Genomic DNA, 55,345 nt, shown 5'->3' on the forward strand with positions numbered 1-55,345 from the left:
GCCATTGGCGTCGGCGTTGCTGGCGATCGGCTGGTCCGGGCCCATGCCACGTACCGAGACGCGCGAAGCATCGACACCCTGCGAGGTCAGGTAGCTGCTGACCGCCTGGGCACGGCGCTGGGACAGGTCCATGTTGTGCTGGCGGCTGCCGGTGCTGTCGGTGAAGCCAACCACTTCGATGGTGTTCTGGTTGAACTGCTTGAACGAGTTCGCCAGGTTGTTCAGCGGCGAGTAGAAGCTTGGGGCGATGTTCGCCGAGTCGGTGGCGAAGGTGATATTGCCCGGCATGATCAGCTTGATCTGGTCGCCCTGGCGCTGCACTTCGACGCCGGTGTTGGCCATCTGCGCGCGCAGCTCGGCTTCCTGCTTGTCGGCGTAGTAGCCATAGCCTGCGGCCGCGGCGCCCACTGCGGCGGCGCCGATCAGGGCACCTTTGCCGCGGTTGTTGTGGTCGATGGCAGCACCGGCGATGGCGCCGGCCAGCGCGCCCAGGCCGCCGTACTTGGCGGTCTTGCTCATCCCTGTGGAGCCGCCTTGTGCCTGACCTTGGCTGTCATAAGGGTTCTGGCTCGCGCAGCCGGTCATCAAGGCTGCAGCGGTTGCGACGATAATCAGACGACGCATGGTGAACATGGACAAGCTCCTACAAAAATTCAGTTGTGCGGCAGATCGCAGATGGATCGATGCCAGCCTTGGATCACATGAAGGCGAATTAATTCCATAAAAACATGTTCATACGGATTCATGCCCGCACGAACGGGTTCTCGCGCATCTCGTCACCCAAGCGGGTATCGGGGCCGTGGCCGGTGACCACGATCGCGTCTTCATCCAGGCGATACAGCCGCTCCTTGATCGACCGAACGATAGCCCGTTGGTCGCCACCCCACAAATCGGTGCGGCCAATGCCCCGGCGGAACAAGGTGTCACCGGCGATCAGCAGCTTGGCGTCGGCGAACCAGAAGCTCATTGAGCCCGGGGTGTGCCCCGGCGTGTGCAAGGCGACGCCGCAGCCGCAGGCCAGCTCCTCGTCGTCACCCAGCCAGCGGTCTGGCGGCGGCACTGGCGTGTAGGGCACGCCGAACATCTGGCATTGCATTTCCAGGTTGTCCCACAGCGCCTGGTCAGCCTTGTGCAGGTGCAAGGTGGCGCCGGTGAGTTCCTTGAGTTTGCCGGACGCGAGGAAGTGATCGAAGTGCGCGTGGGTGTGGATGATGCTCACCAGGGTCAGGCCGTGGGCCTGCAGGCGGGCGAGGATCTTCTCCGGGTCGCCGCCCGGGTCGACGACGATGGCCTTGCGCGTGAGCGGGTCGCCGATCAGCGTGCAGTTGCACTGCAGGGGGCCGACGGGGAAGGTTTCGCGGATGAGGGCTAGCGGTGTGTTTTCCATGAGCGTCAATCAATCGAATAGCGTTTGAATGCGAGCCAGCGCGTCGAGGATCACCCCCTCAGGAACCGACTCGATGCGTTTGGCGCCTCGGGCTTCAAGGTCGACCGTGCGAAGCTGGTTGCAGAGCATCACGCCTTGGGTCTGCGTGCCCGCGCCGCTGAGGGTAACGGCAAATCCGGCATGCCTGGCGAAGTCCGCGCCTTGGGATATGGGTACGATCACGGCAAGGCCCGAGGCATTGAAGGCAGCCGGCGAAATCACCAACGCCGGGCGCCCACTGCCCTGCTGCTCGCGACCTAGCGTAGGGTCGAGATTGACACGCACGATATCGCCTCTGCCGAACCCGACCCGCCTCACACTTCACGCCCCACTGGAGGCATGGCGTTCCAGCCGGCCATGTCCTCGGGCTCCGGCGCGTTCAGGTCACATTGCGCCATCAGCTCTTCGAGGGTGTATTTGGGCTTGGGCCTGACGGGTTTGAGCACCAGCGTTTCGCCTGCAGTGTCCAGGCTCAGGGTAGAGCCGACACCGAGGCGCATTTGTTTGAGGACGGTCGACGGCAGGCGAATGGCGGCGCTGTTGCCCCATTGCTGAATTTTGATCTGCATGAGTATCTCCCAAGGTAGATACATAGTAGAAACCCTCCAAGTGATTGCAAGTGAAATGTAGAAACGGCGTATCTACAGTTTCGCTCGCCCAGCAGCAAAAAAAGCCTGGATCTCACCAGCGAGAGCTTCCACACGAAGTCTTGGGAAACGGCCTACAAATGCTCAGTCGGCGTTCAAGGCAAATACAACTTGAACAACCCACCCCCAAGCGTCCCGCCATTGGAAATCTCGATCCGCCCACGCACCCCGTCACGCTCATGCAACGCCGCGATGCGCGCCGCAAAGTACAGCCCAAGCCCGGTGCTGCCGCCCTGCGCCTCGATGCCCTGCACGTAATCCTGCTGCCGCTCGAGCATGCGCGCCGGGTAACCGGGGCCGTCGTCGTTGACGCTGATGACCAGGTGATCGTTTTCTTCGCCAATGCTGATCAACAACGCATGCCCGGCATAGCGCGTGGCATTGGTGACCACGTTGGCGATCACCGAGGCCACCAGCTCGCGGTCGAAGAAGCCCAGCGGGTTGTCGCTGTCGATGCGCCAGGTAGCGAGGATGTCGTTGTGCTCCAGCACTTGCTGGTGGGCCGCCAGCTGAGCTTCGATGAAGTCATCCAGCTCGTGGTAGTCCGGGCAGATCGGCAGCTGGTTGACGCCCAGCTTGTACAACCCGAGCAGCTGCACCAGCATACCGTTGAGGTGGCGGAACTCGTGCTCGATCACGCCTTGCTCGGTACCGCCGCGCAGGTCTTCGGGCAGGCGCGCCAGCCACTGGTCGTGGGACTGGATCAGCGCTGACAGCGAGTTTTTCAGGTCGTGCACGGTGGAGGCGATCACCGTGGAAAAATCCAGCCCCTGATTGTCCTGGCTCATGCGCCGAACACCTTGATGTGCAATTTGCGATAGCGGTCGTAGCGGCTGTCGCTGGCGGGGATACCGGCCACGCTGGTCAGGCAGGCGCGGCACTCCTGGAGGATGGCCGGCGGCGTGGCTTCGCCACCGATGCGCAGCAGTGCCTGGGCGGTGTTGAGCGCGATGCTGATGTTCTTCGGCTGCAACGACAGGGCCTTGCGGAACATCTGCAACGCTTCGTTGAGTTGCCCGGCCTGGTAGCTGCGTACCCCCTGGCGGTTGAGGTCGACCGCCTCGGTGACCGCGCCGAGCACGCTCGGGTCGTCGGTCAGCTTGGCCACGCTCTGCATCACCTTGGGGTCATCGCCGTAGGTTTCCACGCAGCCTTTGAGGATGGTGCTGCCGGCGCTTTCCTGGCCCAGTGACTGCAACTGCCTGGCCACGGTCAAGGCCGCCTCGACCGAGAAGAACTGGTCCATCTTGTCCAGCCGGCCAATGGCCTGCTCGGTGAGCTTGGCGGCCGTTTCGGCATCGCCGGCCTGCTGCAGGCTGGCAGCTTTCATCAAGCGCGCACGCACCTGCAGGCCCTGGTCGTCGGCGTTGTCCTTGGCCACTTCGCTGAGCACGGTGTTGATCTCGACGCGGGTACGCGCGTCCAGGCCGAAACCGGCGTTCTTGTTCATCAGCGCCTGGACCAGCCCAAGGTTGCTTTCAGCGTCCTTGTAGCGCGAGCTCTGGCCCTGGTTGACCGCATGGCGAAACGCCTTGGAAGCGCTCTCGAAATCTTCGTTGTCCAGCGCCAGCTTGCCCAGCGTGGCCTGGCGGCGCACTGCCAGCGGCGACAGGCGCACCGCTTCTTCGAGCATGTTCTGCGCACGCTTGGTGTCGCCCTGGGCGACCAGCACATCGGCCATGCCGTCGTACAGGCCGGGCATGATCGGGAAGGCCTTGAGCGCCTGCTCGTACACCCCCTGGGCCTGGGCGTGCTGGCCGCGCTTGTGCATCAGGCTGCCCAGCGCGGCATACACCCAGGGCTGCGGGCGGCTGGCGAGGATGGTCTTGAGAAACTTCTCCAGCTCCTCGAAGCGGTTCAGCGCACGCAAGGCATCGGCCCGGTAGCGCAAGCACAGCGGCGCGAAGCGCGGGTCTTTCTTGCACAGCTCGGCACAGGCCGCCAGCACCTCGGCCGGGCGGCCGCGGTCCAGGGCCTGGAGAATCGGCTTGAGCAAGGTCTTGCGCTGGGTCAGCTTGTCCAGGCGCTGGGCCAGGCCGACGCGGTTGAACGGCTTGGTCAGGTAGGCGTCCGGCTCATGCTCGAGGGCGCTGAGCACGATCGCCTGGCTGCTTTCGGCGGTGACCATGATGAACACGCACTCATGGCTGATCAGCTTGTCGAGGATCATGTCCTCGAGCACCTGCTGGCCGTTCTTCTTGCCGTCACCCAGGTGGAAGTCCTGGAGAATGAAGTCGTAACGCTTCTGCCCGCACATGCGCAGGGCTTGCTCACCGCTGTCGGCAGTGTCCACGTCACGCACGCCCAGCTCGCGCAGCATGGAACGTGTCGAGGTGCGGAAGTCGGTGAAGTCGTCGACGATCAGAAAGCTCTTTTGCCCGTACTGCAGCATCAACTCGACCTGTGTTGGAGGATGGGAGTGCGGCGATGCCTATACCGCCAAATCCTGTATCGGCCGCTGGTCGGGAAATATGAGGGTACTGCACGCAACGCTGAACGATAGCCTCAGGCCAGCAGGCCCAGCGACTTGGCCCGGGCCACCGCCTGGGTTCGACGCTCCACGCCCAGCTTGCTGTTGATGTGGCTGGCGTGGGTTTTGACGGTGTGCAGGGAAATGAACAACCGCTCGCTGATCTGCTGGTTGGAACAGCCCTGGGCAATCAGCTCCAGCACTGCCAGCTCACGGCCGCTCAGCGCTTCGCCAGCACCCGCGGCGGGCATGGCGAGCTCGGGCAGGTGCGCCAGCAGCTTGGCCTGAACCTGGCAAGCCGGCTGCGCAAGCAGCTGCTCTCGCAGCCATGCCGGATGCAGTTCTATCAGCCGCTGGAACGGCAGCAACACCCCGCCACGGGCTGCTGCCAGGGCCATTGGCAACTGCCCGGCAGCCTCGCCCTCGCGCCCGTCGGCCAGCAGCAGGAGCATCCACTGGCACGCCGCGCTCAAGGCCAGCAACATGCCGCCCGTGGCCTGGCCGCGCTCGACCAGGGCACATAGGCGTACCTCGGCCTCGTCGCTGCGCCCCTGTACCCGCTCGAGCAGCGCCTGCTGCAACTCGATGTGCAAGGGCAGCAAGGGGTGGAACTCCGGCGCCGCCGCCGGATGCTCGCCGCCATAGGTCTGCCCCAGGCGCAGCAACCACGACTCGGCAAGGTCGGTACGCCCCTGGGCCAGCCACAGCTCGCATTTGACCAGGGTAATCATGGCCAGGTAGAAGATCGGGGGCACGTCCCAGATGTGCATCAGCCGCTCGGCCTCGGCCAGCTCGGCGAACGCCTCGGCATAGTGGCCCTCGCGGCCATCGAGCGCGGCGATCACGCAGTGGCCGATGAGCACGCTGATGTCGCGACAGGCACGCGCCTCGCCCAGCCCGGCCCGCAGGCGCGCACGCCCCTGGGCCGGCTGCAGGCGCGAAACCAGCAGGTAGCCTTCGTACAGGGTCAAGCGCGCGCGCACGGCATACAGGCGCTGCGCCGGCAACCCCTGCAGACGCTGCAACCCCTGGCTCACCTCCTCCAGTGCCCGCAGCACCTCGCCACGGGCATGCAGCACGCGGGCGCGGTCGTAGTGCGCCAGGGCCTCGAACAATGGGTTGCCGACACGCTGCGCCAGCTCGAGCGCTTCGCGGTTCCAGCCCCGCGCACGCCAGTAGTCGGCATCGGCGATGGCCAGGTTCGACAGCGTCGACAGGCACACCAGCCGTTGCCCATAGCGCTTGCACGGCAGGCTCTGCAGCGCTTCGCTGCAATAGGCCAGGGTGCGCTGACGATCACCACGGCCACGGGCGATGACCCCGCTCAATGCCAGCCACTGCGCCAGCATCGACTTCTGCGCCGTGGCCGAAGGCGCGGGCAGGAAGCGGCTGAGGTTGCTCGCCAGTTCTTCTGCGGCATCCAGCTGGCAAGCCAGGCCCAGGGCCCAGCTGTACAGCACGATCAGCCGCGGGGTGCTGATCAGCAGGCTGTCGGGCAGGTCCATCTTCCAGCGCAGCAGCATGCCGACGTTCTGCTCGGCCAGCAGTTGCTCCTCCGAAAGGCTCTGCACCAGGTTGGCGGCAACGTCCAGGTGGCCGGCGCGCAGAGCCTGCTCCACGGCTTCGTCGAGCAGGCCCTGGGCCTGGAACCAGCGGCAGGCACGCAGGTGCAGGCGAGCCAGCGGCTCGCTGGACTGGCGGCTGCGCAGCAGGTCGGAGAACAGGTGGTGATAACGGTACCACTGGCCATGCTCGTCGAGCGGCACCAGAAATACCTGGTGTGCCTGCAGGAAACGCAGGATCACGGCGCTGTCATGGCGCTCGCGCAGGGCATCGCACAGTTCCGCGCAGAAACGCTCCTGGCACGCGGTGTCGAACAGAAAGGCCTGCACGTCCTGCGGCAGGATGTCGATGACTTCTTCGAGCAGGTAGTCGCGAATCAGCCCCTCGCCCCCGTGCAGCGCCTGGGGCAAGGCATGCTCGTCGCCGCTTTCGCTGGCGGCCAGTTGCCAGAAGCGCAGCCCGGCCACCCAGCCGTCGCTGCGCTGGATCAGGTTGTCCAGGGCCTGGCCGCGCAGCCCGGTCGGCTGGCAGCCGATGACGGCCAGCGCCTCATCGGCGGTCAGGCGCAGGTCCTGTTCGTTGAGTTCGGTCAGTTGCCGCGACAGGCGCAGCCGTGCCAGGTGCCAGTCCGGGCGCTGGCGGCTGGTGATGAGCAACACCAGGCCGCTTGGCAGGTGGTTGAGGAAAAACTGCAGGCAGCGGTCGAGTACCGCCCCCTGGGCCAGGTGATAGTCGTCCAGTACCAGCAGCAAGGGCGTATCGGCCTGCAGGTAGAGCCCCAGCTCGTCGAGCAGGCCGTCGAGCCACTCCTCGAAGGCGAAGGGCTGATGGCGCTGGCGCATCTTCAGCAGGCCCATGGCCTGCCCGCCCAGGGCCGGGCAGTACTGCTGCAGGCCTTCGAGCAGGCGCTCGAGGAAGCGGCCAGGGTCGGCATCGCGCTGGCTCAGGCCAAGCCACAGGCTGCGCCAGTGAGCAGGCAAGGCCTCGCAGAACTCGATGGCCAGGGAGCTTTTGCCGAACCCCGCCGGGGCGTTGACCAGCAGCAGGCGCCCGGCAAGGCCCGCGTGCAGGCGCTGGCACAAGCGCGCACGCGCGACGTGGCCTTCCGGTAATGGCGGCCGGAAGAAACGCCCGTCCAGCAGGCCCATGGCCTGGCTGGCGAATCCATGCGTACGGGACAGATCTGTCATGGCCGGCTCGTTATGATTGGAAGACAACGGCGGTACGGATTGTTGCGAGACTAGCCGGTAACGCAGCGCATTTGAAGACAATGGGCGCCATTACCCAGGAAAAGACTGCGACAAAACGCAACATGGCTGATAGACAGCGGCTGCCACAAGGGTTTGGCGGGGTATTCAGCGCAGTGATTGCCCAGGCAGAACAGAAACGCCCCGGCAAGCCGGGGCGTTCTGGGAGATCACACGGAGGGGGTTAGTGCTTCAACGAATACCGGTCTGGCGCAGCGCGGCAGGCTGGAAGTCGGCCTTGCTGGCACTGAAGCCGAAGTCGTAGGAGCGCTTCTCTTCGTTCTTCATGCCCAGGGCCAGGTAACGGCCCGATTGCAGGTCGTAGATGGCTTCCAGGGTGTACCACGGCACCTGCACGTTGTAGTAGTCCTGGGAATGCGCCTCGGAAACGCGCCACAGCTGGTTGCGCCCGTCATACTGGTCGATCACCGCGGCTTGCCAGGTATCCTCGTCGATATAGAAGTCACGCTTGGCGTAGATATGCCGCTGGCTCGGCTTGAGCGTCGCAACCACATGCCATACCCGGCGCAGCTCGTAACGGGTCAGGTCCTGGTTGATGTGGCCGGCCTTGATGATGTCGGTGTACTTGAGCTTCGGGTCGTCGAGCTTGTAGGCGTTGGAGGCGATGTACAGCTCCTTCTTGCCTTCGAGCTTCCAGTCGTAGCGGTCTGGCGCACCGTTGAACATGTCCAGGTTGTCCGAGGTACGCAGGCCATCGGCAGCGGTACCCGGGCCGTCGTAAGACACCTGCGGCGCCTTGCGCACCCGGCGCTGGCCGGCGTTGTAGATCCACGCCTGGCGTGGCTCCTTGACCTGGTCGAGGGTCTCGTACACCAGCAGCACGGTACCGGCCAGGCGTGCCGGCGCGGTCACTTCCTGCTTGAAGTAGAAGAGGATGTTGCCCGGGTTGTTCGGGTCGTAATCCTTCATCTTGTCGCGGAACACGAACTGGTCGGAGAAGTACACCGGGTTGAAGGTGCCGTTCACTTGTGGCGTTGCCTGGGTCACCAGACGGCTGACGCTGCCGCCTCGGTAGCGGGTGATGTGGTTCCAGATCACCTCCAGGCCACTTTTGGGGATCGGGAACGGCACGGCGGTCTGGAAGTTGTTCAGGCCGTTGCCGCCCTCGACCAGGGTGGTGCTGGTGGCGTTCTTCTTGATGGCGGCGAACACATCGTCAGGCACGGTGGCGCCACGGTGAGTCTTGTACACCGGGATCCTGTAGGTGTCCGGGTAGCGCTTGAACATCGCCACCTGGCCCGGCGACAGCTTGTCCTTGTACTGCTCGACGTTCTGCGCGGTGATGGTGAACAGCGGTTTTTCGCTGCCATAAGGGTCGGCAAGGAAGCCCTTGGCGTCGACGCTGCCCGCGGTCTTGGACAGTGGCTGCCACGGGCCGATGGAGCCATCGGCGTTACCGGCCTTTTCCGCGCCCATCGGAGTCAGGGTAGTGCCCAGCTTGGCCGCTTCGTCAGCGGAAACCGCAGCCATGACGCCGGTCGCCAGCAGGGACAGGCCCAGCACACCGGCTTGCAGCAGACTTCTGGTCTTGTTCATGTCGTGTCGTCCTGGATCTGTGTGCTTAGAAGTTCACGCCGAAGCTGAGGGCGACGAAGTCGCGATCATCCACGGTGCTGTACTTGCCGTCGAAGAAGTTGGTGTACGACAGGCTGGCGGTGTAGGTGTTCAGGTACTCCGCGTCCAGGCCAAGGCTGACTGCCTTGCGGCCTTCCTCGAAGTTGCCGCCTGGGCCTGGCGAGTAACCGGACACGTCATGCGACCAGGCCACGTTCGGCTTGAGGTTGATGCCGGCGAACACGTCGTTGTAGTCCCAGATGACCCGCGCGCGGTAACCCCAGGAGGTGCTGGTGGTGTAGCCGTCGTTTTCGCACTTGCGGTTCAGGTTGGTGGTCGAGGCCCCTGGGCCTGCACCGGCGATGGTGCTGGCATTGAGCGCCTGGCAGGTGTCGGCACCGCCGGTGGCGGGCAGCGGGCCGGGGCCGAACACCGGGTCACGGCCATAGCGGGTTTCGTGGGCGTTCTCCAGGCCACCGACATGGGTGACGCCCAGTTCACCGACCACGGTCATGCGGCTGGCGCCCATCACCTGGTCGAAGAAGTGCGTCAGGGTGGTCTGGAACTGGGTGATTTCCTTGCGGTTATAGCCGTGCAGGTCCTGGCCTGGCGTGCCGTTGAGCAGCGATGCGTTGGCCAGCGCCCCACCAATCGGCCGCACGCCGGCGAACAGGATGTCGGTGGTGTTCAACTGCACCGGCGCGTTCGGCCGGTAGCTGAGTTCACCGCTCCACGCGGTGCCGGTGGGCAAGGTGGTGGAGAAGCTCAGGCCATACAGGCGGATATCCTCGGGGTACTCGACGAAGTACTTCGAGTTGCCGGCCACGATCAGCGGCGCCAGTGCCCGCAGTTGCGGCGGCAGCTGGCTGAGGCCGGCGAACACCGATGGCGAGGCGCCGGTGGCGCTGAAGATCGGCGCGCGGCTGTGGTAGTTCATGAAGTAGGCACCGAACTCGGTGTCCAGCGGTTCGAACATGTAGCGCATGGCCACGCCGAACTGGCCGCTGTCGCGGGCATCGCGGTCGGCGCCACGGGCCACCATCACGCCTTCTTCGTTGATGTTCACGCCGCGGCTGGCGAGGAACTGCTGGGCCGCTGCCGGCACGGTACGGCTGCTGTTGAGCACGCGCAGGTTGTCGCTGCAGCCATCGGCGATGATGTCGGGCTGGGAGAAGAAGGTGCCGCAGTTGTCGACGACGGTCTGGTCCCATTCGATCTGGTAGAAGGCTTCGGCCGACAGGTTGTCGGTGAGGCTCTGCGAGATGTAGAACATGTTGACCGGGATCAGGCCTTCCTTGATCTCGGCGCCGGGGCGGCGGAAGGCGGCCACGTCGATCGGGTTGATCGAGTTGATGCCGCCGCCGATGAAGGTACTTTCACCCCAGTTCACCACCTGCTTGCCCAGGCGCACCGAGCCCGGCTGATCGCCGATCGAGTAGTTGTGGTAGACGAAGGCGTCGAGCAGTTGGGCGCCGGAGGACTTGGCGCCTTCCTTGCGGCCGGAGTCGCTGATGTCCTTGAACGGGCGGCTTTCATCCTTGAGCTCGAAGTCGTACCAGTACTTGCCACGCACGAACACGCCGGTGTCGCCGTACTTGAGCTCAAGGTCATGGATGCCCTTGAAGATCTTCGAGAAGGTTTCGCCCTTCTTGAAGTTGAGGTGGCCATCGTCAGAGGTTTGCGACAGGCCCTTGCCGCCATTGTTGACGCCGATCAGGTTCTTGTTCGGGTTGGCCGTCGACCAGCTGGCCCCGACGGAAAGCGACGAGTCGAACTGGCCCTCGATTTCACCGATGTTGAAACTGACCGCAAAAGCAGGACTTGCGAGCGTGGAAGCAAGGCTGACGGCCAAAGGCAGCTTGGCCCGGCGCCAGAACGTGTTTGCAGATGTCATCGACGCTACTCCATGTACTTTTTTGTTATGGCAGTGAGTCCTTTCAAGAACGGCCCGAGCGACCGGTATGCGGGCTTGCACCCGCAGCGACACGTGTTGCGCGTGTCGCCCTCCCCCATTCCTGAAAATCCCCTGGCCCCGACTATAGCCAGCAGGCACAGGTGCTTGATCCCTCTAAAGTGTGATTTGCGCGCTGCGGCGCCATTTCATCCTGAAGTTATCCAGGCTGGGCATTGGCAACGCTCAAGCATGGCGTAATTTTCTCGTTTGGCAAGGCACCAGCCGCTCTAGCGTGCGGGTCGCGTTATGACGCACGCGACCCGCCGCAGGCTCATACGGTCGACAGGAAGGCGCTGTTGCTGGCCTGCCACTGGACGATGTCCTGGCGGATGCGCTTCTTGTCGAGCTTGCCGACACTGGTCTTGGGAATTTCAGTAACAACGGCGATCTGGCTGGGAATTGCCCACTTGTTGATGCGCCCTTCCTCGACGAATGGCTTGAGGTGATCCTTCAGCGTCCTGGCATCGATGACCTGGCCGTCACGCGCCACCAGCAAGGCGAACGGCCGCTCGCCCCACTGCGGGTCGGCCACCCCGACCACGGCCACTTCGCGCACGGCGGGGTGGCGGCTGATCAGGTCTTCGAGGTCGAGGGAGGAAATCCACTCGCCACCGGTCTTGATCACATCCTTGATGCGGTCGCGGATATCGATGTAGCCCATGCCGTCCAGCGTGGCGACGTCACCGGTGTGCAGCCAGCCGCCCTGCCACAGCTCCTCGCTCTTTTCCGGCTCCTTGAAGTAGCCCATGGTCAGCCAGGGCGCGCGCAGCACCAGCTCGCCCTGGGTCTCGCCATCGGCGGGCAGGAAGTTGCCTTCGCCATCGACGATCGCCGCCTCCACCAGCGGCACCGGCACACCGGCCTTGATCCGGTAGCTGACGCGCTCGTCCTCGCTGCCTGCCTGCAGCTCATCGTTGAGGTGCGCGGCCGAGATCAACGGGCAAGTTTCGGACATGCCGTAGGCCGCCGTCAGCTGGATGCCACGGGCCAGCGCGGCCTGGTACAGCGAACGGTTGAGCGCGCTGCCGCCGATGATGATCTTCCAGCCGCCGAAGTCCTGGCCTTGCGAGCTCGGGCAGTTGAGCAGCATCTGCAGGATGGTCGGCACGCAGTGGGAGAAGGTGACCTTCTCTTCGCGCCACAGCTTGATCAGCATGTCCGGTTCGTATCGCCCGGGGTAGACCTGCTTCATGCCCAGCATGGTGGCTGCATAGGGGATGCCCCAGGCATGCACGTGGAACATCGGCGTGATCGGCATGTAGACGTCGTTGCTGCCCAGCAGGCGCACGCTGTCGATGCTGCCGGTGACCGAGGCCTCGGCGAGGGTGTGCAGCACCAACTGGCGATGGGTGAAGTACACGCCCTTGGGGTTGCCGGTGGTGCCGGTGGTGTAGAAGGTGGTGGCCACCGAGTTTTCGTCGAAATCCGGGAAGTCGTACTGCGGGCTGGCGGCGGCGAGCAGCTGCTCGTACTCGCCCACCAGGTTGGGCAGCTCGGCGGTCTTGCTCGGGCCGTCGGTCAGCAGCAGGGTCTTGTCGACCGTGGTCAGTTGCCCGGCGATGGCCTGGTACAGGCCGACGAAATCGCTGTTGACCAGCACCACGCGGTCTTCGGCGTGGTTCATGGTGTAGAGGATCTGCTCGGGAGACAGGCGCACGTTGATGGTGTGCACCACGGCGCCGATCATCGGGATGGCGAACATGCATTCCAGGTAGCGGTGGCTGTCCCAGTCCATCACCGCCACGGTGTCACCGGCCTTGACCCCGGCCTCGGTCAGCACGTTGGCAAGCCGCGCGATGCGCTCGCCCAGTTGTGGATAGGTCAGCCGCAGCTGGTCGCGGTAGACGATTTCGCGGGTTTTTTCGTAGCGGCTGCCGGACATCAGCAGGCGCTTGATCAACAGGGGGAACGAATAGGCGCCCTCGGCGGGCTTGATGATGCGGGTCTGCAGCATGGGTATCCCTTCTTGAAAAGCGAGCCGGACAAGTCAGGGAACAACTGTAGTTCGCCATTGTGACGACCAAATCAGCCGAAGGAATGATTTGGCGGCAGAAGGTATGAGTGGCATTGTGCGGGTTGCCCCCTCTTTGCCATTGCCTCTGGAGCCTTACCGATGCCCAGCCCGCGTCGCGCCGTGTTTCTCGACCACCAGTCCCTGGACCTCGGGGACCTCGACCTGTCCCCGCTGCACGCTCAGTTCGACGAACTGCAGCTGTTCGCCGCAACCCGCCCCGACCAGGTCGCCGAACGCCTGCAGGGCGCGGTCGCGGTGGTGAGCAACAAAGTCATGCTCGACGCCCAGGCGCTGGCCGCCAACCCTCAGCTCAAGCTGATCCTGGTCGCCGCCACCGGCACCAACAACGTCGACATGGCCGCGGCACGCGCCCAGGGCATCACCGTGTGCAACTGCCAAGGCTACGGCACGCCCTCGGTGGCCCAGCACACCCTGGCCCTGCTGCTGGCACTGGCCACGCGCCTGTGCGACTACAACCAGGCCGTGGCAGACGGGCAATGGGCCAAGGCCAGCCAGTTCTGCCTGCTGGACTTCCCGATCATCGAGCTGGAGGGCAAGACCCTCGGCCTGCTCGGCCATGGTGAGCTGGGCGGCGCCGTGGCGCGCCTGGCCGAGGCCTTCGGCATGCGCGTGCTGAGCGGGCAGATCCCCGGCCGCCCGGCGCGTGACGACCGCCTGGCGCTGGATGAACTGCTGCCGCAGGTGGATGCCCTGACCTTGCACTGCCCCCTCAACGACCACACCCGGCACATGATTGGCGCCCGCGAGCTGGCCTTGCTCAAGCCCGGTGCGCTGGTGGTCAACACCGCGCGCGGCGGGCTGATCGACGAACAGGCGCTGGCAGACGCCCTGCGCAACGGCCACCTGGGCGGCGCCGCCACCGACGTGCTCAGCGTCGAGCCGCCGACCCAGGGCAACCCGCTGCTGGCGGCAGGCATCCCGCGCCTGATCATCACCCCGCACAGCGCCTGGGGCGCGGTGGAGTCGCGCCAGCGTATCGTCGGCCAGCTCAGCGAGAACGCCCAGGCCTTCTTCGCCGGCCAGCCGCGCCGCGTGGTCAGCTGAGCGCAGCGACCGGCTCTGCTACACTGCGCCACTTTTTTCAGGAGGCGTCGTCCATGGACCCGCGCAGTGAAGTGTTGCTCCGCCAGGCGGACCTGTTCCAGGGCCCGCTGCTGCTCGCCGGCGCCCCCGCCGACGACCTGCTCGGCCAGTTGCCCAAGGCCCATGGCTGGACCTGGCACGCGGGCGATCAGGCCATGCTCGACAGCCGCTTCGCCGGGCGCAGCCACTATGGCGTGGAGGCTCCGCCGGTGGCTTTCGAGGCGGCCGTGCTGTTCCTGCCCAAGTCCCGCGAGCTGGCCGCCTACCTGCTCAACGCCCTGGCCTCGCGCCTGGCGGGCCGTGAACTCTACCTGGTGGGCGAAAAGCGCGGCGGCATCGAAGGCGCGGCCAAGCAGCTGCAGGCATTCGGCAAGCCGCGCAAGCTCGACAGCGCCCGCCACTGCCAGCTGTGGCAGGTGACCGTGGAACAGGCGCCTGAAGCCAAGCCGCTGGAAAGCCTGGCCGAGCACTTCACCCTCGAGCTGGAAGACGGCCCGCTGCAGATCGTCAGCCTGCCGGGTGTGTTCAGCCACGGCCGCCTCGACCGCGGCACCGCGCTGCTGCTCAAGCACCTGGACAACCTGCCGGCCGGCCATGTGCTGGATTTTGGCTGCGGCGCCGGGGTGCTTGGGGCAACGGTCAAGCGGCGCTATCCACAAAGCCAGGTCACCCTGCTGGATGTGGACGCCTTCGCGGTGGCCGCCAGCCGCCTGACCTTGGCGGCCAACCAGCTGCAAGGCGAGGTCATCAGCGGCGATGGCATCGACGCTGCACCGCGTGACCTGAGCCTGATCCTGAGCAACCCGCCGTTCCATACCGGCGTGCATACCAATTACCAGGCCTCGGAAAACCTGCTGAAAAAATCCGGCGAACATCTGCGAAAAGGCGGCGAAATGCGCCTGGTAGCGAACAGCTTCCTGCGCTACCAGCCGCTGATCGAAGGGGCCCTGGGCAACTGCCAGACCTGCGCCGAAGCCGATGGCTTTCGCATCTACCGGGCCACACGTGGATAGAAACAGGGCTTGCCGAAAGCGTTTCGCCTAGGCAGAATCCGCACCGTCCTAGGGGAGTAGTCTCCCGCGAGCGCCTTGCTCGCCCGGCACGCGTCAACACACTTGGCCCACAGGCCATGGCGCGTGCGACCCACGATCTGCGCAGACAGGTCCAGGGTTTGACAAGACCTATGACACGCACACCTTACCCGGGGCGGGGAGGCTGTACGTGTCATAGCCGTGTCGACCCGCCCCCGTAGGAATCCTGATGCTGGAATCTCTGTTGGTCCCCACCGCCATCGTTGCCCTCGCCGAAATCGGCGACAAGACGCAATTGCTCGCGCTCATCCTCGCTGCCCGTTTTCGCAAGCCCTGGCCAATCATCGCCGGCATCATCGCCGCGACCCTGGCCAACCATGCCGCCGCTGGCGCGGTAGGTGCCTGGGTCAGCGGGTTCTTCACCGAGACGACTTTGCACTGGATCCTTGCCGCGAGCTTCACCGCCACGGCGCTGTGGACCTTGGTGCCGGACAAGATGGACGACGACGAGAACCCGGCGCGCCGCTTCGGCCCGTTTTTGACCACGCTGATCGCGTTCTTCCTGGCGGAAATCGGCGACAAGACCCAGGTCGCCACGGTGATGCTGGCGGCGCAGTATCCGCACCTGATCATGGTCATCATCGGTACCACCCTGGGCATGCTGATTGCCAACGTGCCGGTGGTGCTGGCGGGTAACTTCGCGGCGGAGAAACTGCCGCTGACACTGATTCGCCGCCTGGCGGCAGCTGCCTTCATCGTGCTGGCCGTGGTGGCCGTGTACTCGGCGATGAAGACCAGTGGCTGGGTGGGGTAACTGCAATTTGGCGCCGCGCTGCGGCCCATCGCCGGCAAGCCGGCCCCCACAGGGTATTGGGTGTGGGAGCCGGCTTGCCGGCGATGGGCTGCAAGGCAGCCCCAAGGCGAACTTACTTCTTGGCCGCTTCGTACAACGGCATCACCTTGGGAATCGCTGCCTGCAGCGAGGCGATCCGGCTTGCCGACGCAGGGTGAGTGCTCATGAACTCGGGCGGTGCACCTTCGGACGCCTTGCTCATCTTGTTCCACAGGGTGATCGCGGCGTTCGGGTCATAGCCGGCACGCGCCGACAGCTCGAGGCCGATGAGGTCGGCTTCGTTCTCGTTGGCGCGGCTGTTGGGCAGGGTCATGGCGTAGTTCACCACCTGGTCTGCCAGGGCGATGCTGTCCTGGCCGAGGCCAAACAGCGCACCGGCGCCCTGGCGCGCCATTTCCACGCCATAGGCCTTGGACATCGCTTCACGGCTGTGCTCGCGCAAGGCGTGGGCAATTTCGTGGCCGACCACGGCGGCGATCTCGGCATCGGTCAGCTTGAGCTGATCGATCAGGCCGGTGTAGACGATGATCTTGCCGCCGGGGCCGCAGTTGGCGTTGAGCTCATCGCTCTTGATCACGTTGACTTCCCATTGCCACTGCGCAGCATCCGGGCGGAACTTCGGCGCCTGGGCGATCAGCCGGTCGGCGATGGCCTGGACACGCTTGGCATCGTTGCTGGACTTGTCCAGCACGCCTTTGCTCGACGCCTCGCCAAGGGTCTGCTGGTACGACTGGGCGTACATCTGGTTGACCTCAGCGGTCGACAGCATGCTGAACATGTACTGCTTGCGCTCGACGCCGACAGCGCCGCCGCTGGTGGTATTCACTGCCTGGCAGCCGGCCAGCAGGATGCCAGCACTCAACAGGCTGACGACAAAAGACTTACGCATGAAAACACTCCCTTTTTACATGCGCCGTATCCTAGGCCGAGTCGCCTGGGCCTGCCATAGCCGCAGGGAAGATTTCTTCAGCTGCATCGGCCAGCCCATCAGGCCGGGGTCAGGCACTCCGGGGCATCCAGCTTGGGATCATTGACGAAATTGGCCAGCGCTCGCTCGCGCAGCGTGGCCGGGGGGCTGGCCAGCAACTCGTGCAAACGTGGCAGCGGCGTTTCAGGGTCCAGCCACGCGGCCTGGCCGGCGTCATCGAGAATCAGCGGCCGGCGCTGGTTCATCGCCGCCTGGGTCACCACCGCGCAACTCAACCACACCTGATCCTGCACCGGATACGCCTCCCACACCGCAGCGAAATACAGCGATGAGCCCTCCCCCGGCGTCAACCAGTAAGGCCGCTTGCGCACCGTGCCACGCCACTCGTAGAAACCATTGGCCGGCATCAGGCAGCGCCGCTGGCGAAACGCCTCGCGGAACATCGGCTGTTCAGCCAGGGTCTCGGCACGGGCGTGGGCAGGTGTACGGGAAAGGTCGGTTAGCCAGGCCGGCGTCAGGCCCCAGCGCGCCATGGCCACTTGCATCTGGCCGTCGAGCTGGCGCTGGATCAGCACCGAGCCGCCGGGCGAGATGTTCCACTGCGCCGGCTGGCCGGCAGGGAAACCTGGCAACCCGGCGAGCGCCTGGGGCCAGCGAAACAGGGCGTAGCGTCCACACATGGGCGAATTCGAAACCTAGCAGATCAAGGTACCGGGATAACTCTCCGGTTCGTCGCCGGCAAGCGGCTGGGCGCCATTGTACGCATCGATCAGCTGCCGTGCGTAACCGGCCTGCTCATTGGGCACCGCCAGGCCCAGCAAACCCTGCATCGGCAGCTCGCCGACGCCGCCCATCAGGTCACGACCGACCAGGTGCACCTCGACCCCCTCGCTGGCCAGCATGCCGACCAGCATCTCGGCCTCCAGCAGGTTTTCCGGTTCGTAGATCCGTTGCATCAAGCATCGTCCTCGCGTCTGACTTCGAGCATCCATTCGTCACCATGCACCTGCAGGATGAACACCACGGGCTGGCAACAAACCTGACAATCTTCGGTGTAGACCTGATCGCCAGCGGAAAGGTCGACGGTGGTCTCTACCCGCTCGCCACAATAGGGGCAATCATAGAAGTCGGTTTCCAGCATCGCGGCCTCCGCGGTGACTTATGCGTATAATTGCCGGTCTGTTTACAGGGCCTGCGTGTGTCCGAGCCGTTTTTCGGGCCCCACCCCTACCTTATTACCCTAGCCGTTTCCAACAAGAGAGCATGATGGGCGAATTCGATGCCATCCGACCGTACGACGACGCTGAGGTCCCTGCCGTTCTGGCACGCCTGCTCAGCGACCCGGCATTTCTCGATATCCTCACCCACTTCCGCTTCCCGCGCGCCGCTGGCGCCCTCGGCTGGTTGCTCAAGCCGCTGATCGCCCGGCGCCTGCGCAAGGAATTCGCCGGCGTCAGCTGCGTGTCCACGCTGCAGGACAAGGTCGAGTACTACGTCGACCAGACCATCGAGCGCGCCACCGACGGCGTCACCTACTCCGGCGTCGAGCAGCTCAAGTCGGGCACGGCCTACCTGTTTCTGGCCAACCACCGCGACATCGTCATGGACCCGGCCTTCGTCAACTACGCGGTGTACCACGCAGGCCTGCCCACGCCGCGCATCGCCATTGGCGACAACCTGCTGCAAAAGCCGTTCGTCAGCGACATGATGCGCCTGAACAAGAGCTTCATCGTCCACCGCTCGATCACCGGGCGGCGGGAAAAGCTTGCGGCCTACCAGCTGCTGTCGGCCTACATCAACCATTCGATCCGCAACGACGGCACCTCGATCTGGATCGCCCAGGCCGAAGGGCGGGCCAAGGACGGCGACGACCGCACCGATTCGGCGATCCTCAAGATGTTCCACATGAGCCGCAAGGACGAGCCGTTCGGCAGCGTGATCCAGGGCCTGAACCTGATACCGGTGTCGATCAGCTACGAATACGACCCTTGCGACCAGGCCAAGGCACGCGAGCTGTACATCCGCGCCACCACCGGCACCTACAAGAAGGCCCCGGGCGAGGACGACAACAGCATCGCCAAGGGCATTACCGGCTACAAGGGCCGCGTGCACATCAACTTTGCCGCGCCAGTCACCGACTACTACGAAGACACCAAGCAGCTGGCCCAGGAAATCGATCGGCAGATCCTCGGCGGCTACCGGCTGTTCCCGGTGCACTACCTGGCTTATGCGATGTGGAGCGAGAAGGACGAGGCACTGCAGGTGCCGAGGGCCGAGCAGGTGTTCCCGGCCGAGGAGCTGGCCAAGGCCAAGGAAGAATGGCAACGCCGCCTGGATGCCTGCCCCGAGGAGCAGCGGCCGTACCTGGTGCTGCAGTATGCGACCCCGGTGCGCAACCAGTATCAGGTCAGGCAGCAGGCGCCGGTGGCCTGAGGCTTTGGGGCTGCTTTGCAGCCCTTTCGCGACACAAGGCCGCTCCTACAGGTAACGCGTAACCCTTGTAGGAGCGGCCTTGTGTCGCGAAAGGGCCGCAAAGCGGCCCCAAAATATCAGACCCAGGTACTGAACCAAGACAGCATCAAGGCCAAGGCCAAGCAAGAGAACCCAAGGATGTAGAAGTAGCGCGGCACGCGCTGGTCGAACGCATCCACCACCCCCTCCTCTACCGCCAGGCTCTCGCGGGCATCGGCCTCGCGCCGCCGCGCACTGTGCAGCAGCAAGCCGCCCGGGCAGGTCATCAACAGCGCCAGCAGATTGATCAGTTTGGTCGGGTGGGCGGACAAAAAGCCCCAGAGCACTTGCAACGACATCACGCAACCTCGGACAGAACGACAGCGAAGGCAGGCATTCTACCGAAGTCCACCCTGCGCGCCCGGCCATGGCGACCAACTGTCACTTAATTTCATCTGTCACATGCTCGTCATCAGAACAGGCCACCCTGTCGGCCTCTTCTGATACCGGAGCTTGTTCATGCTGCATGCCGAAAACCAGGATCGTCTCTATCTCGTGGCCCAGAGCGATGAGCAACAGGCGCTGATCGACGGTTTTGCGATCAATGTCCAGGACCGCCAGTGGCTGGTCTACTGCGCCCTGGGCGGGCATGTGCACCATGACCTGCCGGAAGTGGACATGCTCACCGGCGTCAGCGTGCTGGATTTTCATATCGAAGCCGCTTGATGCAGGCGTAGAAAACAAAAAGCCCGCTGCCTGAACCCAGGCAGCGGGCTTTTCGATGTGCAGCGCCGGGCTTACTCGCCCAGCACCTGCCCGATGGTCGGGTCCTTGAACAGGCGGGTCAGCGCATCGCTGAGCACATCACCCACCAGCTTGGTGTTGGTTTCCTGGTTCGGCGCCATGCCGAAGCGCTGGTCCAGCGAAGCGCCGTAGCGGCCGCTGTAACGGCGGTTGGCATTGGCCACGTCGGCACGGAAGGTGGCACCGATGGTGGCCTCGGTCACGTACAGGTTGTCCTTGGGCGATTGGTACTTGAGCTCGGCCAGGGTCACGGTCAGCTGTGGCGCGTTGTAGGCGTTGGGCGTCGGGGTGAAGCCCAGCAGGCGCACGGCAGCTTCGGCCTGGGCCTGAAGCTTGGGCACCACATCGTTGCCGTTGACGCTGATGGTGCTGGTTTCAGGGTACATGCCACCCCGGGTGCCCAGCGACTGCGAAGCCCGGCCATCGACCACCTTGACCACCACCGGCTGGCCGTGGCCGACCGGTGCGAGCTGGGCATTGAGCTTGGGTTGCGGGCTGAGTTGTTGCGGGCTGTGGGCACAACCGACCAGGCTGAGGCTGGCCACGGCGATCAAACCGAACAACAGACGTTGCAACATGCGCGTTTCTCCAGAAAATGCGGCAAAGGCCCACAGTATACCTAGCCGAGGGCTGACCAGTCATCGGCCCGGCACCCCTGTCACAATCGTTTCATGGCGGCAACGTTATCCTTGCGCCAAGCCCTAATGCACAGGACTCGCTGCCATGGCCTCGTTTTGGACCTTGCTCTTCCAACGCCCGCGCGACAACTGCTATGCCCGCCTCGACGACCAGGGCAAGTGCCTTGCATTCAAGCAATGCCGCCAGCCGCCAGGGGGCAGTGGCTGGGTGCAGATCGGCGAAATCCACCTGGCCTGGCTGGGCCGCGAGCTGCCCGCCGAAGCGCGGGTTTGCAGCCATGCAAACCGCCGCTGGCAGCAGCGCAGCCTGCCAGCCTGACAAACGCTGCAATAAAAACCACGAATTACGACCTTTCTGCCCGCGACATCGCTATAATCTCCCCCCGATTATAAGGACGTCTCCTGATCGGGCCCCGCACCTGCCGCTTGACCCCGGCACCTTCACCGCCCCAGCCCACAGAGAGCCTTCCACTCAGGTCTTGCAACGGCTGTCGTGCCTGCTTTTCCGGCCCTTCGCACTGCATGAACCTGTGGGTTGCCATCGCGCAGTCCCCTTTTGAGGTTCACGTCTCCAAAAGAGCGTGAAAAAACGGTTTTTCACAACTTCACGAGAGTGTGGCGAGCAATGAACAGTCTGGCATGTGCAAAAGCGGCAGATGTGTCCCGAACAGCCCTGAACAGGCGGCTAAAACGCTCATTCCCAATGGGTGATTGAGGCCGTTCCATAGCGCACGCACGACACCTTGACCATAAGTCGAATTGCCGCACCCGTGGCAAACGGCGTTCAATACCTGAACCCAAAGACTGATTGGCGGTGTCCGCGGAAGTTGCAAGAACTGCGAAGAGTCGGACATGGCGATCCTGGCGACCCTGGGGTCCTATGCTGTCAATTAGGTAGCTGTAGATTGTGGAGACGCGTTAAATGGCGCAGAACGAATCGGTTGATGTAGTACTGGTAGGCGCGGGCATCATGAGTGCCACCCTGGCCGTACTGCTCAAGGAGCTTGACCCGACCCTGAAGCTTGAGGTCGTCGAGGCGATGGATTCCGGGGCCGCGGAAAGCTCCAACCCCTGGAACAACGCAGGTACCGGCCACGCCGGCCTGTGCGAGCTGAACTACACGCCGCAGGCTGCCGATGGCAGCATCGACATCAAGAAGGCGGTGCACATCAACACCCAGTTCGAGGTCTCGCGCCAGTTCTGGGCCTACCTGAGCAAGAAAGGCAACTTCGGCTCGGCGCGTGCCTTCATCAACCCTGTCCCGCACCTGAGCTACGTCGAAGGTGACAAGGGTGTGGCCTTCCTCAAGAAGCGTTTCGAGATGCTCAAGCAGCATCACGCCTTCGCCGAGATGGAATACACCGAAGACAAGGCCGTGATGAACGACTGGATGCCGCTGATGATGCCCGGCCGCCCGGCCGACCAGCACATCGCCGCCACCCGCGTGACCAAAGGCACCGACGTCAACTTCGGCGCCCTGACCAACAAGCTGCTCAAGCTGCTGGGCGACTCTGCCGATGCGCAGGTCAAGTACAGCAAGAAGGTCGTCGGCCTGCGCCGTAACGGCAGCGGCTGGACCGTCAGCATCAAGGACGTCAACAGCGGCGGCAGCCGCGAAGTCGACGCCCGCTTCGTGTTCCTCGGCGCCGGTGGCGCGGCCCTGCCGCTGCTGCAACTGTCGGGCATCCCGGAGAGCAAAGGCTTCGGCGGCTTCCCGGTCAGCGGCCAGTGGCTGCGTTGCGACAACCCGGAAATCGTCAAGCAGCACCAGGCCAAGGTCTACAGCCAGGCCGCGGTCGGCGCACCGCCGATGTCGGTGCCGCACCTGGACACCCGCGTGGTGGACGGCAAGACTTCGCTGCTGTTCGGCCCGTACGCAGGCTTCACCACCAAGTTCCTCAAGCACGGTTCGCTGATGGACCTGCCGCTGTCGGTACGCATGGGCAACATCGGCCCGATGCTGGCCGTGGCCCGCGACAACATGGACCTGACCAAGTACCTGGTCAGCGAAGTGATGCAGTCGATGGAGCAGCGCCTGGAATCCCTGCGTCGCTTCTACCCAGAGGCCAAGGCAGAAGACTGGCGCCTGGAAGTGGCCGGCCAGCGCGTGCAGATCATCAAGAAAGACCCGAAGAAAGGCGGCATCCTGCAGTTCGGCACCGAGCTGGTCTCGGCCCAGGACGGCAGCCTGGCGGCACTGCTCGGCGCTTCGCCGGGCGCGTCGGTGACCGTGTCGATCATGCTCGAGCTGATCGAGCGCTGCTTCCCCGAGCAGGCCAAAGGTGCCTGGGCTGCCAAGCTCAAGGAAATCTTCCCGGCCCGCGAGAAGGTCCTGGCGACCGATGCAGCCCTGTACCACAAGATCAGCGCCGAGAACGATGCGGCGCTGGAACTGGTGGAAGACAGCCCGGCCAAGCATTACGCCTGAACCGGCTGAAACGAAAAAACGCCCCGCGGGGCGTTTTTTTGTGCCTGCTGCCTCGGCGCCGGGTCAGCCACGGGCCTTGGCGATGATCTCGACATACTCAGGCGCATTGCGCTGGTCGGCGATCTGCTCGACGAAGGTCTTGCCGTGCTCGTCCTTGCCATCGAGGTCATAGCCGGCCTCGACGAAGAAGCCGACGAACCGCTCGAAGTCATCCACGCGCAGACCACGGTAGGCCTTGACCAGCTTGTGCAGCGACGGCGAGGTCACGCCATCGGCCGGCTCGAACTGGAGGAACGTCTTGACGTAGTCATCGCTGATCTCGTCACCAATCACCTGCTTCTTGTCTTTGCGCATTGCCGGCTCCAACTGGACCATCACGGGATTTCGAAGGCCGGCAGTTTACCCCCCACAGGCCGCGCGCCTCAACGCGTACGTACGGTGCCGGTGTGCAGGTCGGCCCAGACATGGCCGTTGGCATAGGTGAGGAACTGCACGTACACGGTCTCGTTGCGCAGCAGGTCCATGATCACCCGGTAATCGCTGGCCGGGTAATTGAGGTTCAAGGTACGGGATTTTTCGTCATAGACCGGCTTCTTCAAGCTCTTGCCCGCTTCGCCATCGAAGGTCAGCAGCACCTGGCCGATGGTGGCGCCCTTGCTCAGCGGCTTGCCCTTGAGGCGCATCTGCAGCGAGGCGGTGATCGGGATAGGCTGCTGGTCGGACTGGCGCTGGGCACCGACCACTACCGAATAATCGGTCACTTGCAACAGTTGCTGGGCGGTGGGCGCTTGCTGGCGCAGGGCCTGGTCATCGGGCGGGAGGAATTGGCTGTGCAGGGGGGCGGCGGCGAGCGGCAGGCTCACCGCCAGCAGCAGGGGAAGAATCGCGCGCATGTGAGGCTCCTTGGCATGAAGGCGCACTCTAGCACGCGCCCCAAGGGCGCAATCAATCGAACTGGGCGATCATCCAGGCGTGATAGTCGGCCACACCGGGCTCACCTTCACGGGGCGCCCAATGGGCATGCTCGCCCTCTCCCAACTGGCGATACGGGCCGGCCTTGCACTCGAACAGCACGCTGTCTGCCTCCAGCACCACCAGCCCATGGTAGATCCCGGGCGGCAGGTCGACCCCCAGGCACTCGCCACCCGCCTCGAGCAGGCGCTTGCCGGTGACGTTGCCCAGCTCGTCGAACACCAGCAGGCCCAGGCGGCCCTTGAGCGCCAGCAGGGTCTCTGCCTTGTCGTCGCTCAGGTGCCGGTGCGGCGGGATGTAGGTGGACGGCTGCAAGCCAACCGCCAGGCGGTGGCAAGGGTCATCCATCTCGTGGAAATTGTGGTGATGCCGCCCACGCGGGGCATCGGCGGCTTTCAGCGCCAGCCCGGCAAACAGCGATTGGTCGATGAAGGCGGGCTGATTCATGATTACATTCCCTTGACGGCGAAGATGCCGTTTGCGTTGCGCCAGTAAGCTTTATAGTCCATGCCATAACCAAAGATATAGCGGTCCACGCAGGACAGGCCTACATAGGTGGCTTTCAGGTCAGGGCTGGCCTTGCGGTCGTGGTCCTTGTCGATCAGCACGGCAGTGTGCACCGAGCGGGCACCGGCGTGCTTGCAGAACTCGATGATGGCACTGAGGGTGTGGCCTTCGTCGAGGATGTCGTCGACGATCAGCACGTCGCGGTCGATGAACGACACTTCAGGCTTGGCCTTCCAGAACAGCTCGCCGCCGCTGGTCTGGTTGCGGTAGCGGGTGGCGTGCAGGTACGAGGCTTCCAGCGGGAACTGCAGGTGGGTCAGCAGTTTGCCGGCGAAGATCAGGCCGCCGTTCATCACGCAGAACACCACCGGGTTCTTGTCGTGCAGGTCCTTGCAGATCTGCTCGCCGACTTTGGCGATGGCCGCTTCCACTTCGGCTTCGTTGTACAGGCAGTCTGCCTCGCGCATGACTTGACGGATGTGCTCGAGATCAGCGGACATGGCGCTCTCCGGGGGGTGCATTTTGGAAAAGCGGGCAAAGGTACGCATCCGCTCGTCACAGATCAAGCATTTATGGACTAACGTGCAAAAGGACTGCACGACAGCAAAGGCTGAATAGATTAACCTAGCGCGGTTTTTTTGCCCGCCTTTCGGAGCCCTCTATGCCCACTCGTGAGATCCGCCATCCGCTGATCCGCCACAAGCTCGGCCTCATGCGCCGTGCCGACATCAGCACCAAGAATTTTCGCGAACTCGCCCAGGAAGTCGGCGCTCTTCTGACCTACGAAGCCACCCAGGACCTGCCCCTCGAAAGCTACGAGATCGATGGCTGGTGTGGCAAGGTTCAGGTGGAAAAAATCGCCGGCAAGAAGATTACCGTGGTGCCGATCCTGCGCGCCGGTATCGGCATGCTCGACGGCGTGCTCAGCCTGATCCCGGGCGCCAAGGTCAGTGCCGTCGGCGTCGCGCGTAACGAAGAAACCCTCGAAGCGCACACCTACCTGGAAAAGCTCGCGCCGGACATCAACCAGCGCCTGGCGCTGATCATCGACCCGATGCTGGCCACCGGCAACTCGATGGTCGCCACCATCGACCTGCTGAAGAAGGCCGGCTGCAAGGAAATCCGCGCCATGGTCCTGGTCGCGGCACCCGAAGGCATCGCCATGGTGGAAAAAGCCCACCCGGACGTGCGCATCTACACCGCCTCGATCGATCAGCGCCTGAACGAGCACGGCTACATCGTGCCGGGCCTGGGCGATGCCGGTGACAAGATCTTCGGCACCAAGCAGAAGGACGCCTGACCATGCAGGACGGCTTCAACGACCCGCTCTGGCGCCAGGTCGTTTCGGGCGCGCAGATGCTCTTCGTGGCATTTGGCGCGCTGGTGCTGATGCCGCTGATCACCGGCCTCGATCCGAACGTGGCGCTGTTCACCGCCGGTATCGGCACCCTGCTGTTCCAGCTGGTCACCGGCCGTCAGGTGCCGGTGTTCCTGGCATCGAGCTTCGCCTTCATCACCCCGATCATCCTCGCCAAGGGCCAGTTCGGCCTGGCCGAGACCATGGGCGGCGTGATGGCTGCAGGTTTCGTGTACACCTTCATGGGCCTGATGGTGAAGATCAAGGGCACCGGGTTCATCGACCGCATGCTGCCTCCGGTGGTCATCGGCCCGGTGATCATCTCCATCGGCCTGGCCATGGCGCCGATCGCCGCCAACATGGCGATGGGCAAGGGCGGGGATGGTGCAGTGCTGATGCCGTACAAGACCGCCATGCTGATCTCCATGCCGGCGCTGCTCACCACCCTGATCGTCGCGGTCTTCGGCAAAGGCATCTTCCGCCTGGTGCCGATCATTTCCGGCGTGCTGGTCGGCTTTGCCCTGTCGTTCGCCTTCGGCGTGGTCGACACCGCCAAGATCGCTGCCGCGCCTTGGCTGGAGCTGCCCAACTTCACCGCGCCAGCGTTCAACTGGCAGGCCATCTTGTTCATCGTTCCAGTTGCCCTGGCACCGGCGATCGAGCACATCGGCGGGGTCATCGCGGTGGGCAGCGTCACCGGTCGTGACTACCTGAAAAAGCCGGGGCTGCATCGCACCCTGCTGGGTGACGGCCTGGCGACCACGGCAGCCGGCCTGTTCGGCGGCCCGCCCAACACCACCTATGCCGAAGTGACCGGCGCGGTGATGCTGACCAAGAACTACAACCCGAAAATCATGACCTGGGCGGCGATCTTCGCCATCACCCTGGCCTTCATCGGCAAGTTCGGTGCGCTGTTGCAGAGCATTCCGGTGCCGGTGATGGGCGGCATCCTCTGCCTGCTGTTCGGTTCGATCGCGGCGGTGGGCATGAACACCATGATCCGCCACAAGGTCGACCTGGCCGAGGCGCGCAACCTGGTGATCGTTTCGGTGACGCTGGTGTTCGGTATCGGCGGCGTGCTGATCGGCAGCGGCGACGGCCCGGACGACTGGGGCCTGAAAGGTATCGCCCTGTGCGCCATCGTGGCCATTGCGCTGAACCTGATCCTGCCGGGCAACGACAGCTGGAAGCACAAGAAGCTGGATGATCAGTTGCCTTGAGGAATTGACCTCGCGCGCGCGGGGGTTGTGATGGCCCTATCGCCGGCAAGCCGGCGATAGGGCCATCACAACCAGCGGTAAAATCAGGCCTTCTCGCACATCCCCGCCAGCACCCTCACCCACTCCGGGTGATCATTCAGGCAAGGCACCAGCACCAATTCCTCGCCCCCCGCCTCGATGAACTGCTCCTTGCCCCGATCGCCGATCTCTTCGAGCGTCTCGATGCAGTCGGCCACGAACGCCGGGCACATCACCAGCAGCTTCTTCACCCCAGCCTTGGCCAATTCATCCAGGCGCGTCTCGGTATACGGCTCGATCCACTTGGCCCGCCCCAACCGCGACTGGAACGACACCGACCACTTGCCATCGGCAATGCCCATCTTCGCCGCAAAGGCCTTGGCCGTGGCCAGGCACTGGCCGCGGTAGCACACCGCACGCATCTCGGCGCTGGCGCCCGCGCAGCAGTCGGCCGCCTGGAAATCGTGCTTGCCGGTGGGGTCGAGCTTTTTCAGGTGCCGTTCCGGCAGGCCATGGAAGCTCAGCAGCAGGTGATCGTAGTCCTGTTGCAGGTGCGGCCTGGCACTGGCGGCCAGCGCCTCGATGTATGCCGGGTGATCGTAGAACGGCTGCAGCACACGCATCTCAAGCGGCAGCTGGCCGGCGGCAATCGCCTGCCTGGCCTGCTCCACCACCGTGGTCACGGTGCTGTCGGCGAACTGTGGATAAAGCGGCGCCAGGGTGACCTTGCGCACCCCCTGAGCAGCCAGGCGCGCGAGCACGTCCGGCAGCGCCGGCTGGCCATAGCGCATGGCCATCTCCACCGGGCCATGGGGCCAGTGCTCGACCATCGCCGCCTGCAACCGGCGGGTCAGCACCACCAGCGGCGAGCCTTCGTCCCACCAGATCGAGGCGTAGGCATGGGCGGACTGTTCCGGGCGCTTGATCAGGATCAGCGAGACCAGCAACCGCCGCACCGGCCAGGGCAGGTCGATCACGTAAGGATCCATCAGGAACTGGTTGAGGTAACGGCGCACATCGGCCACCGAAGTGGAGGCCGGGGAACCCAGGTTGACCAGCAGCAGGGCGTGATCGGTCATGCAGCGTCCTATGTCAGAGGCGGCTGGACAGATTGTCCAGGGCCGATTGCAGATCGTTGAAGCGGAAGGTGAAGCCCGCTGCCAGCAGGCGCACCGGGCGCGCCCGCTGGCCGCCGAGCAGCAAGGTCGACAGCTCGCCAAGCCCGGCCTTGAGCAGCAGCCCAGGCATGGGCATGAACGCCGGCCGATGCAAGGCACGGCCCAGGCGCCTGGCGAACTCGCGGTTGCGCACCGGCTCTGGCGCGCAGGCATTATAAGGACCGCTGGTGTCCTTGTGCTGCAAGAGAAAATCAATCAGGGCGACCTGGTCGTCTATATGGACCCACGGCATCCACTGCCGCCCATTGCCCAGAGGCCCGCCGAGCCCCAGCTTGAACGGCAGGCGCAGGCGCGACAAAAAGCCGCCGTCGCTGGCCAGTACCAGCCCGGTACGCACCAGCACCACGCGAACCCCGAAGCGCTGCGCACGCTGGGCGGTTTCTTCCCAGGCGATGCACAGCTGGCTGGCGAAATCTTCGCGCACCGGTTGCGAAGCCTCGGTCAGCTCCCGTTCGCCGCCATCGCCGTACCAACCCACGGCAGAGCCGGATATCAACACCTCAGGGCGCTGCTCTCGGCTTTGCAACCAGGCCAGCAACTGCTCGGTAAGGGTGATGCGGCTGGCCCACAGCAACTGGCGCCGGCCCGCCGTCCACGGCCGGTCGGCAATCGGCGCACCGGCCAGGTTGACGATGGCGTCCACCGGGTCGTCCGCCGCCAGCTCCTGCAACTGGGCAATACCGCGCACGCCCCTGCCGCACAGGCGTGGCACCTGATCAGGGCGGCGGCTCCAGACACTGATCCGATGGCCCTGGCCGAGCCAGAACTGGCACAGGTGCTGGCCGATCAAGCCGGTACCACCTGTCAGCAATATATGCATGGCTGTGTCCTCGCAGAGTGCGGCGATGGTCTATTTTTAACAACAAGGCACTTTTTTAACCAAACGCTCTCGGATAAACATAGGCCACCCTGCCCTATAAGCGGAATAACCTTATACAAACATTGTGCATTGTACAGGTTTGCCTGACAGCGTAGTCTGCGTACAGCAAGGTTCGAAGAGGCCATCATGACAGTACCTATTGCCATCATCGGTGCCGGTATCGCCGGCCTTTCCGCAGCCCAGGCCCTGCAAAAGGCCGGGCAGTCCGTACACTTGTTCGACAAAGGCCACGGCAGTGGCGGGCGCATGGCCAGCAAGCGCAGCGAAGCCGGTGCCCTCGACCTTGGCGCACAGTACTTCACCGCCCGCGACCGGCGTTTCGTCGAACAGGTGCAGCACTGGGTGGAAGCGGGCTGGGCCGAGCAATGGAAGCCTCAGCTGTACAACTACCGCGACGGCGAACTCACCCCCTCCCCCGACGAACAGACCCGCTGGGTCGGCGTGCCGCGCATGAGCGCGATCACCCGCGGCCTGCTCAAGGACGTGACGGTGAACTTCGGCTGCCGCATCGCCGAAGTGTTTCGCGGCAAACAGTACTGGCACCTGCAAGACACCGAAGGCTGCAGCCATGGCCCTTACAGCCGCGTGGTGATTGCCGTGCCCGCGCCTCAGGCCACGCCATTGCTGGCCGCCACTCCCAAGCTCGCGGCAGTGGCCGCGGGCGTTGTGATGGAGCCGACCTGGGCCGTCGCCCTGGCCTTCCAGACCCCGCTGGACACGCCGATGCAAGGCTGCTTCGTGCAGGACAACCCGCTCGACTGGCTCGCCCGCAACCGCAGCAAGCCCGGCCGCGACGCACAGCTGGACACCTGGGTGCTGCATGCCACCTCGGACTGGAGCAAACAGCACATCGACCTGGCCAAGGAAGAAGTGATCGAACAGCTCTGGGGCGAATTCGCCGAGCTGGTCGGCTGCGTGGTCCCCGCACCGAGCTTCGCCCTGGCCCATCGCTGGCTCTATGCACGGCCCGCCGGCAACCATGAATGGGGCGCGCTGGCCGATGCCGACCAGGGGCTGTACGCCTGCGGCGACTGGTGCTTGTCCGGCCGCGTCGAGGGCGCCTGGCTCAGCGGCCAGGAAGCCGCACGGCGGCTGCTGGAGCACCTCGAATAGCCTGTACTGGAAAGCTATACAAAAAATACTACTTGCATAAGTTTGTGGCTATGCTGGAATAAACTTGTACACGCCGAACCACATGTACAAGTTTATTCCGGAGATTGCCATGCCCGACATCGCCGCCACCCCCAAGCCTCGCATCGCCATCAGCGCCTGCCTGACAGGGCACAGCGTGCGCTACAACGGCGGGCACAAAAGCTCCGACCTGTGCCGCGAGCAACTGCAGGCGCACTTCGATTGGCTGCCGGTCTGCCCGGAAGTCGCGATTGGCCTGGGCATACCGCGCGACCCGATACGCCTGGTCGGCGACCCCGAGCACCCCGCCGTGGTCGGCACGCGCAACCCCGAGATGAACGTGACCGCGCCGCTGCGCCAGTACGGCGAGCAGATGGCCAGCGAGCTGGATGACATCTGCGGCTACATCTTCATGCAGAAATCCCCCTCCTGCGGCCTGGAACGGGTCAAGGTCTACCAGGACAACGGCCACCCCGCCTCCCAGGGTGGTACCGGCGCCTACGCGGCGGCGTTCTGCGCCCTGCGCCCGGACCTGCCAGTGGAAGAAGAAGGCCGCCTGCACGACCCGGTGCTGCGGGAGAACTTCATCAGCCGCGTGTATGCCTATGCCGACTGGCAGCATCTGCTGGCCCAGGGCCTGAGCCGCGGCGCCCTGGTGCGCTTCCACTCACGCTACAAGTACCTGCTGATGGCCAACAACCCGCACGCCTATCGCCAGCTTGGCCGCCTGCTCGGCAGCATGAGCCGCGATGACGACCCGCAGGTAATCGGGCCACGCTACTTCAGCCAGCTGATGCAGGCCCTGCGCCGATGCGCCAGCCGAGGCACCCATGGCAACGTACTGCAGCACTTGAGTGGCTACTTCAAGCACGCACTGACGCAGCAGGACAAAGCCGAACTGCAGCACATCATCGACCAGTACCAGCAAGGCGTCGTACCCCTGGTGGTGCCGCTGACCTTGCTCAAGCACCACCTGCGCAAACACCCCGACCCTTACCTGCAAGAGCAGGCCTACCTGCAACCACACCCCGACACCCTGGGGCTGCGCAATGCGGTCTGACGAACTTCTGCCGATCGGTGAACTGGCCCGCCTCACCGGCGTGAACCCGGTAACCCTGCGTGCCTGGGAGCGGCGCTATGGCCTGCTCAAACCGCAGCGCACCGCCAAGGGCCATCGCTTGTACCCAAGCGAGCAGGTCGAGCGGGTCAAAGCGATCCTCGCCTGGCTGCAGCGCGGTGCATCGGTGGGCCAGGTCCGCGACCTGCTCGACAAGCCCGCCGCCGTTGCCCCCCAGGGCGACTGGCAGGCGCGCCAGGCACAGCTGATCGAGGCCATTGCCAACCTTTCCCAGCGCGCCCTCGACCAGCAATTGAACCAGGCCATGGCGCTCTACCCTGCCATCACCTTGTGCGAACAGCTGCTGCTGCCGTTGCTGGACAGCCTGGCACTGCGCTGGCGCAGCTATTTCAATGCCCAGCTCGAGCAGGTGTTCTTCCACACCTGGCTACGCAGCAAGCTGGGCGCCCGCGTCTACCACGACAACCTGCTGCTGCAGGGGCCTGCGGTACTGCTCGCCGAAGACGCCGGGCAGCCCTTCGACCCTGGCCTGTGGCTGTGCGCCTGGCTGCTGACCAGCAATGGCATCCCGGTCGAAGTGCTGGAGCAGCCCGTCAGCGGTGCACTGCTGCAGCGCGCGGTCAGCGTATTGCAACCGCGAGCGCTGCTGCTGCACCTGGGGCCGCGAATCGATGCCAAAGCCCTGCAACGCACGCTGCAGGGCATTACCTGCGTGAAATTGCTCGGGGGCGCCACGGTGTCCCTTCATCGCGCACAACTGCAATCTTTCGAACTTTCCCATCTGTACCTGTTCGACAGTCCACAGGCAGCATTGCGTTTGCTGCAACACCCTGAACACCCGCCTGCCGAGATGACTTGACCATGCAATTGATCTGGTTGCGCACTGACCTGCGCATCGACGACAACACCGCCCTGAGCGCCGCCGCCGAGCGAGGCCCGGTAGTGGCCCTGTGGCTGGCCAGCCCGGGCCAGTGGCAGGCCCATGATGATGCGCCGTGCAAGGTCGACTTCTGGCTGCGCAACCTGCGCGACCTGCGCCACTCGCTGGACGCGCTCAACATCCCGCTGCTGATCCGCAAGATCGACACCTGGGATGAAGCCGCCGCCAGCGTGCTCGAGGTTTGCCGCCAGCACGCCATCGAGGCGGTGCACTGGAACGATGAATACGGCATCAACGAGCAGCGGCGCGACCAGGCTACCCGCAAGCACCTGCAGGCAGCCGGCATCCAGGCCCACAGCTACCTGGACCAGCTGCTGTTTCGCCCCGGCACACTGCTGACCCGTGCGGGCGACTACTTCCAGGTGTTCGGCCAGTTCAAGAAAGCCTGCCTCGAGCACCTGCACCGCAGCCTGCCGGCACTGGCCCCGCGGGTGAAAGCACAAGCGCCGCTGGACATCGCCAGCGACCCGATCCCGCAACATATCGACGGTTTCGAAAAGCCACCCCGCGCCCTCAGCGACCACTGGCCTGCCGGCGAAACACAAGCGCAAGCGCGGCTGACGCGGTTTCTCGACGAAACCGTGGAGGACTACCAGCACCTGCGCGACCTGCCCGCCGTACCCGGCACCAGCCAGCTCTCGGCTTACCTGGCCGCCGGCGTGATATCGCCCCGGCAATGCCTGCATGCGGCCCTGGCCAGCAACCGGGGCGAATTCGACAGCGGCAGCAGCGGCATCCAGACCTGGATCAACGAGCTGCTTTGGCGTGAGTTCTACAAGCACATCCTCAGCGGTTATCCACAGGTGTCACGGCACCGCGCCTTCCGCGCCCACACCGAGGCCCTGCCCTGGCGCGATGCCCCCGACGACCTGCAAGCCTGGAAAGAGGGGCGCACCGGTTTCCCGCTGATCGACGCCGCCATGCGCCAACTGCTGCATACCGGCTGGATGCACAACCGCCTGCGCATGGTGGTGGCCATGTTCCTCAGCAAGAACCTGCTGATCGACTGGCGCCTGGGCGAGCGCCACTTCATGCGCCACCTGATCGACGGTGACCTGGCTGCCAACAATGGCGGCTGGCAGTGGAGCGCCTCCACCGGCACCGACGCCGTGCCCTATTTCCGGCTGTTCAACCCCATTTCCCAGTCACAGCGCTTCGACCCACAAGGGCGCTTTATCCGCCAATGGTTACCAGAATTGAGCCTTTGCGATAACAAAACTATTCATCAGCCGATGAAATCGGCGGATCTGTTGTCTATCAATAGCTATTACAGTCCAATCGTCGATCTCGGAAGTAGTCGTCAGCGTGCACTGGAGGCGTTCAAAAGCCTTCCACGCCGGCAGGAGCAGAGGGCAGCATATTGAATAACTCGCGAACGTTCTGGGTCACGGGAGCAACCAACGGGCTGGGCTTGGCCTTGGTCGAGCGATTGCTCGAACTGGGCCACCGGGTTGCCGCCAGCGGCAAGGACGGCGAAGCACTGGATGCCTTGGCCTCGCGCCACGGCAGCAAGCTGCTGCGCCTGCCCTGGCAGTTGCACGATGAGGAGCAGGCGGCCAGCGCCTGCCAGCAGCTGTGCCATGCCTGGGGCACGCTGGACAGCCTGATCATCAATGCCGGCACCAGTGATTACCTGGCCGACGATGTAGCCGACAGCGAGCTGTTCGAGACCATCGTCAGCAGCAACCAACTGGCCGGTGAACATTGCCTGAGCAAGGTCCTGCCGTTGCTGGCCAAGGGCGATTCACCGCAAGTGATGGCCATCTTCAACCGCTATTCGGCGTTGCAGCTGCATTCACCCACCCAGGTAAGCGCAGGCTGGAACAACATGCCCCAGTGGCTGCGCGAGGAACGTGACGAGCTTGAGGAGCTGGGGATCGACCTGACGGTGGTGGCGCCACATTCACTCAAGACCCCGGTGACCTCCGCCCAGGCCGCCCCCGATGCCTGGACGCCACAGAGTGCCGCAGAGGAATTGCTGCGGCGCTTGCCGCTGCGTGAACCTGAACTGGTGCTGGAGGTACTCGACTTGAGTGCCTTGTGGCCACTGTCACGCTGATGCTATTGCTCGAAGCGCTGCACCGGGCTCGCTTCGTGCCACAGCACAGGCAGGACGCTGCTCAGCGACCGAGGCTCGGCACTGCTCCAGAACGCCGCCGGCTGCGCGGGCCCTTCGGCCAGCAGGTCGCGGGCGGCCAGCAGGCGTTGCAGCTGGCGCGCCACGGCAGCACCGGTGTCGATGATCGCCACGTCGGCGGGCACCATGGTCGCCAGCAGCGGGCGCAGGAAGGGGTAATGCGTGCAGCCGAGGATCAGCGTGTCGCAACCGGCGGCCAGCAACGGCTGCACATAGCCTTGCAGCAGCTGGCGCAACGGCGCGCTGTCCAGGTCGCCCGTCTCGATCAACTCGACCAGCCCTGGGCAGGGCTGGGTGACCACCTGCACATCACTGGCGAAACGGTCGAGCAACGCTGCAAACTTGGCGCTTTGCAGGGTGCCGGTGGTGGCCAGTACCCCGACTACGCCAGTACGGGTGGCAGCGGCAGCCGGCTTGACGGCAGGCTCCATGCACACCAGCGGCCAGTCGGGGTAGCGCTCACGCAGGTCGGCCGCCGCCGCCACTGTCGCCGTGTTGCAGGCCAACACCAGGGCCTTGGCCCCCTGGGCGCGGAAGAATTCGGCAATGCGCCGGCAACGCTCGCGGATGTACTCCGGGGATTTCTCGCCATAGGGCACATGGCCGCAATCGGCCACGTAGCGTAGCGATTCGTTGGGCAGTAGGCGCTGGATCTCGGCCAGTACCGACAAGCCGCCGACGCCCGAGTCCATCACGCCGACCGGCGCCGAGCGCTCAAGCATCGCGCTGCCCGCACACGGCGCAGGCCGGGTCGCGCTTGACCCGCAGTTCGCGCAGGCGGGTGCCGAGGGCATCGATCAGCAGCAGCCGGCCCACCAGCGGCTCGCCAAAACCGGCCAGCAACTTCATCGCCTCCAGCGCCTGCAGGCTACCGACCAGGCCGACCAGCGGGCCGATCACCCCTGCCTCGCTGCAGGTCAGCTCGGCTTCGCTGCCATGGCCATACAGGCAGTGGTAGCAAGGGCTGTAGTCACGCCGTGGGTCGAACACCGACAACTGCCCTTCCAGGCGAATCGCCGCGCCGCTGACCAGCGGCTTGCCCTTGGCGAAACAGGCGGCGTTGACCGCCTCGCGGGTGGCGAAGTTGTCGGAGCAGTCGAGCACCAGGTCCACCGCCGCCACGGCGGCGGCCAGGGAATCTTCATCCAGCGCCTGGCGGTGGGCCACCAGGCTGATCTCGGGGTTGATCGCCTGCAGGCGCTGCAGCGCCGAGTCCACCTTGCTCATGCCAACGCTGTCGCTGTCATGCATGACCTGGCGCTGCAGGTTGGTCAGGTCGACGGTATCGAAGTCGGCAAGGTGCAGTTCACCCACCCCCGCCGCGGCCAGGTACAGCGCCACCGGCGAGCCGAGCCCACCCAGCCCGACGATCAGCGCCTTGCTGCGCTTGAGCCGCAGTTGGCCGTCGATATCGACCTGTGCCAGCAGAATCTGCCGGCTGTAACGCAACAGTTCCTGATCGCTCAACATGGCAGACGCCCCAAGGAAATACGTTCATGGCCACCAAGGTCGGTGCGGCTGGCAACCTCGATGAAACCTTGCCCGGCCAGCAGCTCGCGCACGGCCGCAGCCTGGTCGTAACCATGTTCGAGCAGCAGCCAGCCCCCTGGCAACAGGTAACCTGGCGCCTGGCTGACGATCAGCCGCAGGTCGTCCAGGCCGTCGGCCCCGGCGACCAGCGCGCTGCTGGGCTCGAAGCGCACATCGCCAGCGACCAGGTGCGGGTCTTCGGCGGCGATGTAGGGCGGGTTGCTCAGGATCATGTCGAAGCGCTGGCCGGCCAGGTTGCCGAACCAGTGGCTGGCCAGCACCTGCACATTGCCAAGGCCCAGGCGCTGACGATTGCGCTCGGCCAGGGCCACCGCCTCGTCCACCCGGTCCACGGCCGTGACCTGCCAGGCCGGGCATTCGCTGGCCAGGGCCAGGGCGATGGCTCCGGTGCCGGTGCCAAGGTCGAGCACCCGCGCGGGGGCCGCCGGCTGCAGCTCGAGCGCCGTTTCCACCAGCAATTCGGTGTCGGGGCGCGGAATCAGCGTGTGCGGGGCCACCTCCAGGTCGAGCTTCCAGAAGCCCTGCTGCCCGAGGATGTAGGCCACCGGCTCGCCGCCGCGGCGGCGCGCCAGGTAGCCGGCGTAGGTGTCGGCATCTTCACTGCTGACGATGCGCTCGGGCCAGGTGTGCAGGTAGCTGCGCGACTTGCCGATGGCAGCGGCCAGCAGCAGTTCGGCATCCAGGCGCTCGGTCGGCGAGTCTGGCAACTGCGCGTTGCGCAGCAAGCTGGCAATGATGGTCATCAGTCCCCCAGGGCGGCCAGTTGGTCGGCCTGGTATTCGGCCAGCAAAGGTTCGATCACGGCGTCCACACCCCCGGCGAGGATGTCGTCGAGGGAGTACAGGGTCAGGTTGATGCGATGGTCGGTGACCCGGCCCTGTGGGTAGTTGTAGGTGCGGATGCGCTCGGAGCGGTCACCCGACCCCACCAGCAGCTTGCGCTCGCTGGCGATGGCGTTCTGCGCGGCGCTGGTCTGCATGTCGTTGAGCTTGGCCGACAGCCAGGACATGGCGCGCGCACGGTTCTTGTGCTGCGAACGCTCTTCCTGGCACTCGACCACGATGCCGGTAGGCAAGTGGGTGATGCGGATCGCCGAGTCGGTCTTGTTGACGTGCTGGCCGCCGGCACCGGAGGCGCGGTAGGTGTCCACGCGCAGGTCGGCCGGGTTGATCTCGATGGCCACTTGTTCGTCAGGCTCGGGCAGCACCGCCACGGTGCAGGCCGAGGTGTGGATGCGGCCCTGGGATTCGGTTTCCGGCACCCGTTGCACACGGTGCGCGCCAGACTCGAACTTGAGCTTGCCGTACACGCTGTCGCCTTCGACGCGGGCAATGATCTCTTTGTAGCCGCCGTGCTCGCCTTCGTTCTCCGAAAGAATCTCCAGGCGCCAGCCACGCCGCTCGGCGTAGCGCGAATACATGCGGAACAGGTCGCCCGAGAAGATCGCCGCCTCGTCGCCACCGGTGCCGGCGCGGATTTCCAGGAACACGTTGCGCCCGTCGTTGGGGTCCTTGGGCAGCAGCATGCGCTGCAGCTGCGACTCCAGGCCAAGCAGCTGTTCCTTGGCTTCGCGCACCTCGTCCACGGCCATTTCGCGCAGGTCGGGGTCGGCGTCCTTGAGCAGCGCCTGGGCGCCCTCGAGGTCATCCTGCACCTTGCGCCAGGCCTGGTAGGCGCCGATCACCGGCTCTACTTCGGCGTATTCGCGCGAATAGGCGCGAAAGCGCGTCTGGTCGGATATGACTTCGGCGTCACCAAGCAGCGCGGTGAGTTCCTCGAAGCGGTCCTGGAGCGTGTCCAGTTTGTTCAGCAGCGACGCTTTCATTGCGGGGATTTGTCCGTCGAGCCCTCGTTGAGGGCAAAGAGTTCCTGGGCCATGGCCAGCGCATCGAGGCGGCCCTCGGCCGAGAGCTTTTTCAGTTGCACGCTGGGCGCATGCAGGAGTTTGTTGGTCAGCCCCCGGGCCAGTTGGGCCAGTACGTCTTCGGGGTTGCCGCCGTTGGCCAGCAGGCGCTGGGCCTTTTGCAGTTCTTCGTCGCGCAGGCGCTCGCTTTGCTGGCGGTAGGCGCGCAGCACGTCCACCGCGGCCAGCTCGCGCAGGCGCGCCATGAAGTCCTCGGCGCCTACCGACACCAGCTCTTCGGCAGCCTGGGCCGCGCCCTGGCGGCTCTTGAGGTTTTCAGCGACCACTTCGTGCAGGTCATCGACGGTGTACAGGTAGACGTCGTCGAGCTCGCCGACTTCCGGCTCGATGTCGCGCGGCACGGCGATATCGACCATGAAGATCGGCTTGTGCCGGCGCTGCTTCAGCGCGCTTTCCACGGCGCCCTTGCCGAGGATCGGCAACTGGCTGGCGGTGGAGCTGATGACGATGTCGCTGTGGGCCAGCTCCTGGGGAATATCGGCCAGCAGCACGGCATGGGCACCGAACTGCTCGGCGAGGGTGCTGGCCCGCTCCAGGGTACGGTTGGCCACGACGATGCGGCGCACGCCCTGCTCATGCAGGTGGCGGGCAACCAGGGTGATGGTTTCGCCGGCCCCGATCAGCAGCGCCTGGCTGCGGCCCAGGTCGCTGAAGATCTGCTTGGCCAGGCTCACCGCAGCGAAGGCCACCGACACCGGGTTTTCGCCGATCGCGGTGTCGGTGCGCACCTGCTTGGCGGCGCTGAAGGTGGCCTGGAACAGGCGCCCGAGCAGCGGGCCGATGGTGCCGGCCTCACGCGCGACGGCGTAGGCCGACTTCATCTGGCCGAGGATCTGCGGCTCGCCCAGCACCAGCGAGTCGAGGCCCGAAGCCACCCGCATCATGTGCCTGACGGCGTCGTGCTCCTCGTGGACGTAGGCACTGGCGCGCAGCTCGTCCAGGCTCAGCCGGTGGTATTCGGCCAGCCACTTGAGCACAGCGTCGGAAGACAGGTGGTCCTGCTCTATATAGAGCTCGCTGCGGTTGCAGGTGGACAGGATCGCCGCCTCACGGCTGGCGGTCAGTCGGCAGAGCTGCTGCAGGGCGTCGACCAGCTGCTCTGGGGTAAACGCCACGCGCTCGCGTACGTCTACCGAGGCAGTCTTATGGTTGATACCAAGTGCAAGAAAGGCCATGCAAGGTCGCTGGTTGTGACGGGAAGCCGATAATTGTCCTCTTTCGCAGGTTTTAGAACAACCACCGTTCGCTATTGGGCTGATAGCACCTGCCTGGGCGGTGCCCTGCCTAACGCCAGCATCACCCTTCTATCGCTGATAATTCTCGAAGGCCTCACAAGGTATTTCGAACGAGGTTAATGCAATAGTGAAAGAGGCGAGCGGACCAGGCATTGACAGTAGCATGCTCGCCTCAACAAAGCCTGGCAGCCTCACTCTCTGGCCTCCCCCTTCGACCTATCCCCCAGAACCTCCACCCACCCGAATGGTCCGACCCTTACAGCCCCGCGCTGTAAACCACGACCTTCGCAGGTGGGTTTGCCCCCGCGCTTGTGTCATCATGCTCCGACCGCCGGTAAGTCTTCTAAGCCTCCTTATATGAACAGACCTTACGCATTGCTGCTTGCCTTCGCCCTGCTCCAGGGCTGCCAGAGCCTGGCCCCGAAAAGTGCCGAGCCTCCCGTCGCCGAGGCCGGCAAAGGCGAGGCGCAAAAGCCCGTGGTGTATGGGTCGTTCACGCAAGACACGCTGTACAGCCTGCTGGTCGCCGAGCTTGCCGGGCAGCGCAACCGTTTCGACATCGCCCTGGCCAACTACACCGACCAGGCCGCCAAGACCCAGGACCCCGGCGTGTCCGAGCGCGCCTACCGCATCGCCGAGTACCTCGGCGCCGATGAGCCGGCGCTGGACAATGCCCTGGTCTGGGCCCGCAACGACCCGCAGAACCTCGACGCCCAGCGCGCCGCCGCCATCCAGCTGGCGCGCGCCGGCCGCTACGACGACTCCATGACCTATATGGAGAAGGTGCTGCAGGGCCAAGGCGACACCCACTTCGACTTCCTCGCCCTGTCGGCCGCCGAAACCGACCAGAGCACCCGCGACGGCCTGATGCAAAGCTTCGACCGCCTGCTGGTCAAATACCCGGACAACAGCCAACTGGTGTTCGGCAAAGCCTTGCTGTTGAACCAGGACGGCAAGGCCGAAGAGGCCCTGGAGCTGCTCGAAGCACACCCATCGAATGATGGCGAAATCGCCCCGATCCTGCTCCGCGCCCGCCTGCTCCAGGCCCTGGACCGCGGCTCCGAGGCACTGCCGCTGCTGCGCGGGGCGATCCGCGACAACCCCGACGACAAGCGCCTGCGCCTGACCTACGCGCGCACGCTGGTCGAACAGGACCGCATGGCCGACGCCAAGGCCGAGTTCATCAGCCTGGTGCAGGAATACCCCGATGACGACGAGCTGCGTTACTCCCTGGCCCTGGTGTGCCTGGAGAACAAGGACTGGGACGAGGCCGAGAGCTACCTGCGCGAGCTGATCGAACGCGACAGCAACGTCGATGCCGCGCACCTGAACCTGGGCCGTATCGCCGAGGAACGCCACGACCCGGCGGGCGCCCTGCGCGAATATGCCCTGGTCGGCCCCGGCCCCGATTACCTGCCGGCGCAACTGCGCCAGGCCGACATCCTCATCGCCAACGGCCGCGGCACCGAAGCCTCGCGCCAGCTCGCCGCCGCCCGCGAGGCGCAGCCGGAGATCGCCGTCCAGCTCTACCTGATCGAGTCGGAGAGCTACAGCAACAACAACAAGGACGCCCAGGCCAACCAGGTGCTGCAGCAAGCCCTGCAGCACTACCCGGACGACCTCAACCTGCTCTACACCCGCGCCATGCTGGCCGAAAAGCGTGACGACCTGCCGCAGATGGAGAAAGACCTGCGCGCCATCATCGCCCGCGAGCCGGAAAACGCCATGGCCCTGAACGCCCTGGGCTACACCCTGGCTGACCGCACCACCCGCTATGCCGAAGCCAAGGCGCTGATCGACAAGGCCCACCAGCTCACCCCGGACGACCCCGCCGTGCTCGACAGCCTCGGCTGGGTCGCCTATCGCCTGGGCAACCTCGACGAAGCCGAACGCTACCTGCGCCAGGCGCTGGAGCGCTTCCCCGACCATGAAGTGGCCGCCCACCTGGGCGAAGTCCTCTGGGCCAACGGCAAGCGCCGCGAAGCCCGCCAGGTCTGGGCCAAGGCCTTCGAGGCCCAGCCAGACAGCCCTATCCTGCGCAAGACGGTATTGCGCCTGACCGGATCCGAGACCCTTTAACGCCATGTTCTTGCGCCATTGCATCACCTTCACCCTGATTGCCCTGCTGGCCGGCTGTGCCGGCTTCGGTAGCCGCGAAGCCCTGCAGGGCCACGGCGACCCACAGCAGTGGCGTGCCCATAAAGAGCAGTTGAGCAGCCTCGACGGCTGGCAGATCAACGGCAAGGTCGGCATCCGCGCCCCGCGCGACTCCGGCAGCGGCACCTTGTTCTGGCTGCAACGCCAGGACTACTACGACATTCGCCTGGCCGGCCCGCTCGGCCGTGGCGCCGCACGCCTGACCGGCCGCCCCGGCGGCGTGGTGCTGGAAGTGGCCAACCAGGGCCGCTTCGAAGCCACCAGCCCCGAGGCGCTGTTGGAAGAACAGCTCGGCTGGCAACTGCCGGTGTCGCACCTGGTCTGGTGGGTCCGCGGCCTGCCCGCCCCCGACAGCAAGAGCAAGCTGACCCTGGACGGCGACAGCCGCCTGGCCAGCCTCGAGCAGGATGGCTGGCAGGTGCAGTACCTGAGCTACACCGAGCAGAACGGCTACTGGCTGCCCGAGCGCCTGAAGCTGCACGGCAAGGACCTGGACGTGACCCTGGTGGTCAAGGACTGGCAACCTCGCCAGCTGGGGCACTGAGCCATGCACGAACTTACCCTGCCCGCCCCGGCCAAGCTGAATCTGTGGCTGCACATCATCGGCCGCCGCCCCGACGGCTACCACGAGCTGGAAACCGTGTTCCAGTTCCTCGACCACGGCGACGAGCTGACCTTCGCCGTGCGTGACGATGGCGTCATTCACCTGCACACCGAAATCGCGGCGGTGCCCCACGACAGCAACCTGATCGTGCGCGCCGCGCGCAAGTTGCAGGAACAGTCCGGCACGCGCCTGGGCGCCGACATCTGGCTGAACAAGGTATTGCCCATGGGCGGCGGCATCGGCGGCGGCAGCTCGGATGCCGCCACTACCCTGCTGGCACTGGCGCACCTGTGGCAACTGGATTGGGACGAAGATCGCCTGGCAGCGCTGGGCCTGACGCTGGGTGCCGACGTGCCGGTATTCGTGCGCGGCCACGCCGCCTTCGCCCAGGGCGTGGGCGAGCAACTCACCCCGGTCGACCCGCACGAGCCCTGGTATGTCGTGCTGGTGCCGCAAGTGTCTGTCAGCACAGTAGAAATTTTTTCACATCCGCAGTTGACACGTGATTCCCTCCCCCTTAAGATGCGCCCCGTTCCCGAGGGAAACAGTCGAAATGACTGCCAACCGGTGGTAGAGCAGAGTTACCCAGAAGTTCGCAATGCGTTGAATTCATTGGGTAAATTCACAGATGCTCGGCTTACCGGAACTGGAAGTTGTGTGTTTGGGGCCTTCCCAAGCAAAGCCGAAGCTGATAAAGTTCTGGCCCTTCTTTCAGTGACCCAAACAGGGTTTGTGGCGAAAGGAAGCAATGTTTCGATGTTGCATCGCAAGCTGCAAAGTCTGGTCAAGAAGTCGAGTGCCTAGCGCTCGCAGCAACAGATACAGGGGCGTCGCCAAGCGGTAAGGCAGCAGGTTTTGATCCTGCCATGCGTTGGTTCGAATCCAGCCGCCCCTGCCATTTTCCTTATACTCATCCAGGTATACCCTCAGCCTTCAGGTACTGCGCGTGTCCAAGATGATGGTCTTTACGGGGAACGCTAACCCCGATCTGGCTCGGCGTGTCGTACGTCAGCTGCATATCCCTCTCGGTGACGTCTCTGTCGGTAAATTCTCCGACGGCGAGATCAGCACTGAGATCAATGAAAATGTCCGCGGTAAAGACGTCTTCATTATTCAGCCGACCTGTGCCCCGACCAACGATAACCTGATGGAACTGGTAGTGATGGCCGATGCCTTCCGCCGCTCCTCAGCATCCCGAATCACCGCCGTGATTCCTTACTTCGGATATGCCCGCCAGGACCGCCGTCCGCGTTCGGCACGTGTAGCCATCAGCGCCAAAGTCGTCGCTGACATGCTCACTGTCGTCGGTATCGACCGTGTACTCACCGTCGATCTGCACGCTGACCAGATCCAAGGCTTCTTCGATATCCCCGTCGACAACATCTACGGCTCGCCCGTACTGGTTGACGATATCGAAGACCAGCGTTTCGAGAACCTGATGATCGTTTCCCCGGACATCGGTGGTGTCGTGCGCGCACGTGCCGTCGCCAAGTCCCTGGGTGTCGATCTGGGTATCATCGACAAGCGCCGTGAAAAGGCTAACCACTCCGAGGTCATGCACATCATCGGCGACGTCGAAGGGCGCACTTGCATCCTGGTAGACGACATGGTCGACACCGCCGGCACCCTGTGCCACGCGGCCAAGGCCCTGAAAGAACACGGCGCTGCCAAGGTTTACGCCTATTGCACGCACCCTGTCCTGTCGGGCCGCGCGATCGAGAACATCGAGAAGTCGGTACTGGACGAGCTGGTGGTGACCAACACCGTTCCGCTGTCAGCCGCTGCTCAAGCCTGTGACCGTATCCGCCAGCTGGATATCGCACCGGTTGTCGCTGAAGCGGTACGCCGCATCAGCAACGAAGAATCGATCAGCGCGATGTTCCGCTAAGCGGAACCCGTGTTGATGTGAAGCGCCCCGCCCCAGCATTCGTTGGGGCGGGGCTTTTTTGCCATCCCCGTTGGCGCTGGTCGCAAACGCCCTCGGGGGGCTATTTTGGAGAAACAAAATGACTGATTTCACTCTGAACGCCCAAGCGCGTACTGACCTGGGGAAAGGTGCGAGCCGCCGCCTGCGTCACTCGCTGAACATCCCGGCCGTTGTATACGGTGGCGATAAAGAAGCCCAATCCCTGACCATCGTGGCCAAGGAAATCGCCAAGCTGTTCGAAAACGAAGCTGCCTTCAGCCACGTGATCGAACTGAACGTCGACGGCACCAAGCAGAACGTCGTGGTCAAGGCCATGCAGCGCCACCCGGCCAAAGGCTTCATCATGCACGCCGACTTCGTTCGCGTCGTTGCTGGCCAGAAGCTGACCGCCAAGGTTCCGGTTCACTTCGTCGGCGAAGAAGCGCCGGTCAAGAAAGGCGGCGAGATCTCCCACGTCGTTTCCGAGATCGAAGTTTCCTGCGAAGCCAAAGACCTGCCAGAGTTCATCGAAGTTGACCTGGCCAAGGCTGAAATCGGCACCATCATCCACCTGTCGGACCTGAAAGCTCCGAAAGGCGTAGAGTTCGTCGCTCTGGCCCACGGTGATGACAAAGCTGTTGCCAACGTTCACGCTCCACGCGTTGCACCAGAAGCTGAAGCAGGCGCCGCTGAGTAATCCACTCGCGCGCCGGTGTTGATCGGGTTACAGTGCCGCGCGCCCTGTAACCCACCAACTCCAAGGAAGAGCCCCTGACGTGACCGCCATCCAGTTGATCGTTGGCCTGGGTAACCCCGGCCCCGAATACGAACAGACCCGGCATAACGCAGGGGCTCTTTTCGTTGAACGCATTGCCAGCGCCCAGCGCGTCTGCTTGACCGCTGACCGCAAGTATTTCGGCCTGACGGCTAAATTCAGCCATCAGGGCAACGACGTTCGTCTGCTCATCCCCACCACCTACATGAACCGTAGCGGCCAGTCCGTGGCGGCCTTGGCCAATTTCTTCCGCATCAAGCCGGAAGCGATCCTGGTGGCGCATGACGAACTCGACCTGCCTCCGGGCGTCGCCAAGCTCAAGCGCGGCGGTGGCCATGGTGGGCACAACGGCCTGCGCGACATCATCGCGCAGCTCGGCAACCAGAACGACTTCCACCGCCTGCGGCTTGGCATTGGCCACCCGGGCGACGCCAAACTGGTCTCCAACTTCGTCCTGGGCCGCGCGCCGCGCGCCGAGCAGGAGAAGCTCGACGCCAGCATCGATTTTGCCCTCGGCGTGCTGCCGGATGTGCTCGCCGGCGATTTCGCCAAGGCGATGCGCGAGCTGCACAGCCAGAAGGCCTGATTTCCTAGAGAGGGGAATACCCATGGGTTTCAATTGCGGCATCGTCGGCCTGCCCAACGTCGGCAAGTCCACCCTGTTCAACGCCCTGACCAAGTCTGGCATCGCGGCGGAGAACTTCCCTTTCTGCACCATCGAGCCGAACAGCGGCATCGTGCCGATGCCCGACGCGCGCCTGGCGGCGCTGGCGGAAATCGTCAAGCCCAACCGCATCCTGCCGACCACCATGGAGTTCGTCGACATCGCAGGCCTGGTGGCCGGTGCTTCGAAGGGTGAAGGCCTGGGCAACAAGTTCCTCGCCAACATCCGCGAGACCGACGCCATCGCCCACGTGGTGCGCTGCTTCGAAGACGAGAACGTGATTCACGTTTCCAACAGCGTCGACCCCAAGCGCGACATCGAGATCATCGACCTGGAGCTGATCTTCGCCGACCTCGACAGCTGCGAGAAGCAACTGCAGAAGGTTGCCCGCAACGCCAAGGGCGGCGACAAGGACGCCCTGGCGCAGAAGGCCATCCTGGAAAAACTGATCCCGCACTTCACCGAAGGCAAGCCGGCGCGCAGCCTGATGAAGAACATGGCTGACGACGAGAAGGCCGTCATCCGTGGCTTCCACCTGCTGACCAGCAAGCCTGTGATGTACATCGCCAACGTTGCCGAAGACGGCTTCGACAACAACCCGCACCTGGACGTGGTCAAGGCCATCGCCGAGGAAGAAGGCGCGGTGGTGGTGCCGGTGTGCAACAAGATCGAAGCCGAAATCGCCGAGCTCGACGACGGCGAGGAAAAGGACATGTTCCTCGAGGCCCTGGGCCTGGAAGAGCCTGGCCTGAACCGCGTGATCCGCGCCGGTTACGAGCTGCTGAACCTGCAGACCTACTTCACTGCCGGCGTGCAGGAAGTGCGTGCCTGGACCGTGCGCGTCGGCGCCACCGCGCCGCAGGCCGCTGGCGTGATCCACACCGACTTCGAAAAAGGCTTCATCCGCGCCGAAGTGGTGGCCTATGACGACTTCATCCAGTTCAAGGGTGAAAGCGGTGCCAAGGAAGCCGGCAAATGGCGCCTGGAAGGCAAGGACTACATCGTCAAGGACGGCGATGTGATGCACTTCCGCTTCAACGTATAACGCAACACCTGCGGCGCCCCCTTCGCCGGCAAGCCGGCTTCCACAGCAATGGCACTGTCCTCGAGAACAGTGACCAACCTGTGGGAGCCGGCTTGCCGGCGAAGGGGGCGCCGCCGTTTCCGCCCTCCGTACACTAAGCTGACTCTCGGAAGAGCCCAGCGCGGTTGATGCGCCCTCTTCCCGGAGCCTCGACCATGCCTCAAACCCCACCCCGCCCCCGCTTCGACTGGCAACGCTGGTTACCCGGCCTGGCCACCCTCATGCATTACCAGCTGGCCTGGCTGCCCAAGGACATCGCCGCAGGCCTTGTACTGACCACCATGCTGGTGCCCGTGGGCATCGCCTACGCCGAAGCGTCCGGGGTTCCCGGCATCTATGGCCTCTACGCCACCATCATCCCGCTGCTGGCCTACGCCCTGTTCGGCCCCAGCCGCATCCTCGTGCTCGGCCCGGACTCGGCATTGGCTGCGCCGATCCTGGCCGTGGTGGTGCAATACGCGGCCAGCGACCCGCAGCGAGCGATCGCCATCGCCAGCATGATGGCCCTGGTGGCCGGCGCCTTCTGCGTGATCGCCGGGTTGCTGCGCCTGGGCTTCATCACCGAATTGCTGTCCAAACCGATCCGCTATGGCTACATGAATGGCATCGCCCTGACCGTGCTGATCAGCCAGCTGCCCAAGCTGTTCGGCCTTTCCGTCGACAGCCAAGGGCCGCTTCGCGACCTCTGGCACCTGGCCCAGGCGTTGTTGGCTGGGAAAGGGCACTGGCCGAGTTTTGCCATTGGCGCCGGGTGCCTCGCGCTGATCCTGTTGCTCAAGCCGTTCAAGCGCCTGCCAGGCATCCTGATCGCCGTGGTGCTGGCGACGTTGGCGGTGAGCCTGTTCAAGCTCGACCAGCTCGGCGTGAAAGTGCTCGGCCAACTGCCGCAGGGGCTGCCGAGCCTGGTCTTGCCCTGGGTGACCGACATCGACCTGGTGGAGGTGCTGCTGGGCGGCATCGCCGTGGCCCTGGTGTCGTTCGCCGACACCAGCGTGCTGTCACGCACCTACGCGGCGCGCCTTAAGACCCCGGTCGACCCGAACCAGGAGATGTTCGGCCTGGGCGTGGCGAACCTGGCTGCCGGCCTGTTCCAGGGCATCCCCATCAGCAGCAGTTCGTCGCGTACACCGGTGGCGGAAGCGGCGGGCTCGAAAACCCAGCTGACCGGCATCATCGGTGCGCTGGCGGTCACCCTGCTGCTGCTGGTGGCACCCAACCTGATGCAGCACCTGCCCACCAGCGCACTGGCCGCCGTGGTGATTGCCGCGGCGCTGGGGCTGTTCGAGTTTGCCGACCTCAAGCGCATCTTCCGCATGCAGCAATGGGAATTCTGGCTGTCGTTCACCTGCTTCGTCGGGGTTGCGGTGTTCGGTGCCATCCCCGGCATCTGCATTGCCGTGGCGATCTCGGTGATCGAGTTTCTCTGGGACGGCTGGCGCCCGCATTACGCCGTGCTCGGGCGGGTCGACGGCACCCGCGGTTACCATGACGTGCAACGTTATCCACAGGCGCGGCGCATCCCGGGGTTCGTGCTGCTGCGCTGGGATGCGCCGCTGTTCTTTGCCAATGCCGAGCAGTTTCAGAACACGGTGCTGGGCGCCGTGGATGAGTCCCCTACCCCGGTGCAACGGTTGGTGATCGCGGCGGAGCCTGTAACCAGCATCGACGTCACCTCCGCCGACATGCTCGCCGAGCTGGACCGGGCGCTGGAGGCACGCGGGGTGGAGCTGCAGTTTGCCGAGATGAAAGACCCGGTGAAGGACAAGATGAAGCGGTTCGGGTTGTTCCAGCACATGGGCGAGACCGCGTTCCACCCCACTGTCGGGGCTGCTGTGGATGCTTATCTGGAAGAGGCCGGGGTGGACTGGAAGCCCTAGGTTGGCAGTCCCGGCCCTATCGCCGGCAAGCCGGCTCCCACAGGTGAGCAAGGCGCTATACCTGTGGGAGCCGGCTTGCCGGCGATAGGGCCGGAACGGGCAACTAAACAGCCCGCACCCTGCGCCGATCGATCCAGCTCACCATGGCACTGGCATACACCGACACCGCAAGAAACAACGCCATGCGCACGGCAAAGGCCCGGTACACATCCTGCCCTCCCGCACTGTCCTGCACTGATTGCCCCAGCAATATCAGCATCGTCGTCAGGCAACTCACCCAGTAACCCGGGCTATGCCGGGTCGCCACCACGCGGTACAGCCGCCGCGCCTGCCACAAGGTGAACAGCAGCACCCAGAGGAAAAACATCCACAGGTGCACGAACACACTCAACGCCCCCCACATCAGTATCGCAAGCACCCCGGCCAGCAAGGTCGAGCCAATCAGCTCGCGGCTGGCGTGGCGGGCGCGGGTTTCCTCGGCCTGCTGGCCCAGGCTCACCGACTTCATGATCAGTGGCATGAACGAGTCCGGCGCAATCAGCGCCAGCAGAAACGCCGGCATGACGATCAGCGTGGCGCGCAGGGCGACCCAGCTCACATCCGCGCTGGCAAGCGACGGCGGCGACGGCTGTGCAGGCGCATCCAGGGGCTCGGGAAACAGCACGTGGGCAACTGCGCTCCCGAGCACCGCCAGCAACATGCCCTTGGCCAACGCCTCGACCACCGACAAAGCCAGGGTGAAATCGCCGGTGCCGGCTGCAGCGATCATGGTCAGGCCGATCACCAGCAGGTTGGCCAGCAGGCCATTGCCCCCCTTGAGCGCATAGCGCAGCACCAGGAACACGCCGACGCCGACCAGCAGCACCCCACTCACCGGCGCGTGGCGCAGCAGCGGAATCAGCAACAGGCCGCTGCCGCAAGCGAGCAGCACCAGTACGGCCAGCAGCGGTGCAGCGCGCAAGGGCAGCGGCTGGCTGCGCATGGCCAGCAGCAACAGCGCGAACACCGGCGCCAGGATCGGTATTGGCAACCCCAGGCCGAAGCTCGCCGCCAGGCACAGCGCCACGCCCCAGGCCAGGCGCAGCGCACGCAGGCGGCGCAGCTCAATAGGCATAGGCCAGCCAGCTCATCAGCCACATGAACAGCCGGCCCAGCAGGTTCAGCGGGTTGCCCTCGCCGGGCAATGCCATGACTTCTGCCTGGCCGCCCACGCGCAGGCCGGAGCGGTCCTGCAACTGGTCGCGGTCGAGTTCGACGATCACCGGAAAGCGCTGCGCCGAGCGCAACCACTCGCGGCTGTTCTGCACCGTCGGCAAGCTGCCCGGTGGCGTGCTCTGGCCAACGCTCACGCCATAGCCGATGCTGCGCACCCGCCCTTTCAGCACTTGGCCCGGCATCGAATCGAGCACCACCAGCACCGGCACCCCCGGGCGCAGCCGGCCCAGGTTGTTCTCGGTCATGTCGGCACTGATCCACACGTCATGGATGGCGATCAGGGTCATCATCGGCGTGCCGGCGCCCACGTAGTGGCCGACGTCGGTACGCAGGTCGGTGATCAGCCCGTTGGCTTCAGCACGCACCACGGTGCGGGCAAGGTCCAGCCGGGCCTTTTCGACAGTGGCCGCCGCGCTGCGCAGCTGTGCGTTGTCGGCCTCGCCACCGCCTTGCTGTTCACGCGCCCGGGCCACTTCGGCGCGGGCCGATGCCACCTTGCTGATGGCCTGGTCGCGGGTGGCCTGGGCGCCTTCCAGGCGGCGCACCGACACCGTGCCCGGGTCTTCCTCGATCAGCCGCTTGAGCCGCTCGGCATCCTGGCGCGCCTTGCGCTCGTTGGCCTGGGCCGCCAGCAGCGCCGCCTGGGCCGAATCGATGCCGGCGGTGTTGGCACCGATCTGCCGGCGCACGGTATCGAGGTCGGCCTCGGCGCGCGCCAGGGCGATACGGTACTGCTCCTGGTCCAGTTCGAACAACACGTCGCCGCGCTGCACCTCCTGGTTGTTGCCCACCGCCACGCGCGTGACCGCCCCGGCGACCTCGGCCGCCACCGGCACCACGTAGGCCTGCAGGCGGGCCTGCTGGGTATAGGGTGTGAAGCGGTCGGCGAGCAGGTACCAGACCAGGCTCACGACGATGACCAACAGCACCCAGCGCATGCCGCGGTCCGGGGCTGGGGCGTGTGCGGGGGGCGTTTGCTTGTTGTCGCTCATTGGCTTCCACCCTGTTCAGGGGCGTCGAGCAGATCGCCCCAGTCGGTACGTTGTTGCATCTGCTGACGCGTTGCGGGGTCGATGGGCGCGTGGCGGGTATCCCAGCCGCCGCCCAGCGCCTTGTACAAATTCACCAGGCTGCTCACCGCATTGCCGCGGCTGACCAGGTAGCCATCCTGCTGCTGCAGCAACAGTTGCTGGGCATCGAGCACGCGCTGGAAGTCGGCGAAGCCTTCGCGGTATTGCGAGCTGGCCAGGTTCAACGAGCGCTGCGCCGCCTGCGAAGCATCCTGGCGGATGGTTGCACTCTGCAGCGAGCGCACCAGGCCGCTGGCGGCATCGTCGGCCTCGCGCGCCGCTTCGCGCACGCCCTGGTGGTACAGCTCGAGCAGTTGCTGCAGGCGCGCATCCTCCACGCGCACGGCGTTCTTGCGCCGGCCGTAGTCGAACGGGTTCCAGATCAGGCTCGGCCCGGCTGCCAGGTCGAAGCTGTTGGGCAGGTGGCTGGCCGAGGCGAAGCTCCAGCCGATGCTGCCGAGCAGGCTGATCTGTGGATAAAGGTCCGCTTCGGCGACCCCGACCAGGGCCGACTGCGCCGCCACTGCCTGCTCGGCGGCGCGCACATCCGGGCGGCGCAGCAGCAGGTTGGCGGGTACGTCCTGCAGCACGGCGCGGTCGGGCAGCGGCAACTGGCCGTGCCGCGCCTGCAGCTCCGGCAGCGGCCCAGGCGGGCGGCCGAGCAGCGAGCAGAGCACGTTATGCAGGGCATTGAGCTGGTTCTCGAACTCGGGGATGGTGGCCTGGGTGGCCAGGTACTGGGTGCGCGCCTGCTGCCAGTCCAGCTCGTCGTTCTCGCCGTGGCGGAACAGCCGTTCGGTGATTTCCAGGCTACGCGCCTGGCGCCTGGCGTTCTCCACGGCAATCGCCAGGCGCGCTTCGGTGGTGCGCACGGCGAAGTAGGTATCGGCCACCTGGGCACGCAGCAGCACCATGGCGTCGGCGTAGTTGGCCTGGGAGGCGAAGTAGGCCGCGTCGGCGCTTTCGATGGCGCGGCTGAAGCGCCCCCAGAAGTCGATTTCCCAGCCGATGTCGAAGCCCGCGCTGGACTGCCAGAACACCGAGTCGCGGGCGCTGGCGGTACCCGACTGGTTCTGCTTGAGGTACAGGCTTTGCGCACGCAGCTGCTGCAGCTGTGGATAACGCCCGGTCTGCACGATGGCCAGCTGGGCGCGGGCCTCGGCGATGCGCAGGCCGGCAACCCGCAGGTTGCTGTTGTGGGCGTCGGCTTCGGCGATCAGTGCATCCAGGGTAGGGTCGGCGAACACCGCCCACCACTGCTGCAGGTCTGGCGCCGCGGCGGGCCGCCCGGCCTGGTCCAGCAGTGGCGTGTTCCAGCTCGCCAGCCAAGGGTCCTGCGGCGGCTGGAAATCCGGGCCGACCTGGGTGCAGCCGGCCAGCAGGGCAAGCAGGCTGACGGCATGGCACGCAGCAGGCCAGGTGCCGCGATGCCTCACGCGCCCGGCTCGGCAGGGGTTTCCGGTACCTGCAGCGCCACCCACTGCCAGAACAGCACGTAGGTCACGCCGAGAATCACCGGGCCGATGAACAGGCCGATGATGCCCTTGACCACCATGCCGCCCAACGCCCCGATCAGCACCACCGGCATCGGCACATCCACCCCGCGCCCCAGCAGCATCGGCTTGAGCACGTTGTCGGCAAGGCCGGCGACGAAGGTGTAGATGGCGAAGAAGATGGTCGCGGCGGTGAAACCCTCGGCATGAAACACATACAGGATCACCGGCAGCGTGACCAAGGTCGCCGGCGCCTGGGCAATGCCCAGCATGAGCACGGCGATGGCCAGCATCCCGGCCCCGGGCACGCCCTTGACCACGAAGCCGACGCCGATCAGCAGCATCTGGATGAAGGCGATGCCGATCACCCCCTGGGCCACCGCGCGAATGGTCGCGGTGCACAACTTGGCCAGCGGCTTGCCGCGCTCCTCACCGGAAACGCGCATGGCAATGCGTTGCGAGGCGATCTCGCCACGGGCGCCGAAGGCCATGATCACCCCGGAGATGATGATCGCCCCGATGAACAGCAAAAAGGCTGCGCCCGCGCTGGCTGCAGCGCCGAGCACCGTCAGCCCCGCGCCCTTCAGATAGGGCATCAGGTTGTTCATGATCGGCGCCAGGCTCTGCGAGGCCGACAGCCAGAAGGCATGCAGCTTCGGCCCGATCAACGGCCAGCTGGCCACCGAGTCGGGCGGCGTCGGCACGCTCCAGGCGCCGCTCTTGAGCAGGGTCACCAGGCTGTCCACCGATTCGCCGATGGACACCACCACCAGGTAGATCGGCACCAGCAGCACCACCAGCACCAGCAGCACCACCAGGGTCGCCGCGTAGCCGTCCTTGAGCCCGGTGCCGTTCTTGATGCGCTGCTGCAAGGGGTACAGCGTGACCGCCAGGATCACCGCCCACAGCATCAGTTCGAGAAATGGCTGGAACACCTGGAAGGAGAAGATCACCAACGTGGCAACCAACCCCGCCTTGATCAGCACATCGAGCAGGCCCCGCGACAGCGCGCTGTCCAGCTTGAATCCTTGTTGCATGGTTGAATCTCCAGACATACAGGGCGCCATGTGGCGCCATTCATTCGCCCGTTCCGGGTGCACCCTGGGGGTCAGGGCTGTCCCGCAATTGACGCGCCAGGGCCAGCATCACCACCGGCACCACGGCCATCGACAGGGTGATGGCGAGCACCAGCAGGTCGTGCACCTGCCGCGTCAGCACCTGATGATCGAGCGCCAGCTTGAACACCACGAAGGCGAATTCACCGCCCGATGCCAGCACCACGCCCAGGCACAGCGCCTGCGGCCGGTTCAGCCCGCCGGCAGAGCGCCCCAGGGCGAACAACAGCGGCATCTTCACGCTGACCAGCAGCAGGGTCAGCCCAAGCACCGCCAGGGGCATGGAGAACAGCAGACGCAGGTCGGCGCTCATGCCCACGCCGACGAAGAACAGCCCCAGCAGCAAGCCCTTGAGTGGTTCGATCTGGGTTTCCAGCTCATGGCGAAATGGCGATTCGGCCATCAGCACCCCGGCCAGGAAGGCGCCCAGGGCCATGGACACCCCGACATGCTCCATCACCCAGGCGGTGCCCAGCACCACCAGCAATGCAGTGGCAGTGGACAGCTCGGGCAGCCCGGAGCCGACGGTCCATTTGAACACCGGCGTCAGCAGGTAACGGCCCGTGATGATCACCACGCCAATGCCAGCGGCAACCGCCAGCATCGGCCAGTTGCGTTCGTCGGCCACGCTGGCGCCGCCGCCGAGCAGCGGCACCACGGCAATCAGCGGGATCGCGGCGATGTCCTGGAACAGCAGGATGGCCACGGCCAAGCGGCCGTGCGGCTTGCCCAAGTCCTTGCGCTCGGCCAGCACTTGCAGGCCGAAGGCGGTGGACGACAGCGCCAGGCCCACGCCCAGCACGATCGCCGCCGCCTTCGACTGGCCGAACAGCCAGTACGCCAGCGCGCCCAGCACCACGGCCGTCAGCCCCACCTGCAGCGAGCCGATGCCGAACAACGCCCGGCGCATGGTCCACAAGCGGCGGGGCGAGAGCTCCAGGCCGATCACGAACAACAGCATGACCACGCCCATTTCCGAGAGGCGGGCGACGTTGTCCGGGTTGCCCAGCAAGCCAAGGACCGAAGGCCCAATCAGAATGCCGGCCAGCAGGTAGCCGGGCACTGCGCCCATTTTCAAGCGTTGCGCCAGCGGTACCAGAAGCACCACGGCCAACAGGAAAACGACTGTCGCCTGTAGCAGGCTGCCATCGTGCGGCATCGATCAGCCCCCCTGGAGCATCAGGTGGGAATCAGAAGCGCTCTTCGATCACTTTGAAGGGATAGGGCACCGACTTGTACTTGCCGATCTTGCCGCGCTTGGGCAGCTTGACCACCTGCTCGCGGGTGATGTCCTTGTAGGGCACGCGTGTCAGCAGGTGGCTGATGATGTTCAGCCGGGCGCGCCGCTTGTCATCGGAATGGGCCATGAACCAGGGCGCCCAGGAGGAATCGGAGGCGGCGAACATCGCGTCACGGGCGCGGGTGTAATCGTCCCAGCGGCTGTACGACTTGAGGTCCATGGGCGACAGCTTCCACAGCTTGCGCCCGTCATTGATACGGTCCTGCAGGCGGCGGGTCTGCTCCTCGGGGCTGACTTCCAGCCAGTACTTGATGAGGATGATCCCCGACTCGACCATCAGTTTTTCCAGCAGCGGCACCACGGCCAGAAACTTGTCGGCCTGCTCTTCGGTGCAAAAGCCCATGACCCGCTCGACCCCGGCGCGGTTGTACCAGCTGCGGTCGAAGATCACCACCTCGCCGGCGGCCGGCAGGTGGTTGAGGTAGCGCTGGGCGTACATCTGGGTCTTTTCCCGCTCGGTCGGCGCCGGCAGCGCCACCACGCGGAACACCCGCGGGCTGACGCGCTCGGTGATGGCCTTGATGGTGCCGCCCTTGCCCGCACCGTCGCGGCCCTCGAACAGGATGCACACCTTCAGGCCCTTGGCGACCACCCATTCCTGCAGTTTCACCAGTTCGACATGCAGGTTCTTCAGGTCTTTTTCATAAGCCTTGCCCGTGAGCTTTTCCGCGGGGGCAGTGTGGCCTTTGTTCCTGGACGTCTTGGACATGTCGGGCTCCTGGCAGCGAATGAAGAGTGAGTATGGTCGATCCACGGGAATTAGCCGTTTCGCTGGCAATTGCAGCGAGCGATGACGCCACTCGGTCGGCGCGGGATAGAAGCCC

General features: G+C 64.8%; 55 protein-coding genes, 1 tRNA gene and 1 riboswitch (1 of these 57 running past the window's edge). Of the genes, 23 read left to right on the plus strand and 33 right to left on the minus strand.

Features of this window, described 5'->3' with window-relative positions; genetic code table 11:
• From L6D75_RS09205 to L6D75_RS09250, 10 genes are all read right to left on the minus strand, one after another.
• Window positions 1-633, minus strand: the 5' portion of a protein-coding gene (locus tag L6D75_RS09205; RefSeq protein ID WP_176516831.1) for a YiaD family glycine zipper/OmpA-like lipoprotein. 90 nt of this gene lie to the left of the window's left edge; the window shows 633 of its 723 coding nt (coding positions 1-633); its start codon is at window positions 631-633; its stop codon lies beyond the left edge, outside the window.
• 109 nt (window positions 634-742) lie between these two features.
• The gene (locus L6D75_RS09210; RefSeq protein WP_176516829.1) at window positions 743-1,387 is read right to left on the minus strand and encodes an MBL fold metallo-hydrolase; all 645 of its coding nucleotides are present in this window, start codon (window positions 1,385-1,387) and stop codon (window positions 743-745) included.
• Between the two features lie 9 nt (window positions 1,388-1,396).
• A complete protein-coding gene (locus L6D75_RS09215) occupies window positions 1,397-1,711 on the minus strand; it encodes a type II toxin-antitoxin system ChpB family toxin (RefSeq protein WP_282444045.1) in 315 nt (104 codons plus the stop codon).
• Between the two features lie 29 nt (window positions 1,712-1,740).
• A complete protein-coding gene (locus tag L6D75_RS09220; protein WP_176516825.1) occupies window positions 1,741-2,019 on the minus strand; it encodes an AbrB/MazE/SpoVT family DNA-binding domain-containing protein in 279 nt (92 codons plus the stop codon).
• A 149-nt stretch (window positions 2,020-2,168) separates the two neighbouring features.
• Complete coding sequence (locus L6D75_RS09225) at window positions 2,169-2,861, minus strand: sensor histidine kinase (protein WP_176516823.1); 693 nt, start codon at window positions 2,859-2,861, stop codon at window positions 2,169-2,171.
• Window positions 2,858-4,465 carry a tetratricopeptide repeat-containing response regulator gene (locus L6D75_RS09230; RefSeq protein WP_176516821.1) on the minus strand — a complete coding sequence of 536 codons (1,608 nt, stop codon included), beginning with the start codon at window positions 4,463-4,465 and terminating at the stop codon, window positions 2,858-2,860. The genes L6D75_RS09225 and L6D75_RS09230 overlap by 4 nt, the downstream gene beginning before the upstream one ends.
• 113 nt (window positions 4,466-4,578) lie before the next feature.
• Window positions 4,579-7,296, minus strand: coding sequence for a winged helix-turn-helix domain-containing protein (locus tag L6D75_RS09235; protein ID WP_176516819.1), 2,718 nt, complete (start codon window positions 7,294-7,296; stop codon window positions 4,579-4,581).
• 249 nt (window positions 7,297-7,545) lie between these two features.
• Entirely contained in the window at window positions 7,546-8,910 is a 1,365-nt protein-coding gene (locus tag L6D75_RS09240; RefSeq protein ID WP_176516817.1) for a DUF1329 domain-containing protein, read from the minus strand.
• Between the two features lie 25 nt (window positions 8,911-8,935).
• Window positions 8,936-10,822: a DUF1302 domain-containing protein gene (locus L6D75_RS09245; protein ID WP_176516815.1), complete on the minus strand. Its 1,887-nt coding sequence runs from the start codon at window positions 10,820-10,822 to the stop codon at window positions 8,936-8,938.
• Window positions 10,823-11,153: 331 nt separating this feature from the next.
• On the minus strand, window positions 11,154-12,836 hold the full coding sequence (locus L6D75_RS09250; protein WP_176516814.1) for a fatty acid--CoA ligase: 1,683 nt from the start codon (window positions 12,834-12,836) through the stop codon (window positions 11,154-11,156).
• 159 nt (window positions 12,837-12,995) lie between these two features.
• On the opposite strand from L6D75_RS09250, the gene L6D75_RS09255 reads away from it, so the two are divergent.
• The 3 genes from L6D75_RS09255 to L6D75_RS09265 all read left to right on the plus strand — a co-directional run bounded on the left by L6D75_RS09255 (window position 12,996) and on the right by L6D75_RS09265 (window position 15,845).
• The gene (locus tag L6D75_RS09255; RefSeq protein ID WP_176516813.1) at window positions 12,996-13,961 is read left to right on the plus strand and encodes a 2-hydroxyacid dehydrogenase; all 966 of its coding nucleotides are present in this window, start codon (window positions 12,996-12,998) and stop codon (window positions 13,959-13,961) included.
• Window positions 13,962-14,014: 53 nt separating this feature from the next.
• On the plus strand, window positions 14,015-15,013 hold the full coding sequence (locus L6D75_RS09260; protein ID WP_176516812.1) for a class I SAM-dependent methyltransferase: 999 nt from the start codon (window positions 14,015-14,017) through the stop codon (window positions 15,011-15,013).
• Between the two features lie 39 nt (window positions 15,014-15,052).
• A riboswitch (yybP-ykoY riboswitch) is annotated at window positions 15,053-15,173 on the plus strand.
• Window positions 15,174-15,263: 90 nt separating this feature from the next.
• Window positions 15,264-15,845, plus strand: a complete 582-nt coding sequence (locus tag L6D75_RS09265) for a TMEM165/GDT1 family protein (RefSeq protein WP_176516900.1) — start codon at window positions 15,264-15,266, stop codon at window positions 15,843-15,845.
• Window positions 15,846-15,957: 112 nt separating this feature from the next.
• On the opposite strand, the gene L6D75_RS09270 is transcribed toward L6D75_RS09265, so the two are convergent.
• The 4 genes from L6D75_RS09270 to L6D75_RS09285 all read right to left on the minus strand — a co-directional run bounded on the left by L6D75_RS09270 (window position 15,958) and on the right by L6D75_RS09285 (window position 17,953).
• A complete protein-coding gene (locus L6D75_RS09270; protein ID WP_176516811.1) occupies window positions 15,958-16,773 on the minus strand; it encodes a M48 family metallopeptidase in 816 nt (271 codons plus the stop codon).
• 98 nt (window positions 16,774-16,871) lie between these two features.
• On the minus strand, window positions 16,872-17,492 hold the full coding sequence (locus tag L6D75_RS09275; protein ID WP_176516810.1) for an SOS response-associated peptidase: 621 nt from the start codon (window positions 17,490-17,492) through the stop codon (window positions 16,872-16,874).
• Between the two features lie 15 nt (window positions 17,493-17,507).
• Complete coding sequence (locus tag L6D75_RS09280) at window positions 17,508-17,768, minus strand: putative signal transducing protein (protein WP_176516809.1); 261 nt, start codon at window positions 17,766-17,768, stop codon at window positions 17,508-17,510.
• Window positions 17,768-17,953: a CPXCG motif-containing cysteine-rich protein gene (locus L6D75_RS09285; RefSeq protein WP_176516808.1), complete on the minus strand. Its 186-nt coding sequence runs from the start codon at window positions 17,951-17,953 to the stop codon at window positions 17,768-17,770. The genes L6D75_RS09280 and L6D75_RS09285 overlap by 1 nt, the downstream gene beginning before the upstream one ends.
• A gap of 122 nt (window positions 17,954-18,075) precedes the next feature.
• On the opposite strand from L6D75_RS09285, the gene L6D75_RS09290 reads away from it, so the two are divergent.
• Window positions 18,076-19,245: a 1-acyl-sn-glycerol-3-phosphate acyltransferase gene (locus L6D75_RS09290; protein ID WP_176516806.1), complete on the plus strand. Its 1,170-nt coding sequence runs from the start codon at window positions 18,076-18,078 to the stop codon at window positions 19,243-19,245.
• 116 nt (window positions 19,246-19,361) lie between these two features.
• On the opposite strand, the gene L6D75_RS09295 is transcribed toward L6D75_RS09290, so the two are convergent.
• On the minus strand, window positions 19,362-19,622 hold the full coding sequence (locus L6D75_RS09295) for a hypothetical protein (protein WP_176516804.1): 261 nt from the start codon (window positions 19,620-19,622) through the stop codon (window positions 19,362-19,364).
• 160 nt (window positions 19,623-19,782) lie between these two features.
• Here L6D75_RS09295 and L6D75_RS09300 point away from each other — a divergent pair, with 160 nt between their 5' ends.
• Window positions 19,783-19,989, plus strand: a complete 207-nt coding sequence (locus tag L6D75_RS09300) for a hypothetical protein (protein ID WP_176516802.1) — start codon at window positions 19,783-19,785, stop codon at window positions 19,987-19,989.
• Window positions 19,990-20,060: 71 nt separating this feature from the next.
• Here the strand turns inward: L6D75_RS09300 and L6D75_RS09305 are convergent, their stop codons facing one another.
• Window positions 20,061-20,645 (minus strand): YajG family lipoprotein, encoded by a 585-nt coding sequence (locus L6D75_RS09305; RefSeq protein ID WP_176516801.1) that lies wholly within the window; start codon window positions 20,643-20,645, stop codon window positions 20,061-20,063.
• Window positions 20,646-20,790: 145 nt separating this feature from the next.
• On the opposite strand from L6D75_RS09305, the gene L6D75_RS09310 reads away from it, so the two are divergent.
• The gene (locus L6D75_RS09310; protein ID WP_176516799.1) at window positions 20,791-21,024 is read left to right on the plus strand and encodes a hypothetical protein; all 234 of its coding nucleotides are present in this window, start codon (window positions 20,791-20,793) and stop codon (window positions 21,022-21,024) included.
• Window positions 21,025-21,627: 603 nt separating this feature from the next.
• Window positions 21,628-23,133: a malate dehydrogenase (quinone) gene (gene mqo / locus L6D75_RS09315; protein WP_176516797.1), complete on the plus strand. Its 1,506-nt coding sequence runs from the start codon at window positions 21,628-21,630 to the stop codon at window positions 23,131-23,133.
• Window positions 23,134-23,196: 63 nt separating this feature from the next.
• Here the strand turns inward: mqo and L6D75_RS09320 are convergent, their stop codons facing one another.
• The 4 genes from L6D75_RS09320 to L6D75_RS09335 all read right to left on the minus strand — a co-directional run bounded on the left by L6D75_RS09320 (window position 23,197) and on the right by L6D75_RS09335 (window position 25,112).
• A complete protein-coding gene (locus L6D75_RS09320; protein WP_176516795.1) occupies window positions 23,197-23,487 on the minus strand; it encodes a PA4642 family protein in 291 nt (96 codons plus the stop codon).
• 68 nt (window positions 23,488-23,555) lie between these two features.
• A complete protein-coding gene (locus L6D75_RS09325; protein WP_176516794.1) occupies window positions 23,556-24,026 on the minus strand; it encodes a hypothetical protein in 471 nt (156 codons plus the stop codon).
• A gap of 52 nt (window positions 24,027-24,078) precedes the next feature.
• A complete protein-coding gene (locus L6D75_RS09330; RefSeq protein WP_176516793.1) occupies window positions 24,079-24,552 on the minus strand; it encodes a WbuC family cupin fold metalloprotein in 474 nt (157 codons plus the stop codon).
• Window positions 24,553-24,554: 2 nt separating this feature from the next.
• Window positions 24,555-25,112, minus strand: coding sequence for a hypoxanthine-guanine phosphoribosyltransferase (locus L6D75_RS09335; protein ID WP_176516792.1), 558 nt, complete (start codon window positions 25,110-25,112; stop codon window positions 24,555-24,557).
• A 161-nt stretch (window positions 25,113-25,273) separates the two neighbouring features.
• On the opposite strand from L6D75_RS09335, the gene upp reads away from it, so the two are divergent.
• Both upp and L6D75_RS09345 read left to right on the plus strand, forming a co-directional pair.
• Entirely contained in the window at window positions 25,274-25,912 is a 639-nt protein-coding gene (upp, locus tag L6D75_RS09340) for a uracil phosphoribosyltransferase (RefSeq protein ID WP_176516791.1), read from the plus strand.
• A gap of 2 nt (window positions 25,913-25,914) precedes the next feature.
• Entirely contained in the window at window positions 25,915-27,189 is a 1,275-nt protein-coding gene (locus L6D75_RS09345; RefSeq protein WP_176516790.1) for a uracil-xanthine permease family protein, read from the plus strand.
• Between the two features lie 83 nt (window positions 27,190-27,272).
• Here L6D75_RS09345 and hemH read toward each other — a convergent pair whose 3' ends face one another.
• Together hemH and L6D75_RS09355 are read right to left on the minus strand one after the other, a co-directional pair.
• Window positions 27,273-28,286 (minus strand): ferrochelatase, encoded by a 1,014-nt coding sequence (gene hemH, locus L6D75_RS09350; RefSeq protein ID WP_176512159.1) that lies wholly within the window; start codon window positions 28,284-28,286, stop codon window positions 27,273-27,275.
• A gap of 13 nt (window positions 28,287-28,299) precedes the next feature.
• Window positions 28,300-29,205 (minus strand): TIGR01777 family oxidoreductase, encoded by a 906-nt coding sequence (locus L6D75_RS09355; RefSeq protein ID WP_176512160.1) that lies wholly within the window; start codon window positions 29,203-29,205, stop codon window positions 28,300-28,302.
• Window positions 29,206-29,391: 186 nt separating this feature from the next.
• Between L6D75_RS09355 and L6D75_RS09360 the strand changes: the two genes are divergently transcribed.
• From L6D75_RS09360 to L6D75_RS09380, 5 genes are all read left to right on the plus strand, one after another.
• Window positions 29,392-30,378 carry an NAD(P)/FAD-dependent oxidoreductase gene (locus tag L6D75_RS09360; protein ID WP_176512161.1) on the plus strand — a complete coding sequence of 329 codons (987 nt, stop codon included), beginning with the start codon at window positions 29,392-29,394 and terminating at the stop codon, window positions 30,376-30,378.
• A 109-nt stretch (window positions 30,379-30,487) separates the two neighbouring features.
• Window positions 30,488-31,456, plus strand: a complete 969-nt coding sequence (locus L6D75_RS09365) for a YbgA family protein (RefSeq protein WP_176512162.1) — start codon at window positions 30,488-30,490, stop codon at window positions 31,454-31,456.
• On the plus strand, window positions 31,446-32,333 hold the full coding sequence (locus L6D75_RS09370) for a MerR family transcriptional regulator (RefSeq protein WP_176512163.1): 888 nt from the start codon (window positions 31,446-31,448) through the stop codon (window positions 32,331-32,333). Before L6D75_RS09365 ends, L6D75_RS09370 begins: the two co-directional genes overlap by 11 nt.
• A gap of 2 nt (window positions 32,334-32,335) precedes the next feature.
• Window positions 32,336-33,778, plus strand: a complete 1,443-nt coding sequence (gene phrB / locus L6D75_RS09375) for a deoxyribodipyrimidine photo-lyase (RefSeq protein ID WP_176512164.1) — start codon at window positions 32,336-32,338, stop codon at window positions 33,776-33,778.
• A complete protein-coding gene (locus L6D75_RS09380) occupies window positions 33,775-34,473 on the plus strand; it encodes an SDR family oxidoreductase (RefSeq protein ID WP_176512165.1) in 699 nt (232 codons plus the stop codon). The genes phrB and L6D75_RS09380 overlap by 4 nt, the downstream gene beginning before the upstream one ends.
• 2 nt (window positions 34,474-34,475) lie before the next feature.
• Here L6D75_RS09380 and murI read toward each other — a convergent pair whose 3' ends face one another.
• Genes murI through hemA form a run of 5 tightly spaced genes read right to left on the minus strand, consistent with a single transcriptional unit; the run spans window position 34,476 to window position 39,201 of the window.
• Window positions 34,476-35,273 (minus strand): glutamate racemase, encoded by a 798-nt coding sequence (murI, locus tag L6D75_RS09385; protein ID WP_176512166.1) that lies wholly within the window; start codon window positions 35,271-35,273, stop codon window positions 34,476-34,478.
• Window positions 35,266-36,021 carry a molybdopterin-synthase adenylyltransferase MoeB gene (locus tag L6D75_RS09390; RefSeq protein ID WP_176512167.1) on the minus strand — a complete coding sequence of 252 codons (756 nt, stop codon included), beginning with the start codon at window positions 36,019-36,021 and terminating at the stop codon, window positions 35,266-35,268. Before L6D75_RS09390 ends, murI begins: the two co-directional genes overlap by 8 nt.
• Window positions 36,015-36,845: a peptide chain release factor N(5)-glutamine methyltransferase gene (gene prmC / locus L6D75_RS09395; RefSeq protein ID WP_176512168.1), complete on the minus strand. Its 831-nt coding sequence runs from the start codon at window positions 36,843-36,845 to the stop codon at window positions 36,015-36,017. Before prmC ends, L6D75_RS09390 begins: the two co-directional genes overlap by 7 nt.
• Window positions 36,845-37,927 (minus strand): peptide chain release factor 1, encoded by a 1,083-nt coding sequence (gene prfA, locus L6D75_RS09400; RefSeq protein WP_176512169.1) that lies wholly within the window; start codon window positions 37,925-37,927, stop codon window positions 36,845-36,847. Before prfA ends, prmC begins: the two co-directional genes overlap by 1 nt.
• Window positions 37,924-39,201, minus strand: coding sequence for a glutamyl-tRNA reductase (hemA, locus tag L6D75_RS09405; protein ID WP_176512170.1), 1,278 nt, complete (start codon window positions 39,199-39,201; stop codon window positions 37,924-37,926). The genes prfA and hemA overlap by 4 nt, the downstream gene beginning before the upstream one ends.
• A gap of 417 nt (window positions 39,202-39,618) precedes the next feature.
• Here hemA and L6D75_RS09410 point away from each other — a divergent pair, with 417 nt between their 5' ends.
• The 9 genes from L6D75_RS09410 (at window position 39,619) to L6D75_RS09450 (ending at window position 48,328) form a co-directional block, all read left to right on the plus strand.
• Window positions 39,619-41,340, plus strand: coding sequence for a tetratricopeptide repeat protein (locus L6D75_RS09410; RefSeq protein ID WP_176512171.1), 1,722 nt, complete (start codon window positions 39,619-39,621; stop codon window positions 41,338-41,340).
• Window positions 41,341-41,344: 4 nt separating this feature from the next.
• Complete coding sequence (lolB, locus tag L6D75_RS09415; protein ID WP_176512172.1) at window positions 41,345-41,962, plus strand: lipoprotein insertase outer membrane protein LolB; 618 nt, start codon at window positions 41,345-41,347, stop codon at window positions 41,960-41,962.
• Window positions 41,963-41,965: 3 nt separating this feature from the next.
• A complete protein-coding gene (ispE, locus tag L6D75_RS09420; RefSeq protein ID WP_176512173.1) occupies window positions 41,966-42,826 on the plus strand; it encodes a 4-(cytidine 5'-diphospho)-2-C-methyl-D-erythritol kinase in 861 nt (286 codons plus the stop codon).
• A gap of 19 nt (window positions 42,827-42,845) precedes the next feature.
• Window positions 42,846-42,920, plus strand: a tRNA-Gln gene (locus tag L6D75_RS09425).
• 48 nt (window positions 42,921-42,968) lie between these two features.
• Window positions 42,969-43,910, plus strand: coding sequence for a ribose-phosphate pyrophosphokinase (locus tag L6D75_RS09430; RefSeq protein ID WP_003247410.1), 942 nt, complete (start codon window positions 42,969-42,971; stop codon window positions 43,908-43,910).
• Window positions 43,911-44,028: 118 nt separating this feature from the next.
• Entirely contained in the window at window positions 44,029-44,625 is a 597-nt protein-coding gene (locus L6D75_RS09435; protein WP_176512174.1) for a 50S ribosomal protein L25/general stress protein Ctc, read from the plus strand.
• A gap of 79 nt (window positions 44,626-44,704) precedes the next feature.
• The gene (gene pth / locus L6D75_RS09440) at window positions 44,705-45,289 is read left to right on the plus strand and encodes an aminoacyl-tRNA hydrolase (RefSeq protein WP_176512175.1); all 585 of its coding nucleotides are present in this window, start codon (window positions 44,705-44,707) and stop codon (window positions 45,287-45,289) included.
• Between the two features lie 22 nt (window positions 45,290-45,311).
• Window positions 45,312-46,412 carry a redox-regulated ATPase YchF gene (gene ychF, locus L6D75_RS09445; protein WP_023629554.1) on the plus strand — a complete coding sequence of 367 codons (1,101 nt, stop codon included), beginning with the start codon at window positions 45,312-45,314 and terminating at the stop codon, window positions 46,410-46,412.
• Between the two features lie 194 nt (window positions 46,413-46,606).
• The gene (locus L6D75_RS09450; protein ID WP_176512176.1) at window positions 46,607-48,328 is read left to right on the plus strand and encodes a SulP family inorganic anion transporter; all 1,722 of its coding nucleotides are present in this window, start codon (window positions 46,607-46,609) and stop codon (window positions 48,326-48,328) included.
• A gap of 103 nt (window positions 48,329-48,431) precedes the next feature.
• On the opposite strand, the gene L6D75_RS09455 is transcribed toward L6D75_RS09450, so the two are convergent.
• From L6D75_RS09455 to ppk2, 6 genes are read right to left on the minus strand one after another with little or no spacing between them, the layout of a single operon-like run.
• On the minus strand, window positions 48,432-49,442 hold the full coding sequence (locus L6D75_RS09455) for a DUF2955 domain-containing protein (protein WP_176512177.1): 1,011 nt from the start codon (window positions 49,440-49,442) through the stop codon (window positions 48,432-48,434).
• Entirely contained in the window at window positions 49,432-50,535 is a 1,104-nt protein-coding gene (locus tag L6D75_RS09460) for an HlyD family secretion protein (RefSeq protein WP_176512178.1), read from the minus strand. The genes L6D75_RS09455 and L6D75_RS09460 overlap by 11 nt, the downstream gene beginning before the upstream one ends.
• The gene (locus tag L6D75_RS09465; RefSeq protein WP_176512179.1) at window positions 50,532-52,049 is read right to left on the minus strand and encodes an efflux transporter outer membrane subunit; all 1,518 of its coding nucleotides are present in this window, start codon (window positions 52,047-52,049) and stop codon (window positions 50,532-50,534) included. The genes L6D75_RS09460 and L6D75_RS09465 overlap by 4 nt, the downstream gene beginning before the upstream one ends.
• Window positions 52,046-53,143, minus strand: a complete 1,098-nt coding sequence (locus tag L6D75_RS09470) for an AI-2E family transporter (RefSeq protein ID WP_176512180.1) — start codon at window positions 53,141-53,143, stop codon at window positions 52,046-52,048. Before L6D75_RS09470 ends, L6D75_RS09465 begins: the two co-directional genes overlap by 4 nt.
• Window positions 53,144-53,183: 40 nt before the next feature.
• Window positions 53,184-54,380, minus strand: coding sequence for a monovalent cation:proton antiporter-2 (CPA2) family protein (locus tag L6D75_RS09475; protein ID WP_176512181.1), 1,197 nt, complete (start codon window positions 54,378-54,380; stop codon window positions 53,184-53,186).
• A 31-nt stretch (window positions 54,381-54,411) separates the two neighbouring features.
• Complete coding sequence (gene ppk2, locus L6D75_RS09480; protein ID WP_176512182.1) at window positions 54,412-55,230, minus strand: polyphosphate kinase 2; 819 nt, start codon at window positions 55,228-55,230, stop codon at window positions 54,412-54,414.
• Window positions 55,231-55,345: the final 115 nt, after the last annotated feature.

This window comes from Pseudomonas faucium, assembly GCF_021602585.1.
GTDB lineage: Bacteria > Pseudomonadota > Gammaproteobacteria > Pseudomonadales > Pseudomonadaceae > Aquipseudomonas > Aquipseudomonas faucium.

Bases quoted from the DNA above. Each gene is read 5' to 3' on its own strand.
- L6D75_RS09210 (WP_176516829.1), bottom strand. From the start codon at position 1,387: ATGGAAAACACACCGCTAGCCCTCATCCGCGAAACCTTCCCCGTCGGC.
- L6D75_RS09220 (WP_176516825.1), bottom strand. From the start codon at position 2,019: ATGTATCTACCTTGGGAGATACTCATGCAGATCAAAATTCAGCAATGG.
- L6D75_RS09225 (WP_176516823.1), bottom strand. From the start codon at position 2,861: ATGAGCCAGGACAATCAGGGGCTGGATTTTTCCACGGTGATCGCCTCC.
- L6D75_RS09230 (WP_176516821.1), bottom strand. From the start codon at position 4,465: ATGCTGCAGTACGGGCAAAAGAGCTTTCTGATCGTCGACGACTTCACC.
- L6D75_RS09235 (WP_176516819.1), bottom strand. From the start codon at position 7,296: ATGACAGATCTGTCCCGTACGCATGGATTCGCCAGCCAGGCCATGGGC.
- L6D75_RS09240 (WP_176516817.1), bottom strand. From the start codon at position 8,910: ATGAACAAGACCAGAAGTCTGCTGCAAGCCGGTGTGCTGGGCCTGTCC.
- L6D75_RS09245 (WP_176516815.1), bottom strand. From the start codon at position 10,822: ATGACATCTGCAAACACGTTCTGGCGCCGGGCCAAGCTGCCTTTGGCC.
- L6D75_RS09250 (WP_176516814.1), bottom strand. From the start codon at position 12,836: ATGCTGCAGACCCGCATCATCAAGCCCGCCGAGGGCGCCTATTCGTTC.
- L6D75_RS09255 (WP_176516813.1), top strand. From the start codon at position 12,996: ATGCCCAGCCCGCGTCGCGCCGTGTTTCTCGACCACCAGTCCCTGGAC.
- L6D75_RS09260 (WP_176516812.1), top strand. From the start codon at position 14,015: ATGGACCCGCGCAGTGAAGTGTTGCTCCGCCAGGCGGACCTGTTCCAG.
- L6D75_RS09270 (WP_176516811.1), bottom strand. From the start codon at position 16,773: ATGCGTAAGTCTTTTGTCGTCAGCCTGTTGAGTGCTGGCATCCTGCTG.
- L6D75_RS09275 (WP_176516810.1), bottom strand. From the start codon at position 17,492: ATGTGTGGACGCTACGCCCTGTTTCGCTGGCCCCAGGCGCTCGCCGGG.
- L6D75_RS09280 (WP_176516809.1), bottom strand. From the start codon at position 17,768: ATGCAACGGATCTACGAACCGGAAAACCTGCTGGAGGCCGAGATGCTG.
- L6D75_RS09285 (WP_176516808.1), bottom strand. From the start codon at position 17,953: ATGCTGGAAACCGACTTCTATGATTGCCCCTATTGTGGCGAGCGGGTA.
- L6D75_RS09290 (WP_176516806.1), top strand. From the start codon at position 18,076: ATGATGGGCGAATTCGATGCCATCCGACCGTACGACGACGCTGAGGTC.
- L6D75_RS09295 (WP_176516804.1), bottom strand. From the start codon at position 19,622: ATGTCGTTGCAAGTGCTCTGGGGCTTTTTGTCCGCCCACCCGACCAAA.
- L6D75_RS09300 (WP_176516802.1), top strand. From the start codon at position 19,783: ATGCTGCATGCCGAAAACCAGGATCGTCTCTATCTCGTGGCCCAGAGC.
- L6D75_RS09305 (WP_176516801.1), bottom strand. From the start codon at position 20,645: ATGTTGCAACGTCTGTTGTTCGGTTTGATCGCCGTGGCCAGCCTCAGC.
- L6D75_RS09310 (WP_176516799.1), top strand. From the start codon at position 20,791: ATGGCCTCGTTTTGGACCTTGCTCTTCCAACGCCCGCGCGACAACTGC.
- mqo (WP_176516797.1), top strand. From the start codon at position 21,628: ATGGCGCAGAACGAATCGGTTGATGTAGTACTGGTAGGCGCGGGCATC.
- L6D75_RS09320 (WP_176516795.1), bottom strand. From the start codon at position 23,487: ATGCGCAAAGACAAGAAGCAGGTGATTGGTGACGAGATCAGCGATGAC.
- L6D75_RS09325 (WP_176516794.1), bottom strand. From the start codon at position 24,026: ATGCGCGCGATTCTTCCCCTGCTGCTGGCGGTGAGCCTGCCGCTCGCC.
- L6D75_RS09330 (WP_176516793.1), bottom strand. From the start codon at position 24,552: ATGAATCAGCCCGCCTTCATCGACCAATCGCTGTTTGCCGGGCTGGCG.
- L6D75_RS09335 (WP_176516792.1), bottom strand. From the start codon at position 25,112: ATGTCCGCTGATCTCGAGCACATCCGTCAAGTCATGCGCGAGGCAGAC.
- upp (WP_176516791.1), top strand. From the start codon at position 25,274: ATGCCCACTCGTGAGATCCGCCATCCGCTGATCCGCCACAAGCTCGGC.
- L6D75_RS09345 (WP_176516790.1), top strand. From the start codon at position 25,915: ATGCAGGACGGCTTCAACGACCCGCTCTGGCGCCAGGTCGTTTCGGGC.
- hemH (WP_176512159.1), bottom strand. From the start codon at position 28,286: ATGACCGATCACGCCCTGCTGCTGGTCAACCTGGGTTCCCCGGCCTCC.
- L6D75_RS09355 (WP_176512160.1), bottom strand. From the start codon at position 29,205: ATGCATATATTGCTGACAGGTGGTACCGGCTTGATCGGCCAGCACCTG.
- L6D75_RS09360 (WP_176512161.1), top strand. From the start codon at position 29,392: ATGACAGTACCTATTGCCATCATCGGTGCCGGTATCGCCGGCCTTTCC.
- L6D75_RS09365 (WP_176512162.1), top strand. From the start codon at position 30,488: ATGCCCGACATCGCCGCCACCCCCAAGCCTCGCATCGCCATCAGCGCC.
- L6D75_RS09370 (WP_176512163.1), top strand. From the start codon at position 31,446: ATGCGGTCTGACGAACTTCTGCCGATCGGTGAACTGGCCCGCCTCACC.
- phrB (WP_176512164.1), top strand. From the start codon at position 32,336: ATGCAATTGATCTGGTTGCGCACTGACCTGCGCATCGACGACAACACC.
- murI (WP_176512166.1), bottom strand. From the start codon at position 35,273: ATGCTTGAGCGCTCGGCGCCGGTCGGCGTGATGGACTCGGGCGTCGGC.
- L6D75_RS09390 (WP_176512167.1), bottom strand. From the start codon at position 36,021: ATGTTGAGCGATCAGGAACTGTTGCGTTACAGCCGGCAGATTCTGCTG.
- prmC (WP_176512168.1), bottom strand. From the start codon at position 36,845: ATGACCATCATTGCCAGCTTGCTGCGCAACGCGCAGTTGCCAGACTCG.
- prfA (WP_176512169.1), bottom strand. From the start codon at position 37,927: ATGAAAGCGTCGCTGCTGAACAAACTGGACACGCTCCAGGACCGCTTC.
- hemA (WP_176512170.1), bottom strand. From the start codon at position 39,201: ATGGCCTTTCTTGCACTTGGTATCAACCATAAGACTGCCTCGGTAGAC.
- L6D75_RS09410 (WP_176512171.1), top strand. From the start codon at position 39,619: ATGAACAGACCTTACGCATTGCTGCTTGCCTTCGCCCTGCTCCAGGGC.
- lolB (WP_176512172.1), top strand. From the start codon at position 41,345: ATGTTCTTGCGCCATTGCATCACCTTCACCCTGATTGCCCTGCTGGCC.
- ispE (WP_176512173.1), top strand. From the start codon at position 41,966: ATGCACGAACTTACCCTGCCCGCCCCGGCCAAGCTGAATCTGTGGCTG.
- L6D75_RS09435 (WP_176512174.1), top strand. From the start codon at position 44,029: ATGACTGATTTCACTCTGAACGCCCAAGCGCGTACTGACCTGGGGAAA.
- ychF (WP_023629554.1), top strand. From the start codon at position 45,312: ATGGGTTTCAATTGCGGCATCGTCGGCCTGCCCAACGTCGGCAAGTCC.
- L6D75_RS09450 (WP_176512176.1), top strand. From the start codon at position 46,607: ATGCCTCAAACCCCACCCCGCCCCCGCTTCGACTGGCAACGCTGGTTA.
- L6D75_RS09455 (WP_176512177.1), bottom strand. From the start codon at position 49,442: ATGCCTATTGAGCTGCGCCGCCTGCGTGCGCTGCGCCTGGCCTGGGGC.
- L6D75_RS09460 (WP_176512178.1), bottom strand. From the start codon at position 50,535: ATGAGCGACAACAAGCAAACGCCCCCCGCACACGCCCCAGCCCCGGAC.
- L6D75_RS09470 (WP_176512180.1), bottom strand. From the start codon at position 53,143: ATGCAACAAGGATTCAAGCTGGACAGCGCGCTGTCGCGGGGCCTGCTC.
- L6D75_RS09475 (WP_176512181.1), bottom strand. From the start codon at position 54,380: ATGCCGCACGATGGCAGCCTGCTACAGGCGACAGTCGTTTTCCTGTTG.
- ppk2 (WP_176512182.1), bottom strand. From the start codon at position 55,230: ATGTCCAAGACGTCCAGGAACAAAGGCCACACTGCCCCCGCGGAAAAG.